Annotated in this window: 57 protein-coding genes (2 of these 57 running past the window's edge); 42 read left to right on the top strand and 15 right to left on the bottom strand. The window is 72.2% G+C overall.

Features of this window, described 5'->3' with window-relative positions; genetic code table 11:
• A protein-coding gene (locus ABKW28_RS00555; RefSeq protein WP_348605598.1) for an MBL fold metallo-hydrolase crosses the window boundary here: on the bottom strand, positions 1-275 show its beginning. Its footprint begins 406 nt before the window's first position; 275 of the gene's 681 nt are visible here — the first part of the coding sequence; the start codon lies at positions 273-275; the stop codon falls past the left edge of the window.
• A gap of 173 nt (positions 276-448) precedes the next feature.
• On the opposite strand from ABKW28_RS00555, the gene uvrA reads away from it, so the two are divergent.
• The 11 genes from uvrA to ABKW28_RS00500 all read left to right on the top strand — a co-directional run bounded on the left by uvrA (position 449) and on the right by ABKW28_RS00500 (position 12,757).
• Positions 449-3,508, top strand: coding sequence for an excinuclease ABC subunit UvrA (uvrA, locus tag ABKW28_RS00550; RefSeq protein WP_348605596.1), 3,060 nt, complete (start codon positions 449-451; stop codon positions 3,506-3,508).
• 22 nt (positions 3,509-3,530) lie between these two features.
• The gene (locus ABKW28_RS00545) at positions 3,531-3,968 is read left to right on the top strand and encodes a Rieske (2Fe-2S) protein (protein ID WP_193670666.1); all 438 of its coding nucleotides are present in this window, start codon (positions 3,531-3,533) and stop codon (positions 3,966-3,968) included.
• A 43-nt stretch (positions 3,969-4,011) separates the two neighbouring features.
• A complete protein-coding gene (gene uvrC / locus ABKW28_RS00540; RefSeq protein WP_348605594.1) occupies positions 4,012-6,024 on the top strand; it encodes an excinuclease ABC subunit UvrC in 2,013 nt (670 codons plus the stop codon).
• A complete protein-coding gene (gene rapZ, locus ABKW28_RS00535) occupies positions 6,021-6,899 on the top strand; it encodes an RNase adapter RapZ (protein ID WP_348605592.1) in 879 nt (292 codons plus the stop codon). The genes uvrC and rapZ overlap by 4 nt, the downstream gene beginning before the upstream one ends.
• Positions 6,899-7,915 carry a uridine diphosphate-N-acetylglucosamine-binding protein YvcK gene (yvcK, locus tag ABKW28_RS00530; protein WP_348605590.1) on the top strand — a complete coding sequence of 339 codons (1,017 nt, stop codon included), beginning with the start codon at positions 6,899-6,901 and terminating at the stop codon, positions 7,913-7,915. Before rapZ ends, yvcK begins: the two co-directional genes overlap by 1 nt.
• Positions 7,916-7,934: 19 nt before the next feature.
• Entirely contained in the window at positions 7,935-8,921 is a 987-nt protein-coding gene (whiA, locus tag ABKW28_RS00525; protein ID WP_193670670.1) for a DNA-binding protein WhiA, read from the top strand.
• 134 nt (positions 8,922-9,055) lie between these two features.
• Entirely contained in the window at positions 9,056-10,054 is a 999-nt protein-coding gene (gene gap, locus ABKW28_RS00520) for a type I glyceraldehyde-3-phosphate dehydrogenase (RefSeq protein WP_193670671.1), read from the top strand.
• Positions 10,055-10,056: 2 nt separating this feature from the next.
• Complete coding sequence (locus tag ABKW28_RS00515) at positions 10,057-11,283, top strand: phosphoglycerate kinase (RefSeq protein WP_348605588.1); 1,227 nt, start codon at positions 10,057-10,059, stop codon at positions 11,281-11,283.
• Positions 11,284-11,287: 4 nt separating this feature from the next.
• Positions 11,288-12,097 (top strand): triose-phosphate isomerase, encoded by an 810-nt coding sequence (tpiA, locus tag ABKW28_RS00510; RefSeq protein WP_348605586.1) that lies wholly within the window; start codon positions 11,288-11,290, stop codon positions 12,095-12,097.
• Between the two features lie 31 nt (positions 12,098-12,128).
• Positions 12,129-12,359: a preprotein translocase subunit SecG gene (gene secG, locus ABKW28_RS00505; RefSeq protein WP_179616650.1), complete on the top strand. Its 231-nt coding sequence runs from the start codon at positions 12,129-12,131 to the stop codon at positions 12,357-12,359.
• A 38-nt stretch (positions 12,360-12,397) separates the two neighbouring features.
• On the top strand, positions 12,398-12,757 hold the full coding sequence (locus tag ABKW28_RS00500) for an RNA polymerase-binding protein RbpA (RefSeq protein WP_193670673.1): 360 nt from the start codon (positions 12,398-12,400) through the stop codon (positions 12,755-12,757).
• 76 nt (positions 12,758-12,833) lie between these two features.
• On the opposite strand, the gene ABKW28_RS00495 is transcribed toward ABKW28_RS00500, so the two are convergent.
• The 5 genes from ABKW28_RS00495 to tkt all read right to left on the bottom strand — a co-directional run bounded on the left by ABKW28_RS00495 (position 12,834) and on the right by tkt (position 19,616).
• The gene (locus tag ABKW28_RS00495; RefSeq protein WP_348605585.1) at positions 12,834-13,799 is read right to left on the bottom strand and encodes a hypothetical protein; all 966 of its coding nucleotides are present in this window, start codon (positions 13,797-13,799) and stop codon (positions 12,834-12,836) included.
• A gap of 97 nt (positions 13,800-13,896) precedes the next feature.
• Positions 13,897-14,631, bottom strand: coding sequence for a 6-phosphogluconolactonase (gene pgl / locus ABKW28_RS00490; RefSeq protein WP_348605583.1), 735 nt, complete (start codon positions 14,629-14,631; stop codon positions 13,897-13,899).
• The gene (gene pgi / locus ABKW28_RS00485; protein WP_348605581.1) at positions 14,628-16,304 is read right to left on the bottom strand and encodes a glucose-6-phosphate isomerase; all 1,677 of its coding nucleotides are present in this window, start codon (positions 16,302-16,304) and stop codon (positions 14,628-14,630) included. Before pgi ends, pgl begins: the two co-directional genes overlap by 4 nt.
• Positions 16,301-17,407, bottom strand: a complete 1,107-nt coding sequence (tal, locus tag ABKW28_RS00480) for a transaldolase (protein ID WP_348605580.1) — start codon at positions 17,405-17,407, stop codon at positions 16,301-16,303. Before tal ends, pgi begins: the two co-directional genes overlap by 4 nt.
• A 52-nt stretch (positions 17,408-17,459) precedes the next feature.
• The gene (gene tkt / locus ABKW28_RS00475) at positions 17,460-19,616 is read right to left on the bottom strand and encodes a transketolase (protein WP_348605578.1); all 2,157 of its coding nucleotides are present in this window, start codon (positions 19,614-19,616) and stop codon (positions 17,460-17,462) included.
• A 125-nt stretch (positions 19,617-19,741) separates the two neighbouring features.
• Here tkt and ABKW28_RS00470 point away from each other — a divergent pair, with 125 nt between their 5' ends.
• The gene (locus ABKW28_RS00470) at positions 19,742-20,671 is read left to right on the top strand and encodes a heme o synthase (protein ID WP_193668950.1); all 930 of its coding nucleotides are present in this window, start codon (positions 19,742-19,744) and stop codon (positions 20,669-20,671) included.
• A 638-nt stretch (positions 20,672-21,309) separates the two neighbouring features.
• Here ABKW28_RS00470 and ABKW28_RS00465 read toward each other — a convergent pair.
• Genes ABKW28_RS00465 through ABKW28_RS00455 form a run of 3 tightly spaced genes read right to left on the bottom strand, consistent with a single transcriptional unit; the run spans position 21,310 to position 23,866 of the window.
• Entirely contained in the window at positions 21,310-22,164 is an 855-nt protein-coding gene (locus tag ABKW28_RS00465; protein WP_348605577.1) for a COX15/CtaA family protein, read from the bottom strand.
• A 14-nt stretch (positions 22,165-22,178) separates the two neighbouring features.
• Positions 22,179-22,964: an ABC transporter permease gene (locus ABKW28_RS00460; protein ID WP_348605575.1), complete on the bottom strand. Its 786-nt coding sequence runs from the start codon at positions 22,962-22,964 to the stop codon at positions 22,179-22,181.
• Complete coding sequence (locus ABKW28_RS00455) at positions 22,961-23,866, bottom strand: ABC transporter ATP-binding protein (protein WP_348605625.1); 906 nt, start codon at positions 23,864-23,866, stop codon at positions 22,961-22,963. Before ABKW28_RS00455 ends, ABKW28_RS00460 begins: the two co-directional genes overlap by 4 nt.
• Before the next feature lie 116 nt (positions 23,867-23,982).
• On the opposite strand from ABKW28_RS00455, the gene ABKW28_RS00450 reads away from it, so the two are divergent.
• The 13 genes from ABKW28_RS00450 (at position 23,983) to ABKW28_RS00390 (ending at position 32,986) form a co-directional block, all read left to right on the top strand.
• Positions 23,983-24,351 carry a hypothetical protein gene (locus ABKW28_RS00450; protein WP_193668908.1) on the top strand — a complete coding sequence of 123 codons (369 nt, stop codon included), beginning with the start codon at positions 23,983-23,985 and terminating at the stop codon, positions 24,349-24,351.
• Entirely contained in the window at positions 24,344-24,742 is a 399-nt protein-coding gene (locus tag ABKW28_RS00445) for a hypothetical protein (protein ID WP_348605573.1), read from the top strand. Before ABKW28_RS00450 ends, ABKW28_RS00445 begins: the two co-directional genes overlap by 8 nt.
• A gap of 48 nt (positions 24,743-24,790) precedes the next feature.
• A complete protein-coding gene (locus ABKW28_RS00440) occupies positions 24,791-25,525 on the top strand; it encodes a helix-turn-helix domain-containing protein (protein WP_193668906.1) in 735 nt (244 codons plus the stop codon).
• Entirely contained in the window at positions 25,522-26,940 is a 1,419-nt protein-coding gene (gene sufB / locus ABKW28_RS00435; protein ID WP_193668905.1) for a Fe-S cluster assembly protein SufB, read from the top strand. Before ABKW28_RS00440 ends, sufB begins: the two co-directional genes overlap by 4 nt.
• Positions 26,941-26,997: 57 nt before the next feature.
• A complete protein-coding gene (gene sufD / locus ABKW28_RS00430; protein ID WP_348605571.1) occupies positions 26,998-28,185 on the top strand; it encodes a Fe-S cluster assembly protein SufD in 1,188 nt (395 codons plus the stop codon).
• Positions 28,182-28,517, top strand: a complete 336-nt coding sequence (locus ABKW28_RS00425) for a non-heme iron oxygenase ferredoxin subunit (protein ID WP_193668903.1) — start codon at positions 28,182-28,184, stop codon at positions 28,515-28,517. The genes sufD and ABKW28_RS00425 overlap by 4 nt, the downstream gene beginning before the upstream one ends.
• A gap of 32 nt (positions 28,518-28,549) precedes the next feature.
• On the top strand, positions 28,550-29,308 hold the full coding sequence (gene sufC, locus ABKW28_RS00420) for a Fe-S cluster assembly ATPase SufC (protein ID WP_193668902.1): 759 nt from the start codon (positions 28,550-28,552) through the stop codon (positions 29,306-29,308).
• Between the two features lie 64 nt (positions 29,309-29,372).
• The gene (locus tag ABKW28_RS00415; protein ID WP_348605569.1) at positions 29,373-30,638 is read left to right on the top strand and encodes a cysteine desulfurase; all 1,266 of its coding nucleotides are present in this window, start codon (positions 29,373-29,375) and stop codon (positions 30,636-30,638) included.
• Positions 30,639-30,659: 21 nt separating this feature from the next.
• Positions 30,660-31,112: a Fe-S cluster assembly sulfur transfer protein SufU gene (gene sufU, locus ABKW28_RS00410; RefSeq protein WP_193668900.1), complete on the top strand. Its 453-nt coding sequence runs from the start codon at positions 30,660-30,662 to the stop codon at positions 31,110-31,112.
• A gap of 109 nt (positions 31,113-31,221) precedes the next feature.
• Entirely contained in the window at positions 31,222-31,527 is a 306-nt protein-coding gene (locus ABKW28_RS00405) for a metal-sulfur cluster assembly factor (RefSeq protein ID WP_302708296.1), read from the top strand.
• A gap of 21 nt (positions 31,528-31,548) precedes the next feature.
• Entirely contained in the window at positions 31,549-32,076 is a 528-nt protein-coding gene (locus tag ABKW28_RS00400) for an ASCH domain-containing protein (RefSeq protein WP_348605567.1), read from the top strand.
• 87 nt (positions 32,077-32,163) lie between these two features.
• Positions 32,164-32,547, top strand: a complete 384-nt coding sequence (locus tag ABKW28_RS00395; protein WP_348605565.1) for a VOC family protein — start codon at positions 32,164-32,166, stop codon at positions 32,545-32,547.
• 4 nt (positions 32,548-32,551) lie between these two features.
• On the top strand, positions 32,552-32,986 hold the full coding sequence (locus ABKW28_RS00390) for a VOC family protein (protein ID WP_193668896.1): 435 nt from the start codon (positions 32,552-32,554) through the stop codon (positions 32,984-32,986).
• A gap of 56 nt (positions 32,987-33,042) precedes the next feature.
• Here ABKW28_RS00390 and ABKW28_RS00385 read toward each other — a convergent pair whose 3' ends face one another.
• The gene (locus tag ABKW28_RS00385; protein ID WP_348605564.1) at positions 33,043-33,720 is read right to left on the bottom strand and encodes a 4a-hydroxytetrahydrobiopterin dehydratase; all 678 of its coding nucleotides are present in this window, start codon (positions 33,718-33,720) and stop codon (positions 33,043-33,045) included.
• Positions 33,721-33,930: 210 nt separating this feature from the next.
• On the opposite strand from ABKW28_RS00385, the gene ABKW28_RS00380 reads away from it, so the two are divergent.
• The 8 genes from ABKW28_RS00380 (at position 33,931) to ABKW28_RS00345 (ending at position 41,273) form a co-directional block, all read left to right on the top strand.
• Positions 33,931-34,542: a DUF4956 domain-containing protein gene (locus ABKW28_RS00380; protein WP_348605562.1), complete on the top strand. Its 612-nt coding sequence runs from the start codon at positions 33,931-33,933 to the stop codon at positions 34,540-34,542.
• Entirely contained in the window at positions 34,539-35,393 is an 855-nt protein-coding gene (locus ABKW28_RS00375; protein WP_348605561.1) for a polyphosphate polymerase domain-containing protein, read from the top strand. The genes ABKW28_RS00380 and ABKW28_RS00375 overlap by 4 nt, the downstream gene beginning before the upstream one ends.
• Positions 35,390-36,808 (top strand): CotH kinase family protein, encoded by a 1,419-nt coding sequence (locus tag ABKW28_RS00370; RefSeq protein WP_348605559.1) that lies wholly within the window; start codon positions 35,390-35,392, stop codon positions 36,806-36,808. Before ABKW28_RS00375 ends, ABKW28_RS00370 begins: the two co-directional genes overlap by 4 nt.
• Before the next feature lie 126 nt (positions 36,809-36,934).
• Positions 36,935-37,189, top strand: a complete 255-nt coding sequence (locus ABKW28_RS00365; protein WP_348605558.1) for a hypothetical protein — start codon at positions 36,935-36,937, stop codon at positions 37,187-37,189.
• Between the two features lie 12 nt (positions 37,190-37,201).
• The gene (locus tag ABKW28_RS00360) at positions 37,202-37,816 is read left to right on the top strand and encodes an acVLRF1 family peptidyl-tRNA hydrolase (protein WP_348605557.1); all 615 of its coding nucleotides are present in this window, start codon (positions 37,202-37,204) and stop codon (positions 37,814-37,816) included.
• A gap of 55 nt (positions 37,817-37,871) precedes the next feature.
• Complete coding sequence (locus tag ABKW28_RS00355) at positions 37,872-38,762, top strand: ABC transporter ATP-binding protein (protein ID WP_348605555.1); 891 nt, start codon at positions 37,872-37,874, stop codon at positions 38,760-38,762.
• On the top strand, positions 38,759-40,345 hold the full coding sequence (locus tag ABKW28_RS00350; RefSeq protein ID WP_348605554.1) for a hypothetical protein: 1,587 nt from the start codon (positions 38,759-38,761) through the stop codon (positions 40,343-40,345). The genes ABKW28_RS00355 and ABKW28_RS00350 overlap by 4 nt, the downstream gene beginning before the upstream one ends.
• Positions 40,346-40,355: 10 nt before the next feature.
• Complete coding sequence (locus ABKW28_RS00345) at positions 40,356-41,273, top strand: phosphotransferase (protein WP_348605552.1); 918 nt, start codon at positions 40,356-40,358, stop codon at positions 41,271-41,273.
• A gap of 172 nt (positions 41,274-41,445) precedes the next feature.
• Here the strand turns inward: ABKW28_RS00345 and ABKW28_RS00340 are convergent, their stop codons facing one another.
• On the bottom strand, positions 41,446-42,405 hold the full coding sequence (locus ABKW28_RS00340; protein WP_348605551.1) for a neutral zinc metallopeptidase: 960 nt from the start codon (positions 42,403-42,405) through the stop codon (positions 41,446-41,448).
• 79 nt (positions 42,406-42,484) lie between these two features.
• Between ABKW28_RS00340 and abc-f the strand changes: the two genes are divergently transcribed.
• Genes abc-f through ABKW28_RS00325 form a run of 3 tightly spaced genes read left to right on the top strand, consistent with a single transcriptional unit; the run spans position 42,485 to position 46,827 of the window.
• The gene (gene abc-f, locus ABKW28_RS00335; protein ID WP_348605549.1) at positions 42,485-44,083 is read left to right on the top strand and encodes a ribosomal protection-like ABC-F family protein; all 1,599 of its coding nucleotides are present in this window, start codon (positions 42,485-42,487) and stop codon (positions 44,081-44,083) included.
• Between the two features lie 43 nt (positions 44,084-44,126).
• Positions 44,127-44,927, top strand: a complete 801-nt coding sequence (locus ABKW28_RS00330) for an enoyl-CoA hydratase/isomerase family protein (protein WP_193668886.1) — start codon at positions 44,127-44,129, stop codon at positions 44,925-44,927.
• Between the two features lie 28 nt (positions 44,928-44,955).
• The gene (locus ABKW28_RS00325) at positions 44,956-46,827 is read left to right on the top strand and encodes an ABC transporter ATP-binding protein (protein ID WP_348605623.1); all 1,872 of its coding nucleotides are present in this window, start codon (positions 44,956-44,958) and stop codon (positions 46,825-46,827) included.
• On the opposite strand, the gene ABKW28_RS00320 is transcribed toward ABKW28_RS00325, so the two are convergent.
• Positions 46,785-47,603, bottom strand: a complete 819-nt coding sequence (locus tag ABKW28_RS00320; RefSeq protein ID WP_193668885.1) for an SURF1 family protein — start codon at positions 47,601-47,603, stop codon at positions 46,785-46,787. The two genes, ABKW28_RS00325 and ABKW28_RS00320, sit on opposite strands and share 43 nt — an antisense overlap.
• Before the next feature lie 70 nt (positions 47,604-47,673).
• Between ABKW28_RS00320 and moaA the strand changes: the two genes are divergently transcribed.
• Entirely contained in the window at positions 47,674-48,672 is a 999-nt protein-coding gene (gene moaA / locus ABKW28_RS00315; protein WP_227491663.1) for a GTP 3',8-cyclase MoaA, read from the top strand.
• A gap of 33 nt (positions 48,673-48,705) precedes the next feature.
• On the opposite strand, the gene ABKW28_RS00310 is transcribed toward moaA, so the two are convergent.
• Both ABKW28_RS00310 and ABKW28_RS00305 read right to left on the bottom strand, forming a co-directional pair.
• Positions 48,706-48,918 (bottom strand): acetone carboxylase, encoded by a 213-nt coding sequence (locus tag ABKW28_RS00310; protein ID WP_193668883.1) that lies wholly within the window; start codon positions 48,916-48,918, stop codon positions 48,706-48,708.
• Positions 48,915-49,250 carry a DUF3099 domain-containing protein gene (locus ABKW28_RS00305; protein ID WP_193668882.1) on the bottom strand — a complete coding sequence of 112 codons (336 nt, stop codon included), beginning with the start codon at positions 49,248-49,250 and terminating at the stop codon, positions 48,915-48,917. The genes ABKW28_RS00310 and ABKW28_RS00305 overlap by 4 nt, the downstream gene beginning before the upstream one ends.
• A 36-nt stretch (positions 49,251-49,286) precedes the next feature.
• Here ABKW28_RS00305 and ABKW28_RS00300 point away from each other — a divergent pair, with 36 nt between their 5' ends.
• The 5 genes from ABKW28_RS00300 (at position 49,287) to ABKW28_RS00280 (ending at position 54,664) form a co-directional block, all read left to right on the top strand.
• The gene (locus tag ABKW28_RS00300; RefSeq protein WP_193668881.1) at positions 49,287-49,499 is read left to right on the top strand and encodes a dodecin; all 213 of its coding nucleotides are present in this window, start codon (positions 49,287-49,289) and stop codon (positions 49,497-49,499) included.
• A gap of 140 nt (positions 49,500-49,639) precedes the next feature.
• Positions 49,640-50,332 (top strand): 3-oxoacyl-ACP reductase FabG, encoded by a 693-nt coding sequence (gene fabG, locus ABKW28_RS00295; protein WP_193668946.1) that lies wholly within the window; start codon positions 49,640-49,642, stop codon positions 50,330-50,332.
• Positions 50,333-50,383: 51 nt separating this feature from the next.
• Positions 50,384-51,154: an enoyl-ACP reductase FabI gene (gene fabI, locus ABKW28_RS00290; RefSeq protein ID WP_348605547.1), complete on the top strand. Its 771-nt coding sequence runs from the start codon at positions 50,384-50,386 to the stop codon at positions 51,152-51,154.
• A gap of 26 nt (positions 51,155-51,180) precedes the next feature.
• The gene (locus ABKW28_RS00285; protein WP_348605545.1) at positions 51,181-52,941 is read left to right on the top strand and encodes a Mur ligase family protein; all 1,761 of its coding nucleotides are present in this window, start codon (positions 51,181-51,183) and stop codon (positions 52,939-52,941) included.
• A 70-nt stretch (positions 52,942-53,011) separates the two neighbouring features.
• Positions 53,012-54,664 carry a long-chain fatty acid--CoA ligase gene (locus tag ABKW28_RS00280; RefSeq protein WP_348605542.1) on the top strand — a complete coding sequence of 551 codons (1,653 nt, stop codon included), beginning with the start codon at positions 53,012-53,014 and terminating at the stop codon, positions 54,662-54,664.
• A 49-nt stretch (positions 54,665-54,713) separates the two neighbouring features.
• On the opposite strand, the gene cphA is transcribed toward ABKW28_RS00280, so the two are convergent.
• Positions 54,714-56,040 carry the final stretch of a cyanophycin synthetase gene (gene cphA, locus ABKW28_RS00275; protein ID WP_348605541.1) on the bottom strand. 1,448 nt of this gene lie beyond the right edge of the window, so 1,327 of the gene's 2,775 nt are visible here — the last part of the coding sequence; the start codon falls outside the window, past its right edge; it ends in the stop codon at positions 54,714-54,716.

Here is a 56,040-nt window from a genome sequence, read left to right as displayed (position 1 = left end):
CCCGTGGCCTCGACGACGGCGGCCAGTGCCCGGTGGTGGTCCCAGTGCTGGTGCGTGGTGACGACGGCCGACAGCCCGGCCGCCCCGACGAGCGGCAGCAGCGTCTCCGGCTCGGCGGCGGCGTCGACGAGCACCTGCTCGCCGCTCTCGCGGCAGCGCAGCAGGTAGCAGTTGTTGGACATCTCCGGGTCGACCGCGACCTTGGTGATGCTCAGGTGCGCGAGCTCGCGCACCTGCGCCTCGCCGCCGGGTCGGACGTCTCCGGTGTAGGTCATGTCCCCAGCATGCCGCGCGGGGCGTGACCAACGGCGCACCGGGTGGGTGTGGGTCGGGGGCCCTCGCGCTGGCACCGTTGTCGCTGGCGGGTGGCACCGTGGGCGAGGACGTGCGCCGTCGGGGCTGCCGCCGTACTATCACGAACGCGTGTTCGATCGACCAGGGAGACTTCGTGCAGGACCAGCTCATCATCCGGGGCGCCCGGGAGCACAACCTCAAGGACGTCTCGATCGACCTGCCCCGGGACTCCCTCATCGTCTTCACGGGCCTCTCCGGCTCGGGCAAGTCCTCGCTCGCCTTCGACACCATCTTCGCCGAGGGCCAGCGCCGCTACGTCGAGTCGCTGTCGGCCTACGCCCGGCAGTTCCTGGGCCAGATGGACAAGCCCGACGTCGACTTCATCGAGGGGCTCTCGCCCGCCGTCTCCATCGACCAGAAGTCGACCTCGAAGAACCCGCGCTCCACGGTCGGCACCATCACCGAGGTCTACGACTACCTGCGCCTGCTCTACGCCCGCGCCGGGCGCCCGCACTGCCCCACCTGCGGGGCGCCGATCGAGCGGCAGACGCCCCAGCAGATCGTCGACCGGGTGCTCGCGCTCGAGGAGGGCCGGCGCTTCCAGGTGCTCGCGCCCGTCATCCGCGGTCGCAAGGGCGAGTACGTCGACATGTTCTCCCAGCTGCAGACCCAGGGCTTCTCGCGGGCCCGGGTCAACGGCGAGACGCACACGCTCGACGCGCCGCCGACGCTGGACAAGCAGAAGAAGCACACGATCGAGGTGGTCGTCGACCGGCTCTCGGTCAAGGAGTCCAGCAAGCGCCGCCTGACCGACTCCGTCGAGACCGCTCTCGGGCTCGCCGGGGGGCTCGTGGTCTTCGACTTCGTCGACCTGCCGGCCGACGACGAGCACCGCGAGCTGCGCTTCAGCGAGAAGATGGCCTGCCCCAACGAGCACCCGATCGACGTCGACGAGCTCGAGCCGCGCTCGTTCTCCTTCAACTCGCCGTTCGGCGCCTGCCCGGCCTGCACCGGCCTGGGCACCCGGATGGAGGTCGACGGCGAGCTTGTCGTGCCGAACCCGGCGGCGACCCTCGGCGAGGGCGCCATCCAGCCGTGGAGCCACGCCCACGTCTCCGACTACTTCCTGCGCCTGCTCGGTGCGCTGGGTGGCGAGCTCGGCTTCGACCTGAACACCCCCTGGGAGGAGCTGCCCGCCTCGGCGCGCAAGGCGATCCTCGACGGGCACGCGCGCAAGGTCCACGTCGTGACCCGCAACCGCTACGGCCGCGAGCGCGCCTACGACGCCGCCTTCGAGGGCGTGCGCTCCTACGTCGAGCGCCGGCACCGCGAGGCGGAGTCCGACACCAGCCGCGAGCGCTTCGAGAGCTTCATGCGCGAGGTGCCCTGCCCCACCTGCGACGGCTCGCGGCTCAAGTCGGTCTCGCGCTCGGTGACGCTGACCTCGGTCGCCGACGGCGAGCCCCGGCGCGCCGGCATCGCCGAGGTCTGCGCGCTGCCGATCAACGAGGCCTCGCAGTTCCTCAGCGAGCTCGACATGACCACCCGCGAGCGCCAGATCGGCGAGCGGGTGCTCAAGGAGATCCACGAGCGGCTGCAGTTCCTGCTCGACGTGGGCCTCGACTACCTCTCCCTCGACCGGCCCTCGGGGTCGCTGTCGGGCGGCGAGGCCCAGCGCATCCGCCTGGCCACCCAGATCGGCGCCGGCCTCGTCGGCGTCCTCTACGTGCTCGACGAGCCCTCGATCGGCCTGCACCAGCGCGACAACCAGCGGCTGATCGAGACCCTGCTGCGGCTCAAGGACCTCGGCAACACCCTGATCGTCGTCGAGCACGACGAGGACACCATCAAGGTCGCCGACTGGGTCGTCGACATCGGGCCGGGGGCCGGCGAGCACGGCGGCCAGGTCGTGCACAGCGGCACCGTGCAGGACCTCTACGACCACCCCGACTCGATGACCGGGCAGTACCTCTCGGGTCGCCGCGAGATCCCCGTGCCGGCCGTACGCCGCCCGCGCACCGTGGGCCGCGAGCTCAAGGTCCTGGGTGCGCGCGAGCACAACCTCGCCGACGTCGACGTGTCGTTCCCGCTCGGGCTCTTCGTCGCCGTGACCGGGGTCTCCGGGTCCGGCAAGTCCACGCTGGTCAACGACATCCTCTACACCTCGCTGGCCAAGCAGATCTACAACGCCCGCACGCTGCCGGGCCGGCACCGCGCCATCACCGGCACCGAGCACGTCGACAAGGTCATCCACGTCGACCAGTCGCCGATCGGGCGCACGCCGCGCTCGAACCCCGCGACCTACACCGGCGTCTTCGACCACGTGCGCAAGCTCTTCGCCGCCACGCCCGAGGCCAAGATGCGCGGCTACCTGCAGGGCCGCTTCTCCTTCAACGTCAAGGGCGGTCGCTGCGAGGCGTGCTCGGGCGACGGCACGCTGAAGATCGAGATGAACTTCCTGCCCGACGTCTACGTCCCGTGCGAGGTCTGCCACGGCGCGCGCTACAACCGCGAGACGCTCGAGGTGCACTACAAGGGCAAGACCATCGCCGAGGTCCTCGACATGCCGATCGAGGAGGCCGTCGACTTCTTCGCGGCCGTCCCGGCGATCTCGCGCCACCTGACCACCCTGGTCGAGGTGGGGCTGGGCTACGTGCGGCTCGGCCAGCCCGCCACCACGCTGTCGGGCGGTGAGGCGCAGCGCGTCAAGCTCTCCGCCGAGCTGCAGAAGCGCTCCACCGGGCGCACGGTCTACGTGCTCGACGAGCCCACCACCGGCCTGCACTTCGAGGACATCCGCAAGCTGCTGCTGGTGCTGGGACGCCTGGTCGACTCCGGCAACACGGTGCTGGTCATCGAGCACAACCTCGACGTCATCAAGACCGCCGACTGGCTGGTCGACATGGGCCCCGAGGGCGGCTCGCGCGGCGGCCTGGTGGTCGCCGAGGGCACCCCCGAGCAGGTGGCCGCGGTGCCCGAGAGCCACACGGGCCGCTACCTGGCCCCGCTGCTCGAGGGCAAGGAGGCCGAGCAGCCCAGCGGCATGCTGGGCGCCGACGAGGCGCCCGCGCCCGTGCGCGCCACGCGACGCCAGGCCGCGGCCCGCGCGGCCAACGAGCGCGCCGCGACCACGCGGCGTACGCCCCCGAAGGACGCGAAGAAGCCGGCCGGGAAGAGCACCGGCAAGGCGGCGGCGAAGAAGCCTGCTCGTTGAGGCACCTGGCTAGGGTGTGGCCATGAACGAGCGCCCGTCCGCGACCCCCGTCAGCCGTCGTCACGCCCTGGGGGGTGCCGCGGGGGTCGGGCTGGGCCTGCCGCTGCTGGCCGCCTGCGGCGGCGACGAGGGCGGGTCCACCGCCTCGGACCCCACCCCCGAGGTGGCCCCGGGGGAGCCGCTGACCACGACCGCCGACGTGCCCGTGGGCGGCGGGGTGATCCTGGCCGAGGAGAAGGTCGTCGTCACCCAGCCCAGCGAGGGCGAGTTCAAGGCCTGGTCCAACGTCTGCACCCACCAGGGCTGCGCGCTCGAGAGCGTGACCGCCGAGGGCATCCGCTGCCCCTGCCACGGCTCGGTCTTCGACGTGGCGACCGGCGAGCCCCTCTCGGGGCCCGCCAACAGCGCTCTGGCCGAGCTGCCGCTCACCGTCGAGGGCGACTCGATCACGCTCGCCTGACGCCGGGCCCGGGGGTGTCCCCGGCGGCTCGTAGGCTGGTGCGGTGCCAGACCGACCAGACCGGCCAGAGCGGCGCAGCACCCGCGGCCCGTTGTCCTACCGTCCCGAGCCCGGCTCGATCCCGACCGGCCCGGGCGTCTACCGCTTCCGCGACGCCAAGGGGCGCGTGGTCTACGTCGGCAAGGCCAAGAACCTGCGGGCCCGGCTGTCGTCGTACTTCCAGGACATCGCCCACCTGCACCAGCGCACCGCGACGATGGTCACCACGGCCGCCAGCGTCGAGTGGACGGTGGTCAACACCGAGGTCGAGGCCCTGCAGCTGGAGTACTCCTGGATCAAGGAGTACGACCCGCGCTTCAACGTCAAGTACCGCGACGACAAGTCCTACCCGTGGCTGGCGGTCACCGTGGGTGAGGAGTTCCCCCGCGTGATGGTCGGTCGCGGCGCCAAGCGCCGCGGCACCCGCTACTTCGGTCCCTACAGCCACGCGTGGGCGATCCGCGAGACCGTCGACATCCTGCTGCGGGTCTTCCCGATGCGCTCGTGCAGCAACGGGGTCTTCAAGCGCTCCGCCCAGATCGGCCGCCCGTGCCTGCTCGGCTACATCGACAAGTGCTCGGCGCCGTGCGTGGGCCAGGTCAGCGCCGAGGAGCACCGCGCGATCGTCGACGACTTCTGCGACTTCATGGGCGGCCAGACCCGCCCGTTCCTGCGCCGCATCGAGAAGCAGATGTACGCCGCCTCCGAGGCGATGGACTTCGAGAAGGCGGCCCGCCTGCGTGACGACCTCGGCGCGATGCAGCGCGCCCTGGAGAAGCAGGCGGTGGTGCTGGGCGACGGCGCCGACGCCGACGTGATCGCGCTGGCCGAGGACCCGCTCGAGGTGGCGGTGCAGATCTTCTACGTCCGCGGGGGCCGGATCCGCGGCCAGCGTGGCTGGGTGGCCGACAGGGTCGAGGAGGGCGGCACCGCCGAGCTGGTCGAGCACTTCCTGCTCCAGCTCTACGCCGGCGACTCCGAGTCGATCCCGCGCGAGATCCTGGTGCCGGCGCTGCCGCCCGACCACGCGACGTTCGAGGAGCTGTTGAGCGAGCTGCGGGGCGGGCGGGTGCAGATCCGGGTGCCGCAGCGCGGCGACAAGCGGACCCTGCAGGAGACGGTGGCCTCCAACGCCGCCCAGGCGCTGGCCCTGCACAAGACCAAGCGCGCCAGCGACCTGACCACCCGCAACCGGGCCCTGGAGGAGATCCAGGAGGCCCTCGAGCTCGACGACGTGCCGCTGCGCATCGAGTGCTACGACGTCTCCAACCTGCAGGGCACCGAGGTGGTGGCCTCGATGGTGGTCTTCGAGGACGGCCTGGCCCGCAAGGGTGAGTACCGCAAGTTCGTCATCAAGGGCGTCGACGGGCAGAACGACGTCGCCTCGATGCACGAGGTGATCACCCGGCGCTTCCGACGGCTGCTCGACGAGCAGGCGCGCTCCGAGACCGTCGAGGGCCAGGACGGCCCGATGCTGGTCGACCCCGAGACCGGCCGGCCCCGCAAGTTCGCCTACTCCCCGGGCCTGGTGGTGGTCGACGGCGGCCCGCCGCAGGTGGCCGCCGCCCAGCGCGCCCTCGACGAGCTCGGCATCGACGACGTGCCGGTCTGCGGGCTGGCCAAGCGCCTCGAGGAGGTGTGGGTGCCCGGCCAGGAGGACCCGGTGATCCTGGCCCGCTCCTCCGAGGGCCTCTACCTGCTCCAGCGCATCCGCGACGAGGCGCACCGCTTCGCCATCACCCACCACCGCAGCCGGCGTTCCAAGTCGATGGTCGAGAGCGTCCTCGACGACGTCCCGGGCCTGGGCGAGGTGCGGCGCAAGACGCTGCTGGTCCACTTCGGGTCCTTGAAGAAGCTGCGGGCGGCCACCGCCGAGGAGATCGCCGAGGTGCCGGGCATCGGGGCCCGCACGGCCGCCTCGATCAAGGCCGCGGTCACGCCCGAGGGCGAGGCCGGGGAGACTGCTCCGGTGATCGTTTCGGTGAACACCGCCACGGGAGAGATCGAGGAAGCATGAGCGAGCAGCAGCAGCCCCCCACCGGACCGCTGGTGGTGGTGACCGGGATGACCGGCGCGGGGCGCAGCACCGCGGCCAAGGAGCTCGAGGACCTCGGCTACTACGTCGTCGACAACCTGCCGCCGAGCCTGCTGCGCGACGTGGTGCGCCTCGTCGACGAGAGCCAGGGCGCCGGGCAGCCGATCGCGGTGGTCGTCGACGTGCGCTCGGGCTCGTTCTTCGGCTCCCTGCAGGCCAACCTGGCCCAGAAGGCCACCGGGCGCCGCGCCACGCTCGTCTTCCTCGAGGCCACCGACGACGTGCTCGTACGCCGCCAGGAGGCCGCGCGCCGCCCGCACCCGCTGCAGGGCAGCGGCCGGCTCCTCGACGGGCTCGAGCGCGAGCGGGTCGTGCTCGCCGACCTGCGCGGCGAGGCCGACCTGGTCATCGACACCACCGCCCTCAACGTGCACCAGCTGACCGGGCGCATCCGCGAGGCGTTCGGGTCGCCGGACTCCACCGACCTACGCATCCGCGTGGTCAGCTTCGGCTTCAAGTACGGCATCCCCGTCGACGCCGACTACCTGGCCGACATGCGCTTCCTGCCCAACCCGCACTGGATCCCCGAGCTGCGCCCGCACACGGGCCGCGACCAGGAGGTCTCGGCGTACGTGCTCTCGCAGCCGGGGGCCGCGGAGTTCCTCGACGGCTACCTGCCGGTGCTGACCGGGGTGGCCGAGGGCTACCTGCGCGAGGGCAAGCGCTTCATGCGGGTGGCGATCGGGTGCACGGGCGGCAAGCACCGCAGCGTCGCGATGACCGAGGAGGTCACCCGCCGGCTGGTCGAGCTCGGCCTCCAGGCCACGGCCACCCACCGTGACCTGGGCCGCGAGTGATGGCGCCGGCACCCGCCGACCGGGCGCAGTCGGTGGTCGCGCTGGGCGGCGGGCACGGCCTGCACGCCTCGCTGCGCGCCCTGCGCAGGCTGGTCGACGAGGTCGTCGTCGACGACCTGACCGCGGTGGTCACGGTCGCCGACAACGGCGGCTCCTCCGGCCGCCTGCGCGGTGAGTTCGGGGTGCTCCCGCCCGGCGACCTGCGCATGGCGCTGGCCGCCCTCTGCGGCCTCGACGAGTGGGGCGGGACCTGGGAACGGGTGCTGCAGCACCGCTTCGCCGGCGAGGGCGAGATGAACGGCCACGTCGTGGGCAACCTGCTGATCGTGGCCCTGTGGGAGCAGCTGGGCGACCACGTGCAGGCCCTCGACCTGGTCGGGCGGCTGCTCGGGTCGGCCGGCAGGGTGCTGCCGATGGCCCTGACCCCGCTCGACATCACCGCCCAGGTGCGCGGCCTCGACCCGGCCGACGACGACGCCCTGACCCTGGTGCGCGGACAGGTCGAGGTCGCCACGACTGGCGGGGTAATCACCCGCGTCGACCTCGAGCCGGCGGCGCCGCGCCCCTGCCCCGAGGCCCTGCAGGCCGTCGCCGACGCCGACTGGGTGGTGCTGGGCCCCGGCTCCTGGTTCAGCTCGGTCATCCCGCACCTGCTGGTCCCCGACCTGCGCCACGCGCTGGTCTCCACCGACGCCCGCGTGGTGGTGGTGCTCAACCTGGAGGAGCAGCCGGGCGAGACCGGGGGGTTCGGCCCGGCCGACCACCTGGCGGTCCTGGTCGAGCACGCGCCCGAGCTCGCCGTGCACACCGTGCTGGCCGACACCCGCATCGGTGCCGAGGAGCGGGCGCACCTGCTCGAGGCCGTCGAGGCCGCCGGGGCGCGGCTGGTGGTCGCCGACGTCGCCTCCGCCGACGGTGGCCCGCGCCACGACCCGGTCAAGCTGGCAGCGGCGTACGAGAGCATCGTGCTGGGCGCAGGGGCGCCGGGCGACGCCGACCTCGTGGCCCGCCCGTGATCGTGGCAGGATTCAACGCATGGCGATGACGGCACAGGTGAAGGCGGAGCTCGCCTCCACCCAGATCACGAAGACCTGCTGCCGCAAGGCCGAGGTGGCCTCGATGCTGCGCTTCGCCGGCGGGCTGCACATCGTCAGCGGCCGGATCGTCGTGGAGGCCGAGCTCGACACCGGCGCCGCGGCCCGGCGGCTGCGCCGCGACGTCTCCGAGGTGTACGGCGCGCAGTCCGACGTGGTGATGGTGCAGGGCAACGGCATCCGCAAGGGCAGCCGCTACATCGTGCGCGTGGTCAAGGACGGCGAGTCGCTGGCCCGCCAGACCGGGCTGCTCGACCAGCGCGGCCGCCCGGTGCGCGGGCTGCCGCCCGCGGTGGTGGCCGGCGGCGGCTGCGACTCGGTGGCCGCCTGGCGCGGTGCCTTCCTCGCGCACGGCTCGCTGACCGAGCCGGGCCGCTCGTCCTCGCTCGAGGTCACCTGCCCCGGCTCCGAGGCCGCGCTGGCGCTCGTCGGCGTGGCGCGGCGGCTGGGCATCCAGGCCAAGGCGCGCGAGGTGCGCGGCGTCGACCGGGTGGTCATCCGTGACGGCGACGCGATCGGCCAGCTGCTGACCCGCCTCGGCGCCCACGAGTCGCTGATGGCCTGGGAGGAGCGCCGGATGCGCCGCGAGGTGCGGGCCACGGCCAACCGCCTGGCCAACTTCGACGACGCCAACCTGCGTCGCTCGGCGCGCGCCGCCGTCGCCGCGGGCGCGCGGGTCGAGCGGGCCATGGAGATCCTGGGCGAGGAGGTGCCCGACCACCTGCGGATGGCCGGCACCCTGCGCCTGGAGCACAAGCAGGCCTCGCTCGAGGAGCTCGGCCAGCTCCACGAGCCGGTGCTCACCAAGGACGCGATCGCCGGGCGGATCCGCCGGCTGCTGGCGATGGCCGACAAGCGCGCCGAGGACCTGGGCATCCCCGACACGGAGTCGTCGCTGACCCCGGAGATGATGGCCGAGGACGTCTGAGCCGCGACCCCGGTCGCGGTTACCCGGTCGTACCCCGGGACGGGGCTGCGACCCCGGCGCTGGTGGCGATAGGGTCGTGACGCACGCCGCCCCGGTTCCGGGAGCGGGCCGTCAGCCACAGAGCAGGAGCAGCAGTGACCGTTCGAGTAGGTATCAACGGGTTCGGCCGGATCGGCCGCAACTTCTTCCGTGCCGTCCGCGCCTCCGGTGCGGACATCGAGATCGTCGGGGTCAACGACCTGACCGACAACGCCTCGCTGGCCCACCTGCTCAAGTTCGACTCGATCCTGGGCCGTCTCGACGCCGACGTCTCGGCCACCGAGGACGAGATCCGCGTCGGCGACCAGGTCGTGAAGACCTTCGCCGAGCGTGACCCGGCCAACCTGCGCTGGAGCGACCTCGGGGTCGACGTGGTCGTCGAGTCGACCGGCTTCTTCACCGACGCGACGAAGGCCCGTGCCCACGTCGACGCGGGGGGCGCCAAGAAGGTCATCATCTCCGCGCCCGCCTCCAACGAGGACATCACCGTCGTGATGGGCGTCAACCACGAGCTCTACGACCCGGCGCAGCACACCGTGATCTCCAACGCGTCGTGCACCACCAACTGCCTCGCGCCGATGGCCAAGGCCCTCAACGACGAGTTCGGCATCGTCAAGGGCCTGATGACCACGGTGCACGCCTACACCGCGGACCAGAACCTGCAGGACAACATCCACAAGGACCCGCGCCGCGCCCGCGCCGCCGCCCTCAACGTGGTGCCCACCTCGACCGGCGCCGCCAAGGCGATCGGCCTGGTCCTGCCCGAGCTCAAGGGCAAGCTCGACGGCTACGCCCTGCGCGTGCCCGTGCCCACCGGCTCGGCCACCGACCTGACCTTCGAGGCCGGTCGCGAGACCACCGTCGAGGAGGTCAACGCTGTGGTGCAGAAGGCCGCCGACGGTCGCTTCCTGCGCTACTCGACCGACCCGATCGTCTCCTCCGACATCGTCACCGACCCGGCGTCGTGCATCTTCGACGCGCCGCTGACCAAGGTCATCGGCAACCAGGTCAAGGTCGTCGGGTGGTACGACAACGAGTGGGGCTACTCCAACCGTCTGGTCGACCTCATCGGCTACGTCGGCGAGACGCTCTGACGGTGGCTTCGCACACTGACCTCGCCCAGCTCCTGGCGCAGGGGGTCGAGGGCAAGCGGGTGCTGGTCCGCTCCGACCTCAACGTCCCGCTCGACGGGCCCGCCGACGCGCGGGTGATCACCGACGACGGGCGCATCCGCGCGAGCGTGCCCACCATCCGCGCCCTGGCCGAGGCCGGGGCGCGGGTGGTGGTCACCGCCCACCTCGGACGTCCCCAGGGCGCCCCCGACCCGGCGTACTCGCTCGCGCCGGTGGCCGCCCGCCTGGGCGAGCTGCTGGGCCGTGACGTGGCCTTCGCCCGCGACACCGTGGGGGAGTCGGCCCACGAGAGCGTGGCCGGCCTCGAGGACGGTCAGGTCGCGCTGCTGGAGAACGTGCGCTTCAACGCCGCCGAGACGAGCAAGGACGACGCCGAGCGCGAGGACTTCGCGGCCCGGCTCGCCGAGCTCGCCGACGTCTTCGTCTCCGACGGCTTCGGCGTCGTGCACCGCAAGCAGGCCTCGGTGTACGACGTGGCCAAGCGCCTCCCGCACGCCATGGGCGGTCTGGTGGCCACCGAGATCGAGGTGCTGCGCCGGCTGACGCAGACGCCCGAGCGGCCCTACGTGGTCGTCCTGGGCGGCTCGAAGGTCTCCGACAAGCTCGGCGTCATCGACAACCTGCTCGGCAAGGCCGACAAGCTGCTCATCGGCGGCGGGATGGTCTTCACCTTCCTCAAGGCCCAGGGCCACGAGGTCGGTCAGAGCCTGCTCGAGGAGGACCAGCTCGACACCTGCCGGGCCTACCTCGAGCGCGCCGAGGCCTCGGGCGTGCAGATCCTGCTGCCCGGCGACGTCGTCGTCGACAGCGCGTTCCCCTCGGGCGAGCGCGAGCCCGAGCCGCGCGTGGTCCCGGCCACCCAGATCCCGGCCGACTGCCTGGGCCTCGACATCGGTCCGGCCGCCGGCGCCGACTTCGCCGCGGCCCTGGCCGACGCCCGGACCGTCTTCTGGAACGGGCCGATGGGCGTCTTCGAGGTCCCCGCGTTCTCCGACGGCACCCGTGCGGTCGCGCAGGCGCTGACCGGCATCGACGGCCTCTCGGTCGTCGGTGGCGGCGACTCGGCCGCGGCCGTGCGCGCGCTCGGCTTCGACGAGGACGCGTTCGGCCACATCTCCACCGGCGGTGGGGCCTCCCTCGAGTACCTCGAGGGCAAGGACCTCCCCGGCATCGACGTCCTGGAGGACTGACCACATGGCTCGCACCACCCCCGCCGCCGGGCGCACCCCGCTGATGGCCGGCAACTGGAAGATGAACCTGAACCACCAGGAGGCGGTGGTGCTGGTCCAGAAGCTCGCCTGGGTGCTCAAGGACAAGAAGCACGACCACGCCAAGGCCGAGGTCGTCGTGGTGCCGCCCTTCACCGACCTGCGCTCCGTGCAGACCCTGGTCGACGGTGACCGGCTGCCGGTGCGCTACGGCGCCCAGGACGTCTCCGTGCACGAGTCGGGCGCCTACACGGGCGAGATCTCCGCCGGCATGCTCGCCAAGCTCGGCTGCTCCTACGTCGTGGTGGGCCACTCCGAGCGCCGTGAGCACCACGGCGAGAGCGACGAGCTGGTCAGCGCCAAGGCGCACCGCGCGCTCGAGGCCGGGATGACCCCGATCGTCTGCGTCGGCGAGGGCCTCGAGACCCGCCGGGCCGGCGAGCACGTGGCGTACTGCCTGGCCCAGGTGCAGGGCTCCCTGGCGGGCTTCAGCGCCGAGCAGGTCGCGGGCCTCGTGGTCGCCTACGAGCCGGTGTGGGCCATCGGCACCGGCGAGGTCGCCACGCCCGACGACGCCCAGGAGGTGTGTGCGGCCATCCGCGGGCACGTCCGCTCGACGCTGGGCGACGAGGCCGCCGACGGCGTGCGGGTGCTGTACGGCGGCTCGGTCAAGGCCGCCAACGTCGCGGGGATCATGGCCAAGGACGACGTCGACGGTGCCCTGGTGGGCGGTGCGAGCCTGCAGGCCGAGGAGTTCGGCGGGATCTGCCGGTTCTACGACATGCCGGTCCTGTGACCGTCGGACCCGTGACGTAGGCTTCGCGACCGTGGAAACGTTCCTCACCATCATCCTCGTCCTCACCAGCTCCCTGATGATCCTGCTCGTGCTGCTGCACAAGGGTCGGGGCGGCGGTCTCTCCGACATGTTCGGTGGCGGCGTCTCGAGCTCGCTCGGCGGCTCCTCGATCGCGGAGCGCAACCTCGACCGGCTCACGGTCGGCATCGGCGTGATCTGGTTCGCCACCGTCATCTCGATGGGTCTCCTGCTCGCCTACTGACCCGTCCGTCCTGTTCGACCGTCGTTGAAGGAGAGCTCGTGGCTGGTGGAGGAAGTGCGATCCGGGGCAGCCGCGTCGGCGCCGGACCGATGGGCGAGGCGGAGCGTGGCCAGGCCGCGCCGCGCCAGACCGTGACCTACTTCTGCGGCCGCGAGCACCGCTCGGTGGTGGCCTTCTCGATCGAGGCGAAGGTCCCCGAGTCGTGGGACTGCCCCAAGTGCGGCCTCCCGGCCAGCATGGACGCCGAGAACCCGCCCGCGGCCCCCAAGAACGAGCCCTACAAGACGCACCTGGCCTACGTGAAGGAGCGGCGCTCCGACGAGGAGGCCGCCGAGATCCTCACCGAGGCCCTCAAGCTGCTGCGCAGCCGCCGCAAGTCCGGCGACCTGATCTTCTGACGCGAACGGGGTCCCGACCCGGCTGGTCTGAACGAGCCGACTCGCGAGTCGGCTGGTTCGAACGAGCCGACTCGCGTCACCAGTGCCGCGACAGACCCGCGCGCTCGCGGGCCTGGGCGTAGCCCGCACGGATCATCGTCTCGGCGGACCGGACCTGTCCGAAGAGGTGCTCCTTCCGCAGGACCACGATGATCCACCCCAGGCGCGCGGCAGCCTCGCGGCGTCGGCGGTCCCGCTCACGCTGTTCCGGGGTCGAGTGCCACTCCTCGCCGTCGTACTCGAAGGCGACCTTGAGCTCGGGGACCGCCATGTCGAAGCGCGCGACGTGGACACCGTCGTGCCACAGCTCGTACTGCGGCACCACCGGGACGCGGCACTCGTGGCAGCGCAACCGGAGGATGGACTCCGCCGGTGACTCGGCGCGCCCGTCTGCCAGCGGCCCGACCGCCCGCAAGGTCCGGATCCAGCGCCGCCCCGCATAGCGCTCGATGCCTGCGACGAAGGCGTCGTGGTCGAACCCGGGCACCCGGTGGAGGGAGTCCACTCCCGCCAGCGCCTCGTCCGGCCAACGACGGCGCCCCAGGTCGTGGGCCGTGCGCAGGGCGGTGGTCACCCTCAGCCCGTGGACTGACGTGATGTCACGAGGTGCGAGCTCGCGCTCGCCGCCGTCGGAGATCGTGTTGCGCAGGCGGCCTCTGCCGGGTGGCAGCACGACGCTCAGCGGTTGGAGCGCGAGGTGCTCGCCGGGTGCCAGCGCGCCTTCGGCGCCGTGCAACCAGGCGGCATGCCGGTCGGTCACCACCGCGTCCGGTGGAGCCACCAGGCGCAGGGCGGCACCTCGGGTTGCGACGTCGTCCGGTGCCGATGCGGCAACCAGCACGCCCTTGACGACACGGCGAAAGACTCCGTGGTCGACGAGGTCGGCCAGCTGCCGTCGGGTCAGTCCTGCTTCAGTGGCGCGAGCGACGGCGAACGGTTCCACGCTGGGGAGTCCGAGCGCCGGGTCGACCACACGTGCCTCAAGCATGTCCTTGATGTCCATGGACCGGAGGCTGCCCGCCGTACGTCGTCACAACCTGGCGCTCCCGCTACCTGTGGACAACCGCGAGTCGGCCGGTTCAAACCAGCCGGCTCGCGGGTCAGAGGTGGGAGGCGGCGGGGCGGTCGAGGAACCAGGTGGTCTCCACCTGGCCCCGCGGGACGCTGGCCGGGGTCTGGGCCGGGGTGGTGGTGGCGGGGGAGAGGGCCCGGGCCACGGCGTCGGCCTTCGCCTCGCCGCTGACCAGGAACCAGGTGCTGCGCGCCCGGGCCAGCGTCGGGAAGGTGAGGGTGACCCGGTCGGACGGGGGCTTGGGGGAGTCGTGCACCGCCACGACCGCCCGCTCCTGCTCCTCGAGCTCGTCGAAGCCGGGGAAGAGCGAGGCCACGTGGCCGTCGGGGCCCACGCCCAGCATCAGCACCTCGAAGCCGTCGGCGCCGTGCTCGGCGAGCTCGGCGGCGTACCGCTCGGCGGCCTCCTCGGCCGAGGCGACGTCGTCGCTGGAGGGCACCTCGTGCACGTGCTCGGCCGGCACGCCCAGCGCGTCGATGAACGCCGCTCGGGCCTGCCCCGCGTTGCGGTCCTCCGAACCCGATGCCACGAACCGCTCGTCGCCCCACCACAGCGCCACGCGCGACCAGTCGACCTCGCCCGAGGTGCCCAGGCGCGCCACCTCGGCGTGCACGGCGTCGGCGATCGAACCGCCCGTCAGCACGACAGCGGGCACCCGGCCGGCGCTCTGCGCGTCGGCGATCCGCACCAGCAGCTCGCCGGCCACGGCGGTGGCCAGGGCGGCCGCGTCGTCGTGGACCTCGATCAGCGGTTCGGTGGTCATCGGGCTCCGTCCGTCGTACGCCGGTGGGCGCGGTAGTACTCGATGAGCGAGCGGGTCGAGGCGTCCTGGTCGGCCAGTGCGTCGGCGTCGCCGGCGACGGCGGGACCGACCTCCTGGGCGAGCTGCTTGCCGAGCTCGACGCCCCACTGGTCGAAGCTGTCGATGCCCCAGACCACGCCCTGGGTGAAGGTGATGTGCTCGTAGAGCGCGACCAGCTGGCCCAGCACCGACGGCGTCAGCGCCGGTGCCATGATCGAGGTCGTGGGCCGGTTGCCCTCGAAGACGCGGGCCGGCACGACGGCCTCGTGGGTGCCCTCGACGCGCACCTCGTCGGCGGTCTTGCCGAAGGCCAGCGCCCGGGTCTGGGCGAAGAAGTTGGCCAGGAGGAGCTCGTGCACGTCCTGGTCTCCGTCACGCAGCGGGTGCGCGGGCTCGGCGACCGCGATGAAGTCGGCCGGCACCAGCCGGGTGCCCTGGTGGATGAGCTGGTAGAACGCGTGCTGGCCGTTGGTGCCGGGCTCGCCCCAGAAGACCTCGCCGGTGCCGGTGGTCACCTCGGTGCCGTCCCAGCGCACCCCCTTGCCGTTCGACTCCATCGTCAGCTGCTGCAGGTACGCCGGGAAGCGGTGCAGCAGCTGCGCGTAGGGCAGCACGGCGTGGGTCTCGGCACCCATGAAGGTCGTGTACCAGATGTTCAGCAGCCCCATCAGCAGCGGCACGTTGGCCGCGGGCTCGGCGGTGCGGAAGTGCTCGTCGACGGCGTGCATGCCGGCCAGCAGCTCGGCGAACCGTTCGGGCCCGATGGCGATGACCAGCGAGGTGCCGATGGCCGAGTCGAGCGAGTAGCGGCCCCCGACCCAGTCCCAGAAGCCGAAGGCGTTGGCCGGGTCGATCCCGAAGTCGGCGACCTTGTCGAGCGCGGTCGAGACCGCGACGAAGTGGCGGGCCACGGCGTCGGCACGGTCGACGTCCGGGCCGAGCCCGTCGAGCAGCCAGGCCCGGCACAGCCGGGCGTTGGTCAGCGTCTCGAGGGTGCCGAAGGTCTTGCTGGAGACGATGAACAGCGTCGTCGCGGGGTCCAGCCCCTCCAGCGTCATCGCGGCGTCGCTCGGGTCGATGTTGCTGATGAAGCGGCACTCGACCCGGTCGTGGGCGTAGGGCCGCAGCGACTCGTAGGCCATCACCGGACCGAGGTCGGAGCCGCCGATGCCGATGTTGACCACGGTCCGCACCGGCTCGCCGGTCGCCCCGCGCCACTCGCCGGAGCGCACCTTCTCGGCGAAGGCGTAGACCCGGTCGAGGACCTCGTGCACGTCGGCGACGACGTCCTGGCCGTCGACGACCAGCTCGGCGTCCCGGGGCAGACGCAGCGCCGTGTGCAGGACGGCGCGGTCCTCGGTCACGTTGACCCGCTCGCCCGCCATCATCGCGTCGCGGCGTGCCTCCACGCCGGTCTGCTCGGCCAGCGCGAGCAGCTGGTCGAGGACCGTGTCGTCGAGCAGGTTCTTCGACAGGTCGACGTGCAGGTCGCCCACGGTGTGCGTCAGGCGAGCCGCACGGTCGGGGTCGTCGGCGAACCACGCCCGCAGGTCCGGGTCGAACCCGGTGGCGTGGGCCGCCAACCGGCCCCAGGCGTCCGTCGATCGAGGGTCGTGGGACGCCGCCGAGGTCATCGCGTGACCTTCTCCATCTGGCCCTGCACCGTCTCGACGAGCTCGGTCCACGACTTCTTGAACTTGTCGACGCCCTCGGTCTCGAGAGCCAGGATGACGTCGTTCCAGTCGACGCCCACGTCGCGGATCCGCTCGATGGTCGCGCCGGCCTCGTCGGCGGTGCCGGTGACCTTGTCGCCCTGCACGTCGGCGTGGTCGGCGACGGCCTCGAGGGTCTTCTCCGGCATCGTGTTGACGGTGTCGGCAACCACGAGGTCGGTGACGTACATGGTGTCGGAGTAGTCGGGGTTCTTGACCCCGGTGGAGGCCCACAGCGGCCGCTGCGGGTTGGCTCCGGCCGCGGCCAGGCGCTGCCACCGCTCGCTGGCGACGACCTCCTCGTACGCCGCGTAGGCCAGGCGCGCGTTGGCGACCGCGGCCTTGCCGCGCAGCTCGAGCGCCTCGTCGGTGCCGATCGCCTCCAGCCGCTTGTCGACCTCGGAGTCGACGCGCGAGACGAAGAAGGAGGCGACCGAGTCGATGGTGGAGAGGTCGATGCCGGCCTCGTGGGCCCGCTCGAGCCCGGCGAGGTAGGCCTCCATCACGTCCTGGTAGCGGGTGATGCCGAAGATCAGGGTCACGTTGACGCTGATGCCCTCCGAGATCGCCGTGGTGATCGCCGGCAGCCCCTCGAGCGTGGCCGGGATCTTGATCAGCACGTTGGAGCGGTCCACGGCCTTCCACAGCGCCCGGGCCGAGGCCATGGTGCCCTCGGTGTCGTTGGCCAGGTCGGGCTCGACCTCGATCGAGACCTTGCCGTCGTGCTTGGTGGCCTGGGCGGTCGGCTCGAGCACGTCGCACGCGTTGCGCACGTCCTCGGTGGTGAGCTCGAGGATCACCTCGTCGACGTCCTTGCCGTCGGCGACCAGGCGTCGTACCTGCTCGTCGTAGCGCTCGCCGTCGGCGATGGCGCCGGCGAAGATGGTCGGGTTGGTGGTCACGCCGACGACGTGCTTGGCGGCCACGAGCTCGGCCAGGTTGCCGGTCTCGATGCGCTCGCGGGAGAGGTCGTCGAGCCAGATGGAGACACCGGCGTCGGACAGGTCCTTCAGATGGTCACTCATGTGTTCCTCCTGGTGTGCGGTGCTGTCTGGGCGGGGTACGGCGGCGTGGGGCTCAGCCGGCGGCGGACAGGGAGTCCTTGGCCGCGTCGACGATGGCCTGGGCCGTGATGCCGTACTCGGTGTAGATGCGTGCGTACTCGGCGGAGGCGCCGTAGGTCTCGATGGAGACGATGCGGCCCTGGTCGCCGACGACCTCGCGCCAGCCGAGCGCCACGCCGGCCTCGACGGCCACGCGGGCCTTGACGGTGGCGGGCAGCACGCGCTGGCGGTAGGCCTCCTCCTGGGCGTCGAACCACTCGCGGCACGGCATGGACACGACGCGGGCGCGCACGCCCTGCTCGGCCAGCGTGGCGCGGGCCTCGACGGCCAGCTGTAGCTCGGAGCCGGTGCCGACGAGGATCACGTCGGGCTCGCCGCCCTCGGCGTCGACCAGCACGTAGCCGCCGCGGTGCACCTCGGAGGTGTCGGCGAAGCCGTCCTCGCCGCGCGGGAAGACCGGCAGGTTCTGGCGCGAGAGCGCGAGACCGGCCGGCCGGTCGGTGGTGCGCATGATGTGCGCCCAGCAGGCGGCGACCTCGTTGGCGTCACCGGGGCGCACCACGTCGAGCCCGGGGATGGCACGCAGCGCGGCCAGGTGCTCGACCGGCTGGTGGGTCGGTCCGTCCTCGCCGAGCCCGATCGAGTCGTGGGTCCACACGTAGGTGACCGGCAGGCCCATCAGGGCCGCCAGGCGCACGGCGGGGCGCATGTAGTCGGAGAACGTCAGGAAGGTGCCGCCGAAGACACGGGTGCCGCCGTGCAGGGCGATGCCGTTCATGATCGAGCCCATCGCGTGCTCGCGGATGCCGAAGTGCAGCACGCGGCCGGCGTAGGGGTCGCCCTTCCAGGAGTCGGTGGAGCGCTCCGCGGGGATGAAGGACGGGGCGTCCTCGATGGTGGTGTTGTTGGAGCCGGCGAGGTCGGCCGAGCCGCCCCACATCTCGGGCACCTTCGCCGCGATGGCGTTGATGACCGCGCCGGAGGCCTTGCGGGTGGCGACGTCCTTGCCGGCGGGGAAGGAGGGCAGGTCGGCGTCCCAGCCGTCGGGCAGGCTGCGGGTGCGCACCCGCTCGAAGACGGCCGCCCCCTCGGGGTTGGCCTCGGCCCAGGCGCGGAAGTCCTGCTCCCAGGCGTCCTGGGCGGCCTTGCCGCGCTCGACGGCGCCGCGGGTGTGCTCCAGGACGCCCGCCTTGAGCTGGAAGACCTGCTCGGGGTCGAAGCCGAGCAGCTCCTTGGTGGCCGCGACCTCCTCGGCGCCCAGGGCCGAGCCGTGCGAGGCCCCGGTGTTGCGCGCGTTGGGGGCGGGCCAGGCGATGATCGTCTTGAGCACGATGAAGCTGGGCTTGTCGGTGACGGTCTCGGCGGCCGCGATCGCGTCGTGCAGCTCCTGGACGTCCTCGACGTAGTCGTTGCCGCCGTTGGTCCAGTCGACGGTCTGCACGTGCCAGCCGTACGCCTCGTAACGCGCCGCCACGTCCTCGCTCAGGGCGATGTCGGTGTCGTCCTCGATCGAGATCTGGTTGGCGTCGTAGATGACCGTGAGGTTGCCGAGGTTCTGCACCGCGGCCAGGGCGGAGGCCTCGGCGCTGACGCCCTCCTCGATGTCGCCGTCGCTGCAGATCGCGAAGACGCGGTGGTCGAAGACCGAGGCGCCGTCGCCGGCCGCGGGGTCGAGCAGGCCGCGCTCGCGGCGGGCGGCCATCGCCATGCCCACGGCGTTGGCGACGCCCTGGCCGAGCGGGCCGGTGGTGGTCTCCACACCGGGGGTGTGGCCGTGCTCCGGGTGACCCGGGGTCTTCGAGCCCCACTGGCGCAACGCCTGCAGGTCCTCGATCTCCAGGCCCCAGCCTCCGAGGAAGAGCTGGGTGTAGAGGGTGATGGAGCTGTGGCCGGCGGAGAGCACGAACCGGTCGCGACCGGCCCAGTCGGGGTCGGCGGGGTTGTGCCGCATCACCTTCTGGAAGAGCAGGTACGCCGCCGGCGCGAGGCTCATGGCCGTGCCGGGGTGCCCGTTGCCGGCCTTCTCGACGGCGTCCATGGCCAGCACGCGGGCAGTGTCCACGGCGAGCTGGTCGGTGTCGGTCCACTCGAGGGAGGCGGGAGAGGTCACGGGGTTCCTTCCGGGGCTGACTGAAGTCCTATTTCGGGGGCCACGGGGTCCAACAGACATCGGGCCCAGGCGATTCCGAGCCTACCGATGACGGGCAGTAGACTCTCATCCGCACCACCTCACCTCACCCGTCTGCACATCGAGGACCCTTCGTGACCCACGCCGGCCAGTCGGCCGCTGACGCCCTGCACGACGACGCGACGGCGAGCGGTGGTCCCGGTCCCGCCCGGTTCCGTGACGTGGTGGCGGCGTACGTGGGGCTGACGAAACCGCGGGTCATCGAGCTGCTGCTGCTGACCACGGTGCCGGTGATGTTCTTCGCCGCTCGCGGCGTCCCGCCCCTGGGCCTGGTGCTGGCCACCGTCGTGGGCGGCACCTTCTCGGCCGGCTCGGCGTCGGTCTTCAACTGCGTCTACGACCGTGACATCGACGAGCAGATGCGGCGCACCCGACGACGGGCGCTGCCGCGCCACATCGTCAGCGCCCGCGCCGCCATGGTCTTCGGCCTGGTGCTGGGCGTGGCCTCGGTCGTGGTGCTCTACGTGTGGGTCAACCCGCTGTCGGCGCTGCTCGCCGTCGCCGCCGAGGCCTTCTACGTCTTCGGCTACACGATGGTGCTCAAGCGGCGCACCACCCAGAACATCGTGTGGGGCGGCCTCGCCGGCTGCTTCCCGGCCCTGATCGGCTGGACGGCCGTGACCGGCGAGCTGGCCTGGACCCCCGTGGTGCTCTTCATGGTCGTCTTCTTCTGGACGCCGCCGCACACCTGGGCGCTGGCGCTGCGCTACCGCGAGGACTACGCCAACGTCGACGTGCCGATGCTGCCCGTCGTCGCCCCGGCCCGCGAGGTCGGGCGCCAGATCGTCCTCTACTCGTGGGTGATGGTCGCCACTTCGCTGCTGCTGTGGCCGGTGGCCGGAACCGGTCCGGTCTACCCGGTCGTGGCGACCGTGCTGGGCGCGGTCTTCCTGGTGGAGGCGCACCGCATGTGGGGGCGCACCAAGTCCGCCGACGACCTGGCCACCATCCAGCCGATGCGGCTCTTCCACTCCTCCAACCTCTACCTCTCCCTCCTCTTCGTCGCCGTCGCCCTCGACCCTCTGTTGCTCGGCTGAGCGGCCGCGGCGTACGGCGGTGGTCGTTGGTCGAGCAGTGACGAGCGCCAGCGAGGAGCGTCGCCTCCGTTGGTCGAGCAGTGACGAGCGCCAGCGAGGAGCGTCGTCGAGACCGGGTGAGTGATCCACTCGCCGTACGCCGGGTGGTCGCGGGGTCTCGGCGTCGCTCGAGCCTTCGGCCCTCGCTGCTCGACCAACGGGTGCTCGCGGCGTGTGGAGTGGTCACAGACGACTCTGCCGGGGGCTGAGTGCTTGTCGTTTGTGACCACTGCGGCGGTGGTCGTTGGTCGAGCAGTGACGAGCGCCAGCGAGGAGCGTCGCCGAGACCGGGTGACGTGCCCACGCGTCGTACGCCATGGGGTCACGGGGTCTCGGCGTCGCTCGAGCCTTCGGCCCTCGCTGCTCGACCAACGGCGGTGGCCACCGTTGGTCGAGCAGTGACGAGCGCCAGCGAGGAGCGTCGCCGAGACCGGGTGAGGTGCACGCTCGCCGTACGCCGGGTGGTTGCTGGGTCTCGGCGTCGCTCGAGCCTTCGGCCCTCGCTGCTCGACCAACGGCGGTGGCCTCGCTGCTCGACCAACGGCGGTGGCCTTGCTGCTCGACCTACGGCGGTGGCCCCGCTGCTCGACCTACGGGGGTCAGGGGTGGCGCACGCGCAGGAGGGTCCAGGTGACGCTGGCGGAGAGGACGGCGGCGCCGAGGAGGTGCAGGCCGACGAGCAGGACCGGCAGGTCGGTGAAGTACTGCACGAAGCCGATCAGGCCCTGCCCGAGCTCGATGCCGAGCAGGACCAGCGCCGCCTGCACCGCGGGGCGGGGGGCGCGCTGGACGAGCAGGGTCACGACGAGCCCGACGGTCAGGCCCAGCAGCAGGAAGACCGCGTCGGCGTGCAGCTGGCTCCACTGGGCCGGGTCGAGGCCGTTGCGCTCGGTGGCGGCGTCGCCGGCGTGCGGTCCGGCGCCGGTGACGATCGTGCCGAGGTAGAAGACGACCCAGGCGGTGGCGAGCACACCCCAGGCCAGCGCCACGGCGGGTCCGCGGGCGGGAGGCACCGGTCGGTCGAGGACCTGCAGGAAGCGGACGGAGAGCGCGACCAGGCCCAGCGACAGCAGCAGGTGCAGCGAGACGATCCAGGAGTTCAGCTCGGTCAGCACGGTGATGCCGCCGATGACGGCCTGCGCCGGGATGCCGAGCCCGAGCACCACGGAGAGGCGCACCAGGTCGCGTCGACGGGTGCGCAGCGCCGCCACGAAGAGCAGCACGGCCACGGCGACCAGCACGAAGGTCAGCAGCCGGTTGCCGAACTCGATCGCGGAGTGGAACTCGAGCTCGCCGTGCGGCCGGAACGACTCGTCGGTGCACCGCGGCCAGGTCGGGCAGCCGAGCCCCGAGCCGGTCAGGCGCACCGCGCCGCCGGTCACCACGATGCCGATGTTGGCGACCACCGAGGCCCAGCCGGCCCAGCGTGCCTGCCGCAGGCGGATGGTGTGCACGTCTGGCACGGTCCTCACTCCCACTTGAAGGTGCGGGCGGTCAGCACGGTGCCCAGGGCCGCCCACCCCGCGAGCACCGCCAGGGGCAGCAGCGCCACCTGGCCGTCGATCAGGGCGTCCCGCATCCCGCCGCCCAGCGCCCCCGAGGGCAGCCAGCGCACCACCTCGCCGAAGCCGCCGTACGCCGTCGCGGGCAGCACGACCGCGCCGCCGGCGAGCAGCAGGAGGTAGACGAGGTTGGCCGCGGCCAGCGTGGCCTCGGCGCGCAGCACCCCCGCGACGAAGAGGCCCAGCGCCGCGAAGGCGGCGGTGCCGAGCGCCGCGGTGGCCACGGCTCCGGCCACGGCAGCGGCCGAGGCCGCGGGCGACCAGCCGAGCAGCAGGGCCACGCCGCCGACGACGACGAGCTGCAGCAGCTCGACCAGCAGCAGCGCCAGCACCTTGCCGGCCAGCAGGCCGGTGCGGGGCAGGGGAGAGGAGCCGAGACGCTTGATGACCCCGTAGCGACGCTCGAAGCCGGTGGCGATGGCCAACGACGTGAACGCCGTCGACATCACCGCGAGGGCGAGCACGCCCGGGGTGAAGACGTCGACGGGACGACCGTCGAGGTCGAGGCCGACGCGGGCGGAGCCGGCGACGGCGCCGACGAGCACGATGACCGGGATCACCACGGCGAGCAGCAGCTGCTCGCCGTTGCGCAGCATCAGCCGGGCCTCCATCCGGGCCTGGGCCACCACCTGCCGGTGCAGCGGCGCGCCGCCGGGGCGCGGGGTGAAGGTGCCGTTCGCGACCGTGCTCACGAGGCGTGCTCCTCGAGCTCGCGACCGGTCAGCTGCAGGAAGACGTCCTCGAGGCTGCGGGTGCCCAGGGTCAGCGACTCGGGCAGCACGCCCTGCTCCTCGCACCAGCGCGAGACGCGGGCCAGGGTGGAGGCGTCGGCGGGGCCGGTGACCAGCAGGCTCAGCGAGTCGAGCAGGGTCACGCTGGTGCCGGGGCCGAGCGCGGCGGTCAGCGACTCGGGCGCACCCGGCGGGAACGGGCGGGTCACGACCAGCCGGATCGTCGAGACGCTCCCGCCCCGGGTCAGCTCGAGCGGCGAGCCCGACGCGATCAGCCGGCCGTGGTCGATGATGTGCACGGTGTCGGCCAGGCGCTCGGCCTCGTCCATGTAGTGCGTGGTCAGCACGACGGTCACCCCGTCGCCGCGCAGCTCCTCCAGCAGCTCCCACGTCGTACGCCGCGCCTGCGGGTCCATGCCTGCGGTCGGCTCGTCGACGAAGACGATCTCGGGGCGCCCGACCAGCGCCATCGCGAGGCCGAGGCGCTGCTGCTGGCCGCCGGAGAGCCGGCGGTAGGGGGTCCGGCCGCACTCGGCCAGGCCGAGCCGCTCGACCAGCAGGTCGTGGTCGACGGGGTGGGCGTGCAACGCCGCGACGTGGCGCAGCATCTCCTCGGCCCGCACCCCGCTCCAGGCACCGCCGCCCTGCAGCATCACGCCGATGCGCGGCAGCAGCTCGCGGCGCTCGCGGACGGGGTCGAGGCCCAGCACCCGCACCCGCCCCTCCTGGGGCCGCCGGTAGCCCTCGCAGGTCTCGAGCGTCGTGGTCTTGCCGGCGCCGTTGGGGCCCAGGACCGCGGTGATCGATCCGCGCGCGACCTGCAGCGACAGGTCGTCGACGGCCGGCTTGCCGGCGTACCGCATCGCCAGTCCCTCGATCGCCACGGCAGGGGCGTCGGCGTGACGCGCGGGGTTCGGTGGCACCCCAGAAGTGTAGGGAGGGCGCGGGAGTCGCCTGGTGCACCCCTAGGCTGAGCGGCGTGAACGTGTGGCTCATGGCTCTGGTGCTGGTGCTGACCGGGGTCGCCGTGGTGGCCACCGTCGTGATGCTCGTGCGTGACGAGTCCCCGCCGGGCGACCCCTACTTCCTGCTGCTCGGACTGCTGCTGGTGGTGCTCCTGGTGCAGGCCGTGGTGGGCCTGGTGGCCCTGGCCGGCACCGAGGCCGACGTCGACGGGCCCACGTTCGTGGCCTACCTGCTCACCGCCGTGCTCGTGGTGCCGGTGGGCGCGGCGCTGGCGCTGGTCGAGCGCAGCCGGTGGGGCACGCTGGTGCTGCTGGTCGCGCTGCTGACCGTGGCCGCCATGCAGGTGCGCCTCGACTCGCTGTGGGCCGGCGCGGGTGCCTGAGCTCGCCAGCGGCCCCGGGCGCGTGCTCGTGGCCGTGTACGGCGTCCTGGGCGTCGCCGCGACCGGCCGCTCGGCCGTGCAGCTGCTCGGGCAGCCCGAGGAGGCGCCGCTGGCCTACTCGCTCTCGCTCCTGGCCGCCGTGCTCTACCTCGTCGCCACCGCCAGCCTGCTGCGCAGCACGCCGCGTGCGCGGCGCGTCGGCCTCGTCGCCTGCTCGGTCGAGGCGGCGGGGGTGGTCGTCGTCGGGGTGCTCTCCTACACGGCGAGCGACCTGTTCCCCGACAAGACGGTCTGGTCGCACTTCGGCCAGGGCTACGCCTTCCTGCCCCTGGTGCTGCCCTTCCTCGGCCTGGCGTGGCTGAGACGCACGTCACCCTCCGCCGCGGGGTAAGGGTGGCCTTGCTTGAAGGGCCCGGAGCAATAACGGCACACTGATGTTGTGGAATTCATCCGGACGACCGACGAGCCGACGCGCCAGCGCGTCGCGCGCTCGATCATGGTCGACGGCCCCTCCACCGCCGCGGCGCTGGCCGAGCGGCTCGACCTGACCCCGGCCGCCGTACGCCGCCACCTCGACTCCCTGGTCGAGGACGGCAGCGTGGAGGCCCGCGAGCCCCGCTCGAGCGCGGCCCGCGGACGAGGGCGCCCCGCCAAGGAGTTCGCGCTCACCGAGCGCGGGCGCGACGGGTTCGACCAGCAGTACGACGACCTCGCCGTGCAGGCGCTGCGCTTCCTGGCCGAGACCGGGGGCGGCGCCGCCGTCCGGGAATTCGCCAACCGGCGCGTGGCGTTCATAGAAGAGCGCTTCGAGAGGACCGCGGCCGAGCACCCCGAGCTCAGCAAGGCCGAGGTGCTCGCGCAGCTCTTCACCGAGGAGGGGTACGCCGCCTCGGTGCGCGAGCTGCCCGGGCACGGTCCGGGGGCGTCGAGCGTGGGGGAGCAGCTGTGTCAGCAGCACTGCCCGGTCTCCCACGTGGCCCATGAGTTCCCCCAGCTGTGCGAGGCCGAGACCGAGGCGATCAGCCGCGTGCTCGACCACCACGTGCAGCGACTGGCGACCATCGCCCACGGCGACGGCGTCTGCACCACCTGCATCCCCGACCTGCCGGGCAGCACGACTCGGCGCACGAACCGTCCCACGACCCGCAACGAGAAGGAGTCGGTCACCTCATGACCTCCATCGAAGAGCTCAACCCCGAGCTGCAGGGCATCGGTCGCTACGAGTTCGGCTGGGCCGACTCCGACGACGCCGGCGCCAACGCCACCCGTGGGCTGAACGAGGCCGTGGTGCGCGACATCTCGGCCAAGAAGTCCGAGCCGCAGTGGATGCTCGACCTGCGCCTGAAGGGCCTCAAGCTCTTCGACCGCAAGCCCATGCCCACCTGGGGCTCGGACCTGTCGGGCATCGACTTCGACAACATCAAGTACTTCGTGCGCTCCTCGGAGAAGCAGGCCGCCACCTGGGACGACCTGCCCGAGGACATCAAGAACACCTACGACAAGCTCGGCATCCCCGAGGCCGAGAAGCAGCGCCTGGTCTCCGGCGTCGCGGCCCAGTACGAGTCGGAGGTCGTCTACCACTCGATCCGCGAGGACCTCGAGGAGCAGGGCGTGCTCTTCCTCGACACCGACACCGCGCTCAAGGAGCAGCCCGAGCTGTTCCAGGAGTACTTCGGCACCGTCATCCCCGTCGGTGACAACAAGTTCTCCGCGCTGAACACCTCGGTGTGGTCGGGCGGCTCGTTCATCTACGTGCCGCCGGGCGTGCACGTCGACATCCCGCTGCAGGCCTACTTCCGGATCAACACCGAGAACATGGGCCAGTTCGAGCGGACCCTGATCATCGTCGACGAGGGCGCCTACGTGCACTACGTCGAGGGCTGCACCGCGCCGATCTACTCCTCCGACTCGCTGCACTCCGCGGTCGTGGAGATCATCGTGAAGAAGGGCGGGCGCTGCCGCTACACGACCATCCAGAACTGGTCGAACAACGTCTACAACCTCGTCACCAAGCGCGCGACCTGCGAGGCCGGCGCCACGATGGAGTGGGTCGACGGCAACATCGGCTCGAAGGTGACCATGAAGTACCCGGCCATCTACCTGATGGGCGAGCACGCCAAGGGCGAGACCCTGTCCATCGCCTTCGCCGGCGAGGGCCAGCACCAGGACGCCGGCGCCAAGATGGTGCACGCCGCCCCGCACACCTCCAGCTCGATCCTGAGCAAGTCGGTGGCCCGCGGCGGTGGGCGCACGTCGTACCGCGGCCTGATCCAGGTCAACGAGGGCGCGCACGGCTCGAAGTCCAACGTGCTCTGCGACGCGCTCCTGGTCGACCAGATCAGCCGTTCCGACACCTACCCCTACGTCGACATCCGCGAGGACGACGTGTCGATGGGCCACGAGGCGAGCGTCTCGAAGGTCTCCGACGACCAGCTCTTCTACCTCATGTCGCGAGGCATGGAGGAGGACGAGGCGATGGCGATGATCGTGCGCGGCTTCGTCGAGCCGATCGCCAAGGAGCTCCCGATGGAGTACGCCCTCGAGCTCAACCGCCTCATCGAGCTGCAGATGGAGGGCGCGGTCGGCTGATCGCCGCCGTCGTCCCTGCCCACCACCGCACCAAGAAAGCAATCACTGACTGTGACCGTGACTGACGCCGCCCGCGAGAGCGTGGCCTCCGCCCTCGAGGTCGACCGGGTGAACTCCCACCTGAACCCGCCGCCCTCCTACGACCTGGCCGACCACCCCGTGCCGACCGGGCGCGAGGAGGTGTGGCGCTTCACCCCGCTCAAGCGGCTGCGCGGCCTCCTCGACGGCGAGGCCTCCTCGTCGGCGCTGACCTGGACCACCGAGATCCCCGTGGGGGTCACGCTCAGCGAGATCGACGCCGCCACGGCGCGCGAGATCGGTGAGCTGGCCCCCAACGACCGGCCCTCCGCCCTCGCGGTGGCCAACGCGGCCTCGGCGGTGCTGCTCGACGTGCCCGCCGACCTCGAGGTCGACGAGCCCGTGGTGCTGCGCCTGCACGGCGAGTCGGTCGACGACGTCGTGTGGGGCCACCACGTGCTGCGCTTCGGTGCGCACAGCAAGGCCACCGTCGTGCTGGTGCACACCGGCTCGGCGCGCTACAGCGCGACCACCTCGGTGGTCGTCGGCGACGGTGCCCAGGTCAACGTGCTGACCCTGCAGGACTGGGACGACGACGCCGTGCACCTGGGTCGCGACGCGATCCGCGTGGGCCGCGACGCCTCGGTGCGCCACACCTCCATCAGCTTCGGTGGCGACGTGGTGCGTCTGCACGCCAACGTCGAGTACGACGCCCCCGGTGGCGAGGCCGAGCTCTTCGGCCTCTACTTCGCCGACGAGGGCCAGCACCTCGAGCACCGGCTCTTCGCCGACCACAACGCCCCCAAGACCAAGTCGAACGTCCTCTACAAGGGCGCGCTGCAGGGCCAGGGTGCGCACACGGTGTGGATCGGCAACGTGCTGATCCGTCCCGTGGCCGAGGGCATCGAGACCTACGAGGAGAACCGCAACCTGGTGCTCACCGACGGCTGCCAGGCCGACTCGGTGCCCAACCTCGAGATCGAGACCGGCGAGATCGAGGGTGCCGGGCACGCCTCGGCCACCGCGCGCTTCGACGACGAGCAGCTGTTCTACCTGCGCAGCCGCGGCGTCTCCGACGAGGAGGCCCGCCGCCTGGTGCTGCACGGCTTCTTCAACGACCTGATCCGCAAGGTGGGGGTGCCCTCCCTCGAGGAGCAGATCACCGCCACGGTCGAGGACGAGCTCGCCAAGAACGTGCTCAAGGGCTACCGCCCGGCCACCGCATGAGCCTCGAGCGCGCCTGCAGCCTCGACGAGGTGCCCGCCGACGAGGGCCTCGCGGTCCAGGTCGGCGACGTCACCGTGGTCGTGGCCCGAGACGGCGACGACGTCTTCGCGCTGCAGGACCTGTGCTCCCACGCCGCTGTCGCCCTCAGCGAGGGCGAGGTGGCCGGTGGCGTCATCGAGTGCTGGCTGCACGGCTCGTGCTTCGACCTGCGCAGCGGCAAGCCCACCGGCCTCCCGGCCACCGAGCCCGTCTCGACCTTCCCCGTGGAGGTCCGTGACGGCGACGTGTACGTCGACGTGGCCAGCACGCTCAACGGCGTGACCCCCTCCTGAGACTTCTTCTCCACCCAGAAAGAGAGACACACATGAGCACCCTCGAGATCAAGGACCTCAAGGTCTCCGTCAGCACCGACGACGGCCCCAAGGAGATCCTCAAGGGCGTGACGCTGACCATCAAGGACGGCGAGACGCACGCGATCATGGGCCCCAACGGCTCGGGCAAGTCCACCCTGGCCTACTCGATCGCCGGGCACCCCAAGTACGACGTCACCGGCGGCACCGTGACCCTCGACGGCGAGGACGTGCTGGCCATGTCGGTCGACGAGCGCGCCCGCGCCGGGCTCTTCCTGGCCATGCAGTACCCCGTCGAGGTGCCCGGCGTCTCGGTCTCCAACTTCATGCGCACCGCCAAGACCGCGGTCGACGGCGAGGCCCCCAAGCTGCGCACCTGGGTCAAGGACGTCAACGCCGCCATGTCGCGGATGAACCTCGACGCCACCTTCACCCAGCGCTCGGTCAACGAGGGCTTCTCCGGTGGCGAGAAGAAGCGCCACGAGATCGCGCAGCTCGAGCTGCTCGACCCCAAGGTCGCGATCCTCGACGAGACCGACTCCGGCCTCGACATCGACGCGCTCAAGGTCGTCTCCGACGGCGTGAACCGCTTCCGCGAGGGCGAGGGCAAGGGTGTCCTGCTGATCACCCACTACACCCGCATCCTGCGCTACATCGAGCCCGACTACGTCCACGTCTTCGTCGACGGCAAGGTCGCCGAGCAGGGCGGCCCCGAGCTCGCCGAGCAGCTTGAATCCGAGGGCTACGACAAGTACCTGCCCGCCAAGGTCTGAGCGACCCCGGCCCAGCAGCGACCCGCACCACGACCAGCGCCGACCGACCTGAGGAGATGACCAGATGAAGGGCCTCCTGCCCGACCTCGAGGTGATCCGCAAGGACTTCCCGATCCTCGAGCGCACCCTCGCCGACGGTCGCCCGCTGGTCTACCTCGACAGCGCGAACACCTCGCAGAAGCCGCAGTGCGTGATCGACGCGATGGTCGACCACCTCGAGCACCACAACGCCAACGTGGCCCGGGCGATGCACCAGCTCGGCGCCGAGGCGTCCGAGGCGTTCGAGGCCGGCCGCGACAAGGTGGCGGCCTTCATCGGCGCCCCCAGCCGCGACGAGGTGATCTTCACCAAGAACGCCTCCGAGGCGCTCAACCTGGTCGCCAACACGCTGCTGTGGGCCGGTCCGCGCCGCGTGGGCGAGGGCGACGTCGTGGTCACCACGGAGATGGAGCACCACTCCAACATCGTGCCGTGGCAGATGCTGGCCGAGCGCAGCGGCGCTGAGCTGAAGTGGTTCACCTTCACCGACGAGGGCCACCTCGACCTGTCCCAGGTCGACGAGCTGATCACCGAGCGCACCAAGGTGGTGACCCTGACCTGGGTCTCCAACATGCTCGGCACGATCAACCCGATCGCCGAGATCACCCGGCGCGCCCACGAGGTGGGCGCCCTGGTGGTCGTCGACGCCTCGCAGGCCGCGCCCCAGCTGCCGATCGACCTGGCAGCCATGCCCGAGGCCGAGCGGCCCGACCTGGTCGCCTTCACCGGCCACAAGGTCGTCGGGCCCACCGGCATCGGCGTGCTGTGGGGCAGCCGTGAGGTGCTCGAGCAGCTGCCGCCGTTCCTCGGTGGCGGCGAGATGATCGAGACCGTGCGGATGGAGGGGTCGACGTACGCCGGCATCCCGCACAAGTTCGAGGCCGGCACGCCCCCGATCGTCGAGGCCGTGGGCCTCGGCGCGGCCGTCGACTACCTCGGCGCCGTGGGCATGGAGGCGATCCACGCCCACGAGCAGGCCATCACGCGCTACGCCCTCGAGGGCATGCAGAGCGTGAAGGGACTGCGCGTGCTGGGCCCGCTCGACGCCACCCAGCGCGGGGGAGCGGTCTCGTTCGAGATCGAGGGCCTGCACCCGCACGACGTCTCGCAGGTCCTCGACGTGCGCGGGGTCGCGGTGCGGGCCGGGCACCACTGCGCCCGTCCGGCGCACGCCCGCTTCGGCGTGCAGAGCTCGACCCGGATGTCGTCGTACCTCTACACGACCCCGGCCGAGATCGATGCGTTCGTGGACGCGCTGAACTACACCCGTTCGTACTTCAAGCTCGACTGAGCACCAGAGGGGAGGAGCACCATGAGCGCCGAGCTCGACTCGCTGTACCAGGAGATCATCCTGGACCACTACAAGAACCCGCACCACAAGGGCCTGCGTGAGCCCTTCGAGGCCGAGGTCCACCACGTGAACCCGACCTGCGGTGACGAGATCACCCTGCGGGTCCACCTCGCCGACGGCGTCGTGCAGGACGTGTCCTACGACTCCGTGGGCTGCTCGATCTCCCAGGCCTCCACCTCGGTGATGGCCGATCTCGTCATCGGCAAGCCGGTCGACGAGGCGATGAGCATCCACGAGGAGTTCCTGGCCCTGATGCAGGGCAAGGGCACCGTGGAGCCCGACGAGGAGGTGCTGGAGGACGGCATCGCCTTCGCCGGCGTCGCCAAGTTCCCTGCGCGCGTCAAGTGCGCGCTACTGTCGTGGATGGCCTGGAAGGACGCCACCGCCCGATCCCTGGAGGAATCCCGTGGCTGAGACCACTGCACCTGACACCGCTGCCGACTCGACCGTCGACCACGGCGACCTGCCCGAGGTCCCGCAGGCCGGCACCGGCCCGACCGGCACTGCCGCCCCCGGCGCCTCGGTGAGCATCGAGGACGTCGAGGAGGCGATGAAGGACGTCGTCGACCCCGAGCTCGGCATCAACGTCGTCGACCTGGGCCTGGTCTACGGCCTGCACGTCGACGAGGACACCAACCTGGTCATCGACATGACCCTGACCTCGGCGGCCTGCCCGCTGACCGACGTCATCACCGACCAGACCGAGCAGGCCCTCGAGGGCCTGGTCAACGACGTGGCCATCAACTGGGTCTGGATGCCGCCCTGGGGCCCCGACAAGATCACCCCCGACGGCCGCGAGCAGCTGCGCGCCCTGGGCTTCAATGTCTGAGGCCCCTCTACGCTGGGGTGCATGACCGACCCGAGCACCGACACGACCGGCTCCGCCCACTTCGGGCGCGGGCCGGTCGAGTCGTTCTGGGACCTTGCCCGCTTCCACGCCAAGCTCAACACCGCGCCGTCGTACTTCGGCCCGACGACGCTCGAGGTCGTGCCGCCCCCGGCGTGGTCCTTCGGCGCCACCGCGGAGGAGGCCGACGCGCTGCTGGCGCTGGTGCTGGAGGGCACGAAGACCGCGACGGCGAGCGCGCACGCCGACTACGAGGTGGAGGGCGAGCCGCTGCCCGAGGCGGGCACGCTCGGCATCGTGCTCGACGGCGAGGGGCACCCGCGCGCCCTCGTCGAGACCACCGACGTGCGGGTCGTGCCCTTCGACGAGGTCAGCGCCGAGCACGCCCACCTCGAGGGCGAGGGCGACCGCAGCCTGGAGCACTGGCGCGCCGAGCACGAGCGGTTCTTCGCCGAGCACGCCCCGGCCGGGTTCGACCCCAGCATGCTGCTGGTGCTCGAGCGCTTCCGGGTCGTCTACGCCGGCGACTGAGCGCCCTGGTCCTTGTCCGCGACCCTCTTGACGGTGGCCGTGGGCAGGAGTGTGCTGGAGGGTCCGACGACGACCCAGGGGGCCAGCATGAGCGGCAAGGTGATGCACTTCGAGATCCCGTTCGACGACGGGAACAGGGCGAGCGGGTTCTACCGCGACGTCTTCGGCTGGCAGCTGGTGCCGATGCCCGAGATGGACTACACCATGGTGATGACCGGGCCCAGCGACCCCGAGACCGGGCCCACCGAGCCGGGCTTCATCAACGGGGGCATGTTCAAGCGCGGCGACGAGATCCCCAGCAAGGGTCCCAACGTGGTCATCGACGTGGCGAGCGTCGACGACGCGCTGGGTGCCGTCGAGAGCGCGGGTGGCACCCGGTTGACCGACAAGCAGCCCGTCGGGGACATGGGCTTCACCGCCTACTTCAGCGACAGCGAGGGCAACGTCATCGGTCTGTGGGAGAGCGCCTGATCCGATGACCGGCGTCAAACAGGTCCAGGTGACCTTCGACTGCGCAGAACCCGAGCGCGTCGCCCGCTTCTGGTGCGAGGTGCTGGGCTACGTCGTCCCGCCGCCACCGCCGCGCTTCGCCACCTGGGCCGACTTCGACGCGGCGCTGCCGCCGGAGCGACAGGGGTCGGCGTTCGCCTGCGAGGACCCCGCCGGCGTCGGCCCGCGGTTGTTCTTCCAGCGTGTCCCCGAGGGCAAGACCGTCAAGAACCGGTTGCACCTCGACGTGCGGGTCGGCACCGGGCTGGTCGGCCAGGCGCGCGTCGACGCCCTCGAGGCCGAGTGCGCGCGTCTCCAGGCGCTCGGTGCACGTCGGGTGCGCCTGGTGCCGGCCGACGGGCACGACGAGTCGTGCCTGGTGATGCAGGACGTCGAGGGCAACGAGTTCTGCCTCGACTAGCTGCCGGTCGGGCTGGGTGCTCCGTCGGCACCACCGGGGCGAGGCCGGTGGCGGCGTCAGCGGCCCTCGGGGGTGCAGATGCACGACCGGTTGCCGTCGGCGTCCTCGACGACCCAGTACGCCGGTGCCGCGCTGTCGCTGACCAGGCGTCCGCCGGCGTCGAGCACGGCCCGCAGGCGCGCCTCGGCGTCGTCGTGGGGGACCCAGACGTCGAGGTGCCAGCGCTGCTCGAAGGGCTGGGGAGGCAGGGCGTGCTCGTCGTCGCCGGCACCCTCGGGCTCCTGCCACCACACCGTCGGCGTCTGCCCGCTCGCGTCGACCGCCTCGCCCTGGACGACCTCGCCCCCGAGGAGGGCGGCGTAGAACGGCGCCAGCTCGGCGCCGGCTGAGGTGTCGAGGCCCAGCTCCGCCTGCGTGAGCCCCGCGACGTCGGCACGCACGTCCAGGTCGGCCGCTGCCCGGCTGATCTCGCGGGCCAGGGCGACGTCCCGGCTCGTGAGTCCTGCGACGTCGTGGCTGACCAGGGTGACGACGACGTCGGTGTAGGTCAGGGTGACGTCGGGGTGGTGGTCGGCGGCCTCGGCCAGGGCCCCGACCCGGTTGACCAGGTCGAGACCGGTCGCGAAGTCCCGCGTGCGGAACCGCGCCTTGATCCTGCCGAGGACCTGGCGCCAGTCGGCGAGGTCCGCCGCGCGCACGTCCGCGGCGCTCAAGCGCTGCTGGGGGTCGGTCATCGTCATCGCTCCTCGTCGATCGCGTCTCCTGCACCTGATGGTGCAACGTCCGGGCCCGCGACGCCACGCCCCGAGCCTCTCGCCCATCGGCGGTGCCGGGCGCCACCGTCGACGTTCACAGCCACCTCGCAGGCAGGTCCCAGGTGCCTGCCCGGTCGACGGGCCAGTGTCCGGGGAGTCAACCCGACGTGAACGACGTAAGGACCGCCCATGAACTCCCTCTACCTCCCGCTCGCCGACCTGGTCGCGATCAGCCTGCTCTGCCTCGCCGTCTACTACCCGCGCCACCGTCGCCGCGACCTGCTGGTCGCCTTCCTCGGGGTCAATGTCGGTGTCCTGGCCGTGACCACGGCCCTGGTCAACAGCGACGCCACCCTGGGGCTGGGCCTGGGGCTCTTCGGGGTGCTGTCCATCATCCGGCTCCGCTCGCTGGAGCTGGGCCAGCACGAGGTGGCCTACTACTTCGCGGCCCTGGCCCTGGGTCTCCTCGGCGGACTGGGCTCGCTCGAGGTGCCGCTCACCGTGCTGCTGATGGCGGTCCTGGTGGCCGTCATCGCCGTGGCCGACAGCCCGCGGCTCCTCACCCGCGACCACCAGCAGCTGGTGCTCCTCGACGGTGCCTACACCGACGAGGCCGTCCTGGCGGCGGTGCTGGGCGAGAGCGTCGGCGGCGAGGTCCGCAAGGTGGCCGTCCACAAGGTCGACCTGGTCAACGACACCACGCTGGTCGACGTCCGCTGGCGCAGCGCCGAGCAGCCTCCCCTCCCGGAGGCCCTGTCCCGCAGCACCTCCTACGTCGCCCCCACGGCGGTCGGGGCATGACCGCCACCACGTCCGAGCGCGCCGTCCCCGCGTGCGACCCGCTGGCCCGCATCGACCTGCTCGAGGCGACGTCCCTGGCCGAGCTGACCACCGACGCCGCCCTGATGACACGCACCGACCGCAAGTACGTCGTCCCGATGGCTGCGCTGCCAGAGGTGGTGGCGGCCCTGCAGGCGCTCGACCCCGACCTGAGGGTGCTGGAGATCGACGGCCTGCGCCGTCACCGCTACGACTCGACGTACCTCGACACGCCCGAGCTCGAGGCCTACTGGCGAGCCGCCAGGGGACGCCGGCACCGGTTCAAGGTCCGCGCCAGGCACTACCTCGACTCCGGGGCCGCGTTCACCGAGGTCAAGACCCGGGGGACGCGCGGGTCCACCGTCAAGGCCCGGATCCCCCGCGGTGGCTCCGCGGCAGCGGTCGTGCCGTGCGGCCTCTCGGCCGAGGACGACGCCTTCGTGGGCGACGAGCTCGACGGTGCCGGTCTCGCCCACGTCGACGTCACCGCCCTGGTGCCGACGTTGCGCACCGGCTACACGCGCACCACGCTCTGGCTCCCCACGAGCGGTGCTCGCGTCACCATCGACCTCGACCTCGTCTGGTCGCTTCCCGGGGGAGGCGGCACGGCTCGGGTGCCCGGCCTCGCGGTCGTGGAGACCAAGAGTCCCGGGGCCAGGAGCGGCGTCGACCGGCGGCTGTGGAGCCAGGGGCACCGCCCGGTGCGGATCTCCAAGTACGGCACCGGCCTGGCGCTGCTGCACCCCGACCTGCCGGCGCACCGCTGGAACCGGGTGCGCGCCCGGCACCTCGAGCCGCACCTCACCTACAGCCAGACCCAGGAGCCCGCATGAACAGCGTCCGCACCCCCACCCCCACCCGCACCGGCGGCCTGCGACGTCGCGGCGCCGCCGGCCTCGCCGCGCTCGCGCTGGGCATCGGCAGCCTGGGCGCCTGCAGCACCGCCACGTCGGCCACCGGCTCCGCGGCCACCTCGGCCAGCGTCGAGGGCACGGTCTGGGACGCCAGCTCGGTGCACGAGGTCTCCATCGACGTGGATGACGACGAGTTCGCCGCGATGCTGGCGACGTACCAGGAGAGCGATGAGAAGGAGTGGCTCACGGCCGACGTCACCATCGACGGCCAGACCATCAGCGACGCCGGGATCCGGCTCAAGGGCAACAGCTCGCTGCGCGACGTCGACGCGGACTCCGACCCCGCCGACCTGCCGTGGCTCATCGACCTCGACAAGTTCGTCGACGGCCAGAGCCTCGACGGGTGGGAGAGCTTCGTCATCCGCTCCAGCACCACCGAGACCTCGCTCAACGAGGCCGTCGCCCTCGCGCTGCTCGACGAGGCGGGCCTGGCCAGCGAGGAGGCCGTGAGCATCTCCTTCTCGGCCAACGACAGCGGGTCCACGCTGCGGCTGATGGTCCAGGACCTCGACAACAGGTGGGACGAGGCCACGTTCGGCACCGACGGCACGCTCTACAAGGCGGAGGCCGGCGGCGACTACTCCTACCGCGGCGACGACCCCGAGGCCTACGACGAGGTCTTCGACATCGAGGCCGGCACCGACGACCACGAGCCGCTCACCGACTTCCTGCAGTGGCTCGAGGAGTCGTCGGACGAGGAGTTCGCCGACGGGCTGGCCGAGCGGCTGGACGTCGCCGCGTTCGCGACGTACCTGGCCTTCGAGGACCTGGTCGGCAACTTCGACGACATCGCCGGCCCGGGCAACAACTCGTTCCTGCGCTGGGACGCCGAGGCGGAGCAGATGACCGTCGTGGCGTGGGACCACAACCTCGCCTTCGGCGCCACCAACGGCGGCGGGCAGGGTGGCGGAGGAGTGCCAGGCGGAGGTGGAGCGCCGGGCGAGCGGCCCGAGGGCATGGAGCCTCCCGCTGGGATGGAGCCTCCGGTGGACGGGGAGCGCCCCGAGCCGCCGGAGGGCATGGAGCCCCCGGCCGAGGGCGAGCTGCCCGAGGCCGGCGGCGTACCCGGCGGCGGCCAGGGCGGCCAGGGCGGCCAGGGCGGCATGGGCGGCAACGTGCTGGCCGAGCGGTTCCTCGCCACCCCCGAGCTCGCCGACCTGTACGACGCCGCGGTGGCGGACCTGCAGGCCGAGCTGTTCGACAGCGGGCTGGCCCAGGAGGTGCTCGACGCCTGGACGTCGGTGCTGGGTGAGCAGGCCGACGACCTGGTCGATGCAGCGACGATCGAGCTGGAGGCCGGGCAGGTCGCGTCCTACTTCGACGGCCAGGCGTAGAGCGCAGCAGAGTGTGGAGCCCCGGACGAACCAGGTTCATCCGGGGCTCCACGGTTCCGGGGGCGGGTCGTCGCCTACCGTGTCCCGCGACGTACCCCTCCACCCACGAGCACGCGAGAGCAGCAGATGTCCCAGCAGGAAGAGATGGCCCCTCTGGCGCCCGACGGGTTCGAGATCGCTCTTGGCCTGCTGACGCTGGCGCACACCGTGCTGGTGCTGGTGGTCGTCGTCCAGGTCCTGCGAGGACGGTCGCGGGTTCCGCACGGCCTGCTGGGGGTCCTCGCGCTCCTCCTCGTGCCCGTCGCCGGACCGCTCCTGATCCTGACCTGGCAGGGCCGTGTCGAGCGCCACGACGCACGGTCCGCACAGGTGGACCGGTAGGACTGTCGAGCCATGCCTGACGTCCTCGTCCCCGCAGCCCGCGTCGAGCGGTGGATCGCCAACTTCGAGACCCGGCACGGCGACACCGCCCTGTCGGTGGTCGACGGCGTCCTGAGCGGGAGCGCCGCCGACGGGTCGCGGTTCACCGCGCGCCTGCCGCTGGGGGCGGCGTACGACGGTCCGGCGGAGGCGGCCGGTCTGGCCGGCGCTGCCGCGAGCGCGGCGCCCGACGACTGGGGGGTGCTGCTGGTGCGCAAGGGCGGCTTCGCCGTCGCGCGGATGAGCGGGGCCACGATGGGGGCGTCCAAGACCGGTCAGCGCCACGTCCAGGGCCGCACGAAGGCCGGCGGCCAGAGCCAGCAGCGCTTCGCCCGCCGTCGCGACAACCAGGCCCGCCAGGCGTACGAGGCGGCCGCCGACCACGCCGCCCGCATCCTCGACGGCCTCGCCGGTCCCGTCGTCGTGGGTGGTGACCGCACCGCCGTCGACGAGGTCCTCGCCGATCGGCGTCTCGCGGGGCTGGGCACCGTCGAGCCCTGGCTGGCGCTGCCCGACCCGCGCCGCGGCGTGCTCGAGCAGGGCGTCGCCGACGCGCTGTCGCTGCGCGTCGAGGTGCACAACGCCTGAGGGGCCACTGGCTCGCCTGCCAGCGCCGGAGGCCGGACGGGGCTACGGTGGACGGGTGCCGTCCGACGTCATCGAGGTCCACGAGCTGGTCAAGACCTTCGGGCGGGTGCGGGCCCTCGACGGGCTCGACCTGCAGGTGCGCGCGGGGGAGGTGCACGGCTTCCTGGGGCCCAACGGCTCGGGGAAGTCCACCACCATCCGGGTGCTGCTCGGGCTGCTGCGCGCCGACTCGGGCACGGTGCGGCTGCTCGGCGGCGACCCGTGGCGCCAGGCCGCCGACCTGCACCGCCGCCTGGCCTACGTGCCGGGCGACGTGAGCCTGTGGGCCAACCTCACCGGCGGCGAGTGCATCGACCTCCTCGGCCGGCTGCGCGGGGGGCTCGACCCCGCGCGTCGCGACGAGCTGGTCGAGCGGTTCGCCCTCGACCCCACCAAGAAGGGCCGCAGCTACAGCAAGGGCAACCGCCAGAAGGTGGCGCTCGTCGCCGCCCTGGCCGCCGACGTCGAGCTGCTGCTGCTCGACGAGCCCACCTCGGGGCTCGACCCCCTGATGGAGGCCGAGTTCCGTGACTGCGTCAACACCTACCGCTCGGGCGGGGGGAGCGTGCTGCTCTCCAGCCACGTGCTCGGCGAGGTGGAGCAGATGTGCGACCGCGTGAGCATCATCAACGAGGGCCGTCTCGTCGAGAGCGGCAGCCTCGCCGAGATGCGCCATCTCAGCCGCACCGCCGTCACCGCCCAGCTGCGCGGACCCGCCCCCGGCCTCGACGGCCTCGACGGCGTCCACGACCTGCGCTCCGACGGTGGCGAGGTCAGCTTCGAGGTCGACCCCGAGGCCGTCGAGCCCGCACTGCGGCTCCTCCTCGAGGCCGGCGTGACGGGCCTGGTCTCCCAGCCGCCGACGCTCGAGCAGCTCTTCATGCGTCACTACGGGGAGCGGCGGTGACCAGCGGTCTCTTCACCGGCACCCTGACCCTGTGGGCCAAGGCCTTGAAGGGCGACCGCTGGCTGATGCTCGGCTGGGGGGTGGCGCTCGCCGTCCTCTACTGGGCCCAGGCGTGGTCGATCGACCGGCTCTACCCCGGTGAGGGCGAGCTGGCCCGGATGGCCGCGGCCATGGAGCGCAACCAGGCGATGATCGCGCTGGCCGGCCCCGCCCGCTCGCTCGACACCGTCGGGGGCCAGGTCACCTGGCAGGCCAGCGCCTTCGGCGCCGTGCTCCTGGGCCTGGTCGTCATGGTCGTCGTCACCCGGCACACCCGTGCCGAGGAGGAGTCTGGACGCGACGACCTGGTCCGCTCAGCGGTCGTGGGCCGCTTCGCGCCCCCGGCCGCGGCCGTGCTCACCGCACTCGTCGTCTCCGTCTTCTCCGGTGCGCTGGTCACCCTCTCGCTGGTCACCTATCCGCTCGAGGTGGCCGACTCGGCGGCGCTGGGGGTCGGCCTGGTGCTGTGCGGCCTGTGCTTCACCGGCACGACCCTCGTCGCCGCCCAGCTGGTGTCCAGCACCCGCGCGGCCCGCGGGATCGCCGGTGCGGTGATCGCGGCGGCGTACGCGCTGCGCGCCGTAGGCGACGTCTCGGTGCCTGCGCTGTCCTGGCTCTCGCCGATCGGCTGGTACCAGGCGATGCACCCCTTCTCCGGGCTGCGCTGGTGGCCGGTGCTGCTGCTGCTCGCCGCTGGGGCGGCCAACCTCGCGCTGGCCGGCGCCCTGCTCGTGCGCCGTGACATCGGAGCCGGTCTCGTGGCCAGCCGTCCCGGGCCCGGTCGGGCCGGGTCGGCGCTGTCGGGGACGGTCGGCCTCGCCTGGCGGCTCCAGCGGGGCGGTATCATCGGCTGGAGCGTCGGGCTCTTCCTGACCGGCGTCGCGTACGGCGCCCTGGGGACGGAGGTCGAGGACCTGGTCGGCGACTCCGACCTGGGGCTCGAGATGATGACCCAGGGCGTGCCCGACCTCGTCGACGGGTTCTTCGCCACGATGCTGCTGATGCTCGCGCTGCTCACCGCCGGCTTCGCGACCTCGTCGATGCTGCGGCCACGCAGCGAGGAGGAGTCGGGCCTGGCCGAGCTCGTGCTCTCGGCGCCGTTGGCCCGCGGGCGCTGGCTGCTGTCCTGGACGCTCGTCACCGTGCTCGCCACGCTGCTGGTGCTCGTCGTGGCGGGGCTGGGCATCGGCGCCGGGTACGCGTTCGTGACCGCCGACCCGGTGCAGGCGGTGTCGTTCGTGCTGCCGCAGCTGCAGCACGCGCCCGCGGTGCTGCTGCTCGCGGCGGTCGCGCGCTTGGTCCACGCGCTGGCTCCACGGCTCGCCTCGCTCGCGTGGGCGCCGCTGGTCGTGGCCGTCGTGGTCATGTTCTTCGGCGACCTCCTCGACCTGCCGCAGTGGGTGCGCTGGCTCTCGCCCTTCGACCACCTGCCCCTGGTGCCGGCCGAGGACGCGTCGCTGGCGGCGTCGTCGGCGCTGCTGGGCGTCGCACTCGCCGTCGGCGCGGCGGGCCAGTTGGCCTTCCGGCGCCGCGACATCGGCTAGCGTCGGGCTCGTGGCCCCGACGTGGCAGCCCGACCCGGGCTGGCATCCGCTCCCCGGCGGGGCCGGCATGTCCACGATCGGCGTGTGGCGCACCAGCCTCGGTGCGCAGCCCGTGGCCGTGAAGCGCCTGGCCGCACCCGGTGAGCACGACCCCGCCGAGCTCGGCGACCCCCACCACTTCGCCTACTGGCGCCGCGCCGCCGACGTGGTCACCTCCGGCATCCTGGCGCGCACCCGCGGGCTCAGGCCACCGGTGCGCTCGGTGGCCGAGGAGGACGTCGAGGGCATCACCCTGACGGAGGACTGGGTCGAGGACGCCGCCGTCAACGGGCTCTTCGCAGCGCACGCGCTGGGCCGCTTCGCCGGCACGCCGGTGCCCGACGTCGCCTGGCTGGCCCGCGACCAGCTGCGCGACCGGCTGCGGCGTACGGCGCACCGGGGCGGCTGGCCGACCCTGTCGCGCACCACCGTCGCCGACGTCGCCGAGCACCTGTGGACGCGCCGCGACACCTTCCTCGACCGCTGCGACGCGCTGCCGCAGGTGCTGCAGCACGGCGATCCCACACCGGGCAACCTGCCGGGGCGGGAGGGTGACGACGTGGTGGCCATCGACTGGTCGTGCCTGGGCACCGCCGCGGTGGGCGCCGACCTCGGCTACTACCTGCTGGCCGCGCGCGAGGACTTCGAGCCGCTGCTCGACGCCTACCTGCTGGGGCTGCCCGACGGCGTGGCCACGCCCGAGGAGGCCGCGCTGGGCGCCCGGGTCACCGCGGTCTACACCGCGCTGAGCCGCGCCGAGTGGGCGCTGTCGCGGGTGGCCAGGGGAGAGGGGGCGCTCGCCGGCAAGTTCCGCCACCCCGCCGTCGCCCCGCACCTGCGGGCCCTGCAGCAACAGTTCCCCCTGATCGAGGCGCTGCTCGACGCCTGACCGCCCCCGTTGATTGAGGAGGTTGCGCAGCAACCGTCTCGAAATCCGGTGAGTCCATGGCGTACGGCGGGCGCGGTCGTCACGGGGTCTCGGCGTCGCTCGTCGCTGGCGCTCCTCGCTGCTCGACCAACGGCGCCCGCCGACGGCGCTCGTCGCTGCTCGACCTACGACGTCACAGGCTGCCGGCCGCGAAGGTGTCGCAGTCGGTGAGGTCGCCGCCGTCGAGGCCGACCTGGAACCAGCGCTGGCGCTGCGCGGCGGAGCCGTGGGTCCAGGACTCCTCGTCGACCTGGCCCCGGGTCTGCTGCTGGATGCGGTCGTCGCCGACGCTGGCCGCGGCCTCGAGCGCCAGCCGGACGTCCTCGTCGGTGAGCTCGCTGAACAGCGCCGTGCCCGAGGAGTCCTCGGTCGCCGTGGCGCCCCGCGTCCACATCCCGGCGTAGCAGTCGGCCTGCAGCTCCAGGCGCACCGCGTCGGAGGAGGCGCCCTGCTGGGTGCGGACCCGGCCCATCGTGCCCAGCACGTTCTGGACGTGGTGGCCGTACTCGTGGGCCAGGACGTAGGCCTCCACGAACCCACCGTCGGGCCCACCGAGCTGGCGCTCGAGCACCTCGTCGAAGAAGCCGCTGTCGAGGTAGATGGTGTCGTCGGCGGGGCAGTAGAACGGGCCGACGGCCGAGCTGGCCGCGCCGCAGCCGGTGCCGACCTGCCCGGAGAAGGTCACCAGCGAGTCGGCGGGGCGGAAGTCGTCGGCGAGCGTGTCGCCCCAGTAGTCGTAGAGGCTGTTCTCGACCGCGACCCGTGCGCAGTCGACCGACTCGTTGGCGTCCTCGCCGGTCTCGCAGGCGGCGTACCGCTCGGAGTCCTCGAAGCGGCTCGCGTCGAGGCTGCCCCCGGAGCCGAGGTCGAGCCCGGAGCCGCCGCCCATCAGCTGGGTGACCACGAAGATGCCGACCACGATGACCGCCGCGACCACGCCACCCCCGCCGACGACCCCACCCGGGACGGGCAGCGAGGAGCCGCCACGGCCGCCGGAGCCCGGGAAGCCGCCACGGGAGCGGCCCCCTCCGCTGCTGCGACCCACGTCACGTGTGCGCCGGGTGTCGAGGCGGGCCTTGGGGTTGAACCTCACGTCGTGCCTCCTGGGGCGGCCTGCGCCGGGTGCCGGCGAATCGGTGGCTGAGGCTACCGACTCCTACGATTGGACTCCTATGATCACCGCTCATCAGCTCGAAGTCCGTGCCGGCGCGCGTCTCCTGATGGAGGACGTGAGCTTCCGCGTGGCCGCGGGCGACAAGGTCGGCCTGGTCGGTCGCAACGGCGCCGGCAAGACCACCCTCACCAAGATCCTCTCCGGCGAGGCGCTGCCCGCCGGCGGATCGGTGACCCGCAGCGGTGACATCGGCTACCTGCCGCAGGACCCGCGCACCGGCGACCCCGAGGTCCTGGCCCGCGACCGGATCCTCTCCGCCCGCGGTCTCGACGACGTCGTACGGCGCCTGCGGGCGGCCGAGGAGCAGATGGGCTCCGACGACATAGCCGTCGCCGAGAAGGCGATGCGCCGCTACAGCCGCGCCGACGACGAGATGCACGCCGGTGGCGGGTACGCCGCGGAGTCCGAGGCGGCCACCATCGCGGCCAGCCTCGGCATCGCCGACCGGCTCCTCGGCCAGCCGCTCAAGACGCTGTCGGGCGGCCAGCGCCGCCGGGTCGAGCTGGCCCGCATCCTGTTCTCCGGCGCCGAGATCCTGATCCTCGACGAGCCGACCAACCACCTCGACGCCGACTCGATCGTGTGGCTGCGGGAGTTCCTCAAGGCCCACAAGGGCGGGTTCATCGTGATCAGCCACGACAACGAGCTCCTCGAGGCCACCGTCAACAAGGTGATGCACCTCGACGCCAACCGCACCGCCATGGACATCTACAACATGAGCTGGAAGAACTACCTCACCCAGCGCGAGACCGACGAGGTGCGTCGTCGGCGCGAGCGGATGAACGCCGAGAACAAGGCCAAGACGCTCACCGACCAGGCCAACAAGATGCGCGCCAAGGCCTCGAAGGCGCAGGCGGCGCAGTCGATGCTCAAGCGGGCCGAGAAGATGATGTCCAGCCTCGAGGGCGAGCGGGCCGTCGACAAGGTCGCCCGGATCAAGTTCCCGGCCCCCGCCGCCTGCGGCAAGACCCCGATCACCGCCCGCGAGCTGTCGAAGACCTACGGCTCCCTCGAGGTGTTCACCGGTGTCGACCTGGCCATCGACAAGGGCTCGCGCGTCGTCATCCTGGGCCTCAACGGCGCCGGCAAGACCACCATGCTGCGGATCCTGGCCGGGGTCGACCAGCCCGACACCGGCGAGGTCATCCCCGGCCACGGGCTGAAGGTGGGCTACTACGCCCAGGAGCACGAGACGCTCGACACCTCGCGCACGGTCCTGGAGAACATGCAGTCCGCGGCGCCGCAGCTGACCGACGTCGAGGCCCGCTCGGTGCTGGGCTCCTTCCTCTTCTCCGGCGACGACGCGCACAAGAGCGCCGCGGTGCTCTCCGGTGGGGAGAAGACCCGCCTGGCGCTGGCCTCCCTGGTGGTCTCCAGCGCCAACGTGCTGCTGCTCGACGAGCCCACCAACAACCTCGACCCCGCCTCCCGCGAGGAGGTGCTGGCCGCGATCCGCACCTACGAGGGCGCCATCATCCTGGTCACCCACGACGAGGGCGCCGTCCTGGCCCTCGAGCCCGACCGGGTGCTGCTGCTGCCCGACGGCGACGAGGACCTCTGGAACGAGGGGTACGCCGACCTGGTCTCCCTCGCCTGAGGGCGCCGGGTCCGGTGTCGGTGCCGGTTCCTAGACTCCGGGCATGACACCCGAAGAGCTCGCCGCCGTCGGTCTGCAGGTCCACGTCGAGGGCGCGGTCGCCACCGTCACCCTCGACCGCCCCGAGGTCCGCAACGCCCAGACCCCGGCGATGTGGCGCGCCCTGGCCACGGTCGGTGAGCGCCTGGTGGCCGACGACGAGGTGCGGGTGGTGGTCGTGCGCGGCGCCGGCACCACCTTCTCCGCCGGTCTCGACCGGGCGATGCTCGACCCGGCGTCCTCGGCCGAGGGCGTGGAGTCCGTGGCCGACCTGCTGCGCCGCAGCGAGGAGGAGATGTCGGCGACGATCGACGACTACCAGCGCGGCTTCACCTGGCTGCGCGACCCGTCGTTCGTCTCGATCGCCGCGGTCCAGGGCTACGCGGTGGGCGCCGGCTTCCAGCTGGCGCTGGCCTGCGACCTGCGGGTGCTGACCGACGACGCCCAGCTGTGCATGAAGGAGGCGGCCCTGGGCCTGGTCGCCGACCTCACGGGAACAAAACCCCTGGTCGAGGCGGTTGGCTACGCGAGGGCACTGGAGATCTGTGCCACGGCACGCATGGTCGGCGCCGAGGAGGCGGTGCGCATCGGCATCGCCCTGACCGCGGTCCCGACCGACCAGCTCGCTGCCACCGTCGCGCACCTCGTCGAGTCCCTCACCGCCCCGATGGCCGGGGCGGTGCGTGAGACCAAGGCGCTGCTGCAGAGCGCGGCGGCACAGCCGCTCGACGAGCAGCGCCGCCTCGAGCGCGAGGCCCAGGGCCGCCGCTTCCGCGAGGTCGCGGGCGCCACCCACGAGCAGTAGCAGCAGTGAGGAGCACGACGTGTCGGGGATGATGGGGGCCGGGATGGCCTGGCGCCACCTGCGCTCGGACCGCAGCGTGGTGAACAACCGGCTGTCGCGCCAGACCGTGCGGCGGGTGGTCGGCTTCGCCCGTCCCCACCGGGGACTGATCTCGGTCTTCCTGGTGCTGACCGTCATCGACGCCTCGCTGGTCGTGGTGACCCCGCTGCTGGTCCAGCAGATCGTCGACAACGGCATCCTGGCCGGCGACCGGGGGCTGGTCACCTGGCTGGCCCTGGCGATGGCCGGGTTCGCCGTCTTCAACGCGGTGCTCAGCGTGCTGGCCGGCTGGCTGTCCTCCCGGATCGGTGAGGGCCTCATCTACGACCTGCGCTCCCAGGTCTTCGCCCACGTGCAGCGCCAGTCGATGGCCTTCTTCACCCGCACCCAGACAGGGGCGCTGGTCAGCCGGCTTAACAACGACGTGATCGGCGCGCAGCGGGCCTTCACCTCGACCCTGTCGAGCACGGTGTCCAACTCCATCGCGGTGGTCGTCGTCGGCATCACCATGCTGGCCCTGAGCTGGCAGGTGACGCTGCTGTGCGTGGGGCTGTTCCCGCTGCTCTTCCTGGCCTCCCGGTTCGTCAGCAACCGCCTGGCCGGGCTGACGCGCGAGCAGATGGACGGCAACGCCGACCTCGGCAACAACATGACCGAGCGCTTCAACGTCGGCGGCGCGATGCTGCTCAAGCTCTTCGGTCGCCGCGACGACGAGGACGTCCTCTTCGCCACCAAGGCCGCCAAGGTGCGCGACCTCGGGGTGCGGATCAGCCTGATCACCCGCATCTTCGGCGCCGCCATGGTGCTCGTCCCCGCCCTGGCCACCGCGCTGGTCTACGGCGTCGGCGGCCAGCTGGTGGTCAGCGACGCGCTGACCATCGGCACCCTGCTCGCCCTCGCGACGCTGCTGCTGCGGCTGCTCGGCCCCCTGCAGGGGCTCTCCAACGTGCGCATCGACGTGATGACCGCGATGGTCAGCTTCGAGCGGGTCTTCGAGGTGCTCGACCTGCCCTCGCTGATCGTCGAGCGCGACGACGCGGTCGAGCTGCCGCGCAGCGCGGCGCGCCTGGAGTTCGACCGGGTCGGCTTCGCCTACCCCAGCGCCGACGACCTGTCGCTGCCCTCGCTGGAGGGCGTGGCGCGCCCCGAGACCGGCGGCGGCGTCCCCGTGCTCCACGACGTCTCCTTCACCGCCGACGTCGGCCGGATGGTGGCCCTGGTGGGCCCCTCCGGCGCCGGCAAGACGACCGTGACCCACCTGGTCGCCCGGCTCTACGACGTCACCTCCGGCAGCGTGCGGGTCGGCGGGCACGACGTGCGCGACGTCAGCCTGCAGTCCCTCGAGGACGCCGTGGGCTACGTGACCCAGGACGCGCACCTCTTCCACGACACCATCCGCGCCAACATGCTCTACGCCCGGCCCTCCGCCGACGACCGCGACATCTGGTCGAGCCTCGAGGCCGCCCAGATCGCCGACACGGTGCGGCGCCTGCCCGACGGCCTCGACACCGTCGTGGGCGACCGCGGCTACCGGCTCTCCGGCGGCGAGCGCCAGCGTCTCGCGATCGCGCGGCTGCTGCTGAAGTCGCCGGGCATCGTGGTGCTCGACGAGGCCACCGCCCACCTCGACAGCGAGTCCGAGGCCGCCGTGCAGCGGGCCCTCGACGCCGCCCTCGAGGGCCGCACCTCGCTGGTCATCGCCCACCGGCTGAGCACGGTGCGCAACGCCGACCAGATCCTGGTCCTCGACGAGGGCCGCATCGTGCAGTCCGGCACGCACAGCGAGCTGCTCGCCGAGGGCGGCCTCTACGCCGACCTCTACCGCACCCAGTTCGTCGACGACGTGTCCGCGCGGGGCTGAGCCGGCGTCTCGTCGTCGGCGTCCTCGCGCGACGACGTACGCCGGCGGCGGGGGCCACGGCGCTCGTCCCAGGCCAGGTAGAGGAAGCCGCCGACGGCCAGCAGGCCGAAGAACCACCACTGCAGGCCGTAGAAGAAGTGCGGGCCGTTGTCGAGCTCGGGCAGCTCCACCGGCTCGAGCGCGGTGGCCGGTTCCGGGTCCTCCGAGCGCAGGTCGACGAACCCGCCGTAGACCTCGCGGTCGATCGCCTCGCCGATGCGCTCGCTGCTCACCGCTCGGGTCGACAGGTCGCTGACAGTGGTGGAGTCGCCGCTGCCATCGGCGCGCACCCACCCGGAGATCTCGACCTCGCCGGCCGGCGGCTCGGGCACGTCGTCGGGCCGGGTGGTGCCGGCGGCCCGGGTGGCCAGCCAGCCGCGGTCCACCAGCAGCGTCGTGCCGCTGCCTGTCACCAGCGGCACCACCACGTCGACGCCCGAGGCGCCCTCGCGGGTGCGGTAGCGCACGATGACGGTGTCCTCGGGGGAGTAGGTGCCGGTGGCGGTCACGACCCGCCACTCGTCGTCCTCGTCGACGTCGCCGCCGGGGGAGAGGACCTGCTCGACGGGCACCGGCGCCTGCTCCTCGTTGGCACGCACCACGGCGTTGTCGGCCTTGCGCTGCTCGAGCCGGTCGAACTGCCACTGCCCCAGCCACCACGACCCGGCGGCGAGCACGACGACGGCCAGCGCGAAGAGCAGCCAGCGACGCGAGAGCATGAACCTGAACGAGCGCACGCCTCGAGGTTATCCGCCAGGGCGCGGCGAGCCCCGTGCTGGTGCCCGCCCCGCCCGTATGCTTCCTCACATGACGCCACTTCTTCTCGAGGACCGGTACGGCCGGGTGGCCACCGACCTGCGGGTGTCGCTGACCGACCGCTGCAACCTGCGCTGCAGCTACTGCATGCCCGCCGAGGGTCTCGACTGGCTGCCCGACGACTCCGTGCTCACCGACGACGAGGTGGTGCGCCTGATCCGGATCGGCGTCGAGCGCCTGGGCATCGAGGAGGTCCGCTTCACCGGGGGCGAGCCGCTGGTGCGCCGGGGCCTGGTCGACATCGTGCGCCGCACCCGCGAGCTGGGTGAGCACCTCGACATCTCGGTCACCACCAACGCGCTGGGGCTCTCACGCAACGCCGCCGCCCTCAAGGACGCCGGACTCGACCGCGTCAACGTCAGCCTCGACACCGCGCGCGCCGACACCTTCCACCGCATCACCCGCCGCGACCGCTTCCACGACGTGGTGGCGGGCCTCGAGGCCGCGCAGGCCGCCGGCCTCGGCCCGGTCAAGGTCAACGCGGTGCTGCTGCGCGGCGAGAACGACGACCAGGCGCCCGAGCTGCTGTCGTGGTGCCTCGAGCGCGGCTACGAGCTGCGCTTCATCGAGCAGATGCCGCTCGACGCCCAGCACGGCTGGAGCCGCGAGGGGATGGTCACGGCCGAGGAGATCTTCGCGAGCCTGTCGGCGGTGCACACGCTGACCCCCGCCGAGGAGCCCCGGGGCAGCGCTCCGGCCGAGCTCTTCACCGTCGACGGCGGCCCGGGCACGGTCGGGGTCATCGCCTCGGTCACCCGTCCCTTCTGCGGCGACTGCGACCGGGTGCGCCTGACCGCCGACGGCCAGGTGCGCAACTGCCTGTTCGCGCGCTCCGAGTCCGACCTGCGCGCCGCGCTGCGCGACGGCGTCGGCGACGAGGAGCTCGCCCAGCGCTGGGTCGTGGCGATGCGCGGCAAGGCCGCCGGGCACGGCATCGACGACCCGACGTTCCTGCAGCCCGACCGTCCGATGTCGGCCATCGGCGGCTGAGCCGGGCGGCCGGCCGACCGATCCGCCGGAGCGTCAGACCGTGTGGTCGGCGCCCGGCTGGTGCTCGACGACCTCGATCAGGAAGCCGCGCGAGCCCAGGAAGGTGCCGAGCGACTCACGGTGCTCGGGGCAGGCCAGCCAGGCCTTGCGCCGCTCGGGGGTGTGGATCTTGGGGTTGCGCCACAGCAGCGCGTGCACGGCCGGGGCGGTGCAGCCCTTCGCGGAGCAGCTGTCGACCTCGCTCATCGCCCGCCCAGCCCGGCGCGGTGCGTGCCCGCGGCCTCCAGCTCGGGGGCGCCGTACGCGCCGGAGCGCAGCTGGAACCCGTCGGAGCGGCTCGCCTGGGCGTTGGCCAGCACGACCGCGATGTAGGGCAGCACCAGTGCGCCCACGATGAGGATCGGCCACAGCCACGAGATGCCGGCCAGGCCCGCGACGCCGGCGCCCACGAAGCAGGCCGAGCGCAGCGTCATCGAGAGCAGGTAGCGCTTCTGCCGCTTGCGGAGGTCCTCCTCGTGGCTCACGCCGGCCGTGGTGATGCGGACCGCCTCGTCGTCGCGTGCTCGCTGCCTGGCCATGTCTCGAGCCTACGTCGGCAGGTCTAGGCTCCACGTATGACTAATCGCACCTACCGCATCTCCGAGATCGTCGGCACCTCGCCCGAGGGCATCGACGCCGCCATCCGCAACGGCGTCGAGCGCGCCGCCCGCACCCTGCGCCACCTCGACTGGTTCGAGGTCACCCAGGTGCGCGGCCAGGTCAAGGACGGCTCGGTCGAGCACTTCCAGGTCGGGCTCAAGGTCGGCTTCCGCCTCGAGGACGACTGAGCCACGCGCGTCGACGACGTGACGACCCGCGGGTGGTTTCGGGTACGCGCGGGTAATCACTAGCGTCGTCGAGCGTGAGCCAGAGCACGCAGACGTCCCCGTCCCAGCCGTCGTCCGAGCCGACCTCCGAGCCCCGGTCGGTGCTGGTCACGGGCGGCAACCGCGGCATCGGCCGCGCGATCGCGGAGGCCTTCCTAGCCCAGGGCGACAAGGTGGCCGTCACGACCCGCAGCGGTGGGGCCCCCGAGGGTGCCCTCGACGTGCGCTGCGACGTCACCGACGCCGCCGCGGTCGACGCCGCGTTCGCCGAGGTGGAGGCCGCCCACGGCCCGGTCGAGGTGCTGGTCGCCAACGCCGGCATCACCTCCGACACGCTGCTGCTGCGGATGAGCGAGGACGACTGGACCTCGGTCATCGACACCAACCTCACCGGCTCCTTCCGGCTGGCCAAGCGCGCCGCCAAGGGCATGCTCCGGCTGCGCCGCGGCCGGATCATCCTGATCTCCTCGGTCGTGGCCACGCTGGGCTCGCCGGGACAGGTCAACTACGCCGCCTCGAAGGCCGGGCTCATCGGCGTCGCCCGGTCGCTGGCGCGCGAGCTCGGGTCGCGCTCGATCACCACCAACGTGGTCGCCCCCGGGTTCATCGAGACCGACATGACCGCCTCCCTGCCGGCCGAGCAGCAGGCCGAGTACGCCGCGCGGATCCCGCTGGGGCGTCTCGGTGCCGCCGAGGAGGTCGCCGGCACCGTGACCTGGCTGGCCGGTCCGGCGGCGGCGTACGTCACGGGGGCCGTGATCCCTGTCGACGGCGGCCTCGGCATGGGCCACTGACACCCACCTCTCACCGGTCCCACCTCACTGAAGTCACGCAAGGAGCAGACGATGGGCATTCTCGACGGCAAGCGGATCCTGGTGGCCGGGGTGACGATGGACTCCTCCATCGGCTTCGCGACCGCGAAGATCGCCCAGGAGCAGGGCGCCACCGTGCTGATCTCCAACTTCGGGCGCGCGCTGGGCATCACCAAGCGGATCGCGAAGCGGCTCCCGGTGGAGCCGCCGGTCATCGAGCTCGACGTCACCAACGAGGAGCACCTGGCGCGACTGCCCGAGCTGGTCGGTGAGCACGTCGACGGGCTCGACGGGGTGGTGCACTCGATCGCGTTCGGCAACCCCGAGACGCTGCTGGGCGGCAAGTTCCTCGAGGGGCCCTGGCCCGACGTGGCCCAGGCCGTGCAGGTCTCGGCGTACTCGTTGAAGTCGCTGACCACCGCCTGCCGCCCGCTGATGACCGAGGGAGGCTCGGTGGTCGGGCTGACCTTCGACGCCACCGTGGCCTGGCCCGCCTACGACTGGATGGGCGTGGCCAAGGCGGCGCTGGAGTCGACCTCGCGCTACCTGGCCCGCGACCTGGGCCCCGAGGGCATCCGGGTCAACCTGGTCTCCGCCGGGCCGCTGAAGACGCTGGCGGCCAAGGCGATCCCGGGCTTCGAGGAGCTCGACTCGATGTGGGCGACCCGTTCCCCCCTGGGCTGGGACAACACCGACCAGGGCCCGACGGCCAAGGCGGTCTGCGCGCTGCTCTCGGACTTCTTCCCCGCCACCACCGGTGAGATCGTCCACGTCGACGGCGGCTTCCACGCGATGGGCGCCTGAGCGCCCGAGCCGGTAGCGTCGCGCCGGTGAGCGCACCCGGAGCAGGTCAGGACGTCGCCCCCACCACCCATGCTCTGGTCGAGCTGCGCGTGCTGGAGGGCCCCAACCTCTACTTCCCCAGGGCTGCGGTGAAGCTGACCCTCGACATCGGGGCTCTGGCCACCGCACCGGTCGACGTCGCGCTGGTGCTCGCCGAGCGGATCGGCCTGGAGGGTGCCCGCCCCGGCGAGCCGGAGTCGGGCTTCCGCCAGCGCTTCGCCCTGCGCGCCGTCGCGCGGCTGGTGCGGGCCGTGGCCCAGGAGTCGGGCACCTCCTCGCTGGCCGTGCGGGTGCGTCCCACCAACGACGCCCACCAGGTCGTGGTCGCCTACCCGTGGGCGCATCGCGAGCGCGCCCGTGCGATGGGTCGCGCGGTGGCCTCGGTGCTCGACACCCTGGTGCCCGGCGACGACGGCGTCAGCGCCGACCGGCTCTCGGCCGCCGTCTCGGTCGCGGCCGAGACGGTGGCCACCAGCGAGCCGGGCGACGGACCGACGACCCTGGAGCCGGGAGTGCCCGTGGTCGCGGTGACCGGCACCAACGGCAAGACCACCACCTCGCGGATGGTCGCCCACATCGGCCGCGAGTGGGGCAAGGTCGTCGGCTGGTCCAACACCGATGGCGTGTACGTCGACGGCGTGCTGGTCGAGGCCGGCGACTACTCGGGCCCCAGCGGCGCCGGTCGCGTCCTGGCCCACGAGGACGTCGAGCTCGCCGTCACCGAGACCGCGCGCGGCGGGATCCTGCTCAAGGGCATTGGTCTGACCCACAACGACGTCTCCGTGGTCACCAACGTCTCGGCCGACCACCTGGGCCTGCACGGCATCGACACCCTCGACCAGCTGGCCGAGGTCAAGGCGGTCGTGCCGCGCATCACCGCACCCGAGGGCTGGGCGGTGCTCAACGCCGACGACCCGCGCGTGCTCTCGATGCGCTGGGTGGTCAAGTCGCAGGTCTGGGTCTTCTCCCGCGACCCCGACTCCCCGGCCGTGCGCGACGTGCTCGGCGACGGCGGGCGCGCCACCACGGTCATCGACGGCTGGCTGTGCGTGCTGGAGCCCGATGCCGACCCCGACCCGCTCCTCGAGCTGGTCGACGTGCCGATGACCCTGGCCGGGCTCAGCCACTACAACGTCGAGAACGCCCTCGCCGCGGCGTCCGCCGCGCTGGCCGTGTGGATCCCGCGCGACGTCGTGGTGGCCGGGCTGCGCTCGTTCCTGCCCGACGCCGAGCACAACCCCGGCCGGATGAACTGCTTCACCGTGCCGGTCTCCGACGGGGAGGTCACCGTGGTGATGGACCTGGCCCACAACGAGGCCGGGCTCGAGGCGATGTTCGAGATCATGCACGGCGTCCGCCCCGAGGGCGCCCGGGTGCTGCTGGGCCTGGGCGTCGTCGGCGACCGCTCCGAGGAGCTCATCGAGAAGCTCGGCGAGATCGCGGCGCGCGACGCCGACGTCGTGGCGATCGGGCACAAGGAGAAGTACTTCCGCGGGCGCACCGCCGAGGAGCTCGAGGGCCTGATGCGCGCCGGCGCCGAGCGGGTCGGGGTCACCGCCGTGCCGGCGTACCCCACCGAGGTGGGCGTGCTCTCGGCGCTGGTGGGCCAGGCGCTGCCCGGCGAGGTCGTCGGCCTGATGTGCCACGCCGACCGTGAGGGCGTCTACGAGTGGATCGCCGAGGCCGGGGGCGTGCCCGACAGCGCGGAGGTGCTGGCCGCCAAGGTGCGGGCCGCACGCGCGGGGTGAGCCACGCGGGTGGCAGGATCGTGACGCACAGCACACCGATCACCACCCGTAGACCTCTCGGAGGCCCGCCATGCGCAGCACCATGCAGGACGACCAGCTGACCATCGACGCCATCCGCCGCCACGTCGTCGCGGTGCACCCCGACGGCGAGGTCGTCACCGCGACCGCCGACGGCAGCCGCACCCGCTCCTACGCCGAGCTCGGCGAGCGCACCTCCCGTCTGGCCTCGGCGCTGCGCGGCCTGGGCGTCGACGGCGACCAGCGGGTCGCGACCTTCCAGTGGAACAACGTCGAGCACCTCGAGGCCTACCTCGCGGTGCCCTCGATGGGCGCGGTGCTCCACACCCTCAACATCCGGCTCTTCCCCGAGCAGCTGGTCTACGTCGCCAACCACGCCGAGGACCACGTGGTGATCGTCGACGACTCGCTCGTCGGGCTGCTGGCGCCCCGGCTGGAGGAGATGACCACGGTCGAGCACGTCGTGGTCGCCGGCCCCGAGGCCGCCACGGCCGACCTCGACGCGCTGCGCGCGAGCGGCAAGCAGGTGCACCTCTACGAGGAGCTGCTCGCGGCCGCCGAGCCGACCTTCGACTGGCCCGAGATCGACGAGCGCGACGCGGCGGCCATGTGCTACACCTCCGGCACCACCGGCAACCCCAAGGGAGTCGCCTACAGCCACCGCTCGGCGTACCTGCACTCGATGGCGGTGTGCGGCGGCAACACCGGCGGGCTCTCCTTCGAGGACCGGGTGCTGCCGATCGTGCCGATGTTCCACGCCAACGCCTGGGGGCTGCCCTACTCGGCGATGATGAGCGGCGCCTCGCTGTGCATGCCCGACCGCTGGCTGCAGGCAGAGCCGTTGGTGCGCTTCGTGACCGAGAGCCGCCCGACCCTCTCGGGCGGGGTGCCGACGGTGTGGAACGACGTGCTCCAGCACCTCGACGCTAGCCCGGGCACCCGGCTCGACTCGCTGCGGCTCGTGCTGTGCGGGGGCTCCGCCGTCCCGGTCTCGCTGCAGCAGGCGCTGCAGGAGCGCCACGGCATCGTGGTGCGCCAGGCGTGGGGGATGACCGAGACCTCGCCGGTCGCCTCGCTGGGGCTGCCGCCGCTGGGCTGCTCGGAGGAGGAGCAGTGGCGCTACCGGGGCACCCAGGGCCGGCTGCTGTGCGGCGTCTCGGCGCGCATCGTGGCCGACGACCAGTCGGTGCTGCCCGCCGACGGCGCGAGCGTCGGCGAGCTCGAGGTGCGCGGACCGTGGGTGACCGCGTCGTACTACCGTCCCGAGGAGAGCGAGCGCGAGGAGGCGCAGGCCAAGTTCCACGACGGCTGGCTGCGCACCGGCGACGTGGGCCACCTCGACGAGCTCGGCTACATCTCGCTGACCGACCGCGCCAAGGACGTCATCAAGTCGGGCGGGGAGTGGATCTCGTCGGTCGACCTCGAGAACGCCCTGATGTCCCACGACGCGGTGCTGGAGGCGGCCGTGGTCGCCATCCCCGACGAGAAGTGGCAGGAGCGGCCGCTGGCCTCCGTGGTCGTGCGCGACGGGGCCAGCGTCACCGCCGACGAGCTGCGCGAGCACCTGGCCCGCGACTTCGCCAAGTGGCAGCTGCCCGACGCGTGGACCTTCATCGACGAGGTGCCCCGCACCTCGGTGGGCAAGTTCGACAAGAAGGTGCTGCGCCGCCGCTTCGCCGACGGGGAGCTCCGGGTCGAGCAGTAGCCCCGGCCGAGCAGTCACTTTCGCACCATCCACCGAAAGTGACTGCTCGTCAGGCCTCGGGGGTGGGGGCGGCGACGTAGTCGGGGTCGGCCAGGGAGTCGTCGGAGAAGCCGGCGCCGGCCTGGGCCTGGGGCGACCAGTTCTCGAGCTCGGTCATCACCGCCGCGTGCCGGTCGACGCACAGGACCACGAGGTCGCCGCGGTTGGCGCGCGACATGGCGTGGCGCACGGCGTCGTTCTCCTCGAGGATCTGCTCGACCTGCTTGCAGCGGGCGCCGGAGGCCATGGCGGAGCGCACGCCCTCCAGCACCAGCGCGGCGGTCTCGCCGCGCTCGCGCTTGCGCAGGGCCTCGTCCTCGCGCACCACGACGACGTCGAAGTGCTGCGCGGCGACCTCACCGAGCTCGCGCATGTCCTGGTCGCGCCGGTCGCCCGCGGTGGCGATGACGCCGATGCGCGAGGGGCGGGCCAGGTCGTGCGAGCCCTCCAGCGAGTCGCCGACACGGTCGACGAAGTCGCCCAGCATCCGCATGCCGGGGGCGTTGTGGCAGTAGTCGATGATGACGTTGACGCCGTTGACCTCGATCTCGTTGAGACGACCGGGGGAGAGGTAGTAGTTCGTCGAGAAGGAACGCAGCCCCTGGCGGATGTCGTGCAGCGGCGCGCCGGTGGCGAACGCCGCGGCGGCGGCCGCCAACGCGTTCTGCACGTTCATCCGCGCCTTGCCGCCGAAGGTGGCCGGCAGCAGGTGGGTCCAGGCGAGCTGCATCTCGCGCGGGCCGTGCTTGACCACGATCATCTCGCCGCGCTCGGAGGGGTTGAGCACCAGCGCCTTGCCGCCGCGGCGGCAGTGCGCGTCGATCATCTCGCGGGTCTCGGTGCCGGGCTCGTCCATCGAGAACCACACCACCTGGCCCGAGCAGCGCCGGCGCATGTTGCGCACCAGCGGGTCGTCGGCGTTGAGCACGGCGTGGCCGTCGCGCGGCACCGCCTCGACCAGGACGGCCTTGACGTCGGCCAGCTGCTCGACGGTGTCGATGCCGCGCAGGCCGAGGTGGTCGGGGGCGACGTTGATCACGACCGCGACGTCGTTGCGCTCGTAGCCCAGGCCCTCGCGCAGGATGCCGCCGCGGGCGACCTCGAAGACCGCCGTGTCGACCCGCGGGTTCTGCAGCACCATCCGCGCCGAGCGCGGCCCGGAGGCGTCGGCGCGGATCACCAGGCGCTCGTCGATGACGACGCCGTCGGTGGAGGTCATGCCGACCTTGCGGCCCATCCCCTTGAAGATGTGGCTGATCATCCGCGAGGTGGTGGTCTTGCCGTTGGTGCCGGTCACCGCCACGATCGGGATCCGCGACTTGGCGCCGGGCGGGAAG

Origin of the sequence: Nocardioides sp. 31GB23, assembly GCF_040012395.1 — a bacterium.
Classification (GTDB): domain Bacteria; phylum Actinomycetota; class Actinomycetes; order Propionibacteriales; family Nocardioidaceae; genus Nocardioides; species Nocardioides salarius.
This window is presented reverse-complemented; position numbering and strand designations above follow the sequence as displayed.

Bases quoted from the DNA above. Each gene is read 5' to 3' on its own strand.
- ABKW28_RS00545 (WP_193670666.1), top strand. From the start codon at position 3,531: ATGAACGAGCGCCCGTCCGCGACCCCCGTCAGCCGTCGTCACGCCCTG.
- rapZ (WP_348605592.1), top strand. From the start codon at position 6,021: ATGAGCGAGCAGCAGCAGCCCCCCACCGGACCGCTGGTGGTGGTGACC.
- yvcK (WP_348605590.1), top strand. From the start codon at position 6,899: ATGGCGCCGGCACCCGCCGACCGGGCGCAGTCGGTGGTCGCGCTGGGC.
- whiA (WP_193670670.1), top strand. From the start codon at position 7,935: ATGGCGATGACGGCACAGGTGAAGGCGGAGCTCGCCTCCACCCAGATC.
- tpiA (WP_348605586.1), top strand. From the start codon at position 11,288: ATGGCTCGCACCACCCCCGCCGCCGGGCGCACCCCGCTGATGGCCGGC.
- ABKW28_RS00495 (WP_348605585.1), bottom strand. From the start codon at position 13,799: ATGGACATCAAGGACATGCTTGAGGCACGTGTGGTCGACCCGGCGCTC.
- pgl (WP_348605583.1), bottom strand. From the start codon at position 14,631: ATGACCACCGAACCGCTGATCGAGGTCCACGACGACGCGGCCGCCCTG.
- pgi (WP_348605581.1), bottom strand. From the start codon at position 16,304: ATGACCTCGGCGGCGTCCCACGACCCTCGATCGACGGACGCCTGGGGC.
- tal (WP_348605580.1), bottom strand. From the start codon at position 17,407: ATGAGTGACCATCTGAAGGACCTGTCCGACGCCGGTGTCTCCATCTGG.
- tkt (WP_348605578.1), bottom strand. From the start codon at position 19,616: ATGTCTGTTGGACCCCGTGGCCCCCGAAATAGGACTTCAGTCAGCCCC.
- ABKW28_RS00455 (WP_348605625.1), bottom strand. From the start codon at position 23,866: ATGCGGTACGCCGGCAAGCCGGCCGTCGACGACCTGTCGCTGCAGGTC.
- sufB (WP_193668905.1), top strand. From the start codon at position 25,522: ATGACCTCCATCGAAGAGCTCAACCCCGAGCTGCAGGGCATCGGTCGC.
- ABKW28_RS00425 (WP_193668903.1), top strand. From the start codon at position 28,182: ATGAGCCTCGAGCGCGCCTGCAGCCTCGACGAGGTGCCCGCCGACGAG.
- sufC (WP_193668902.1), top strand. From the start codon at position 28,550: ATGAGCACCCTCGAGATCAAGGACCTCAAGGTCTCCGTCAGCACCGAC.
- ABKW28_RS00415 (WP_348605569.1), top strand. From the start codon at position 29,373: ATGAAGGGCCTCCTGCCCGACCTCGAGGTGATCCGCAAGGACTTCCCG.
- sufU (WP_193668900.1), top strand. From the start codon at position 30,660: ATGAGCGCCGAGCTCGACTCGCTGTACCAGGAGATCATCCTGGACCAC.
- ABKW28_RS00400 (WP_348605567.1), top strand. From the start codon at position 31,549: ATGACCGACCCGAGCACCGACACGACCGGCTCCGCCCACTTCGGGCGC.
- ABKW28_RS00395 (WP_348605565.1), top strand. From the start codon at position 32,164: ATGAGCGGCAAGGTGATGCACTTCGAGATCCCGTTCGACGACGGGAAC.
- ABKW28_RS00390 (WP_193668896.1), top strand. From the start codon at position 32,552: ATGACCGGCGTCAAACAGGTCCAGGTGACCTTCGACTGCGCAGAACCC.
- ABKW28_RS00385 (WP_348605564.1), bottom strand. From the start codon at position 33,720: ATGACCGACCCCCAGCAGCGCTTGAGCGCCGCGGACGTGCGCGCGGCG.
- ABKW28_RS00380 (WP_348605562.1), top strand. From the start codon at position 33,931: ATGAACTCCCTCTACCTCCCGCTCGCCGACCTGGTCGCGATCAGCCTG.
- ABKW28_RS00375 (WP_348605561.1), top strand. From the start codon at position 34,539: ATGACCGCCACCACGTCCGAGCGCGCCGTCCCCGCGTGCGACCCGCTG.
- ABKW28_RS00370 (WP_348605559.1), top strand. From the start codon at position 35,390: ATGAACAGCGTCCGCACCCCCACCCCCACCCGCACCGGCGGCCTGCGA.
- ABKW28_RS00365 (WP_348605558.1), top strand. From the start codon at position 36,935: ATGTCCCAGCAGGAAGAGATGGCCCCTCTGGCGCCCGACGGGTTCGAG.
- ABKW28_RS00360 (WP_348605557.1), top strand. From the start codon at position 37,202: ATGCCTGACGTCCTCGTCCCCGCAGCCCGCGTCGAGCGGTGGATCGCC.
- abc-f (WP_348605549.1), top strand. From the start codon at position 42,485: ATGATCACCGCTCATCAGCTCGAAGTCCGTGCCGGCGCGCGTCTCCTG.
- ABKW28_RS00330 (WP_193668886.1), top strand. From the start codon at position 44,127: ATGACACCCGAAGAGCTCGCCGCCGTCGGTCTGCAGGTCCACGTCGAG.
- ABKW28_RS00325 (WP_348605623.1), top strand. From the start codon at position 44,956: ATGATGGGGGCCGGGATGGCCTGGCGCCACCTGCGCTCGGACCGCAGC.
- moaA (WP_227491663.1), top strand. From the start codon at position 47,674: ATGACGCCACTTCTTCTCGAGGACCGGTACGGCCGGGTGGCCACCGAC.
- ABKW28_RS00310 (WP_193668883.1), bottom strand. From the start codon at position 48,918: ATGAGCGAGGTCGACAGCTGCTCCGCGAAGGGCTGCACCGCCCCGGCC.
- ABKW28_RS00305 (WP_193668882.1), bottom strand. From the start codon at position 49,250: ATGGCCAGGCAGCGAGCACGCGACGACGAGGCGGTCCGCATCACCACG.
- ABKW28_RS00300 (WP_193668881.1), top strand. From the start codon at position 49,287: ATGACTAATCGCACCTACCGCATCTCCGAGATCGTCGGCACCTCGCCC.
- fabI (WP_348605547.1), top strand. From the start codon at position 50,384: ATGGGCATTCTCGACGGCAAGCGGATCCTGGTGGCCGGGGTGACGATG.
- ABKW28_RS00280 (WP_348605542.1), top strand. From the start codon at position 53,012: ATGCGCAGCACCATGCAGGACGACCAGCTGACCATCGACGCCATCCGC.